This window comes from Micromonospora musae (assembly GCF_003626545.1).
Lineage (GTDB): Bacteria > Actinomycetota > Actinomycetes > Mycobacteriales > Micromonosporaceae > Micromonospora > Micromonospora musae.
This window is the reverse complement of the sequence record NZ_RAZS01000003.1, coordinates 1-55,067: the sequence shown is the minus strand read 5'-3', so window position 1 is coordinate 55,067 and position 55,067 is coordinate 1. Positions and strand designations below refer to the sequence as shown.

Sequence of the window (55,067 nt, the reverse complement as noted above, 5' to 3'; positions counted from 1 at the left end):
GACGCCGTTGTTGTGGTGCGACAACTTCTGGCGGGCTCGGACCTGCCCGCCGAGTGCGAATGGGCCGGATTCCAATGGGACGACGGCCGCGTCTGGTACCGAGTGACGATCGTCGCTTGGCCGCCCGGTGACCTGGTCAAGGTGGTGATCGGGTGCGCGCAGCAGCTCGCGACGTTCGCTGTTCCCAAGCGCCCAGCGCCAACGGTGAGCCGGTATCTGGATCTGAGCGAAGCCCAACGCTCACGAGGCTGGTCGGTGTACCCAGGCGATCCGAACCGAGACCGAGACGTGTGGATTCACCTCGCGCGAACGGTACGCCAAGTATGCGACGCGTTCGAGGTACGAGAGCTGCACCGCGAACACGACCGCACGTTCGGGCTGCTGGTGGTGCGACCGGTCCCGGCCTGACCATCAACCAGGCGGACAGGTGAGCTAGAGCCCTGGGGTAGGGCCTTCCCCACCGGCGACCTTCCCGCTCACCGGCTGCCATCCGAACAGACCGCTTCATAGGGTCGCAGGAAGTCGACGAACCGATTCCTGCCCGTTCTGGAGGTGGTCGTGAGTTTCTCCGTCGAAGACCCGCCCGTCTCGAGCCGCGCGCCGTCCGGAACGTTCCCCCGGATCGTCGACGTCGACGCGTTGCGCGCCGTGGCGCTGCTCCTCATCCTGGTCGTCAACATCAACTTCTTCGCCTCCGGCTACTCGTTCCACCTGGTTCCGGATCCCGCGCACGACTCCTGGGGTGACCAGACGGTCCGGTGGCTGGTCGAGCTGCTCTTCACGATGAAGGCGTACCTGCTCTTCTCCTTCCTGTTCGGCTACAGCTTCACGCTCCAGATCGATTCCGCCGCCCGGCGCGGCGTCGACCTCGTCCCACGGTTCCGGCGACGGCTGGCCGGGCTCTTCGTGCTCGGCGTCCTGCACGCGGTGCTGCTGTTCCAGGGCGACATCCTGACCACGTACGCCTTGCTCGGTCTGGTCCTGCTCGCCATGCGGAAGGTCCGCGTCGGGACCGCGCTGCGCGCCGCCGTGCTGCTGACCGCCGGGATCGGCTTCGTCCTCGCGCTCGCCGCCACGGCCGGGACTCAGCTGGTGACCGATCCGGCGGCGGCACTCGCGGCGGGGCAGCAGTCCACCGAGGCACTACAGGGCGGGCTCCGTTCGGTGATCACCGAGCACGTACGCCAACTGCCGGCGATGTTCGGCACGCTCCTCGTGCAGGGGCCGCTCGCCCTCTCGGCTTTCCTCTTCGGTTACGCGGCCGGGCGGTGCCGGCTACTCACCGATGTCGCCGGGAACCGGCAGCTCCTGCGCCGGGTGCAGCAGGTGGGCTATCCGGTCGGCCTGGCCGGTGCGGTGATCTTCGCGTCGGGCGGGGGCACCGCCAACCTGACCGGGCTGACGGTGGGCGTGCTCACCGCGCCGCTGCTCGCGGCCGCGTACGCCGCCACCCTGCTCCGGTTCTTCCAGACCGGCCGGGGCCGGCGGGTCGCCGCCGTGCTCGCGCCGGCCGGACGGATGTCCCTGTCGAACTACCTGGGTCAGTCGCTGCTCTGCGTGCTGGTCTTCACCGGCGTCGGGTCGGGCCTCGCCGGTGACGTCGCACCCCCGGTCGTCGTGCTCATCGCGGTCGCGATCTTCTGTGTGCAGCTCGCCGTCAGCGCGGCGTGGATGGCCCGGTTCCGGTACGGACCGTTGGAGTGGCTGTTGCGGGCCTGGACCGAGCAGCAGTGGCCACGGCTGCGCGCCGCGGACCCGGCATGACGTTGCCGGTGGGGCGGCTCGCCACGCCGTCCCACCGGACCCGGCATGACGTTGCCGGTGGGGCGGCTCACCACGCCCGTCCCGGTACCCGCGGCGCCCGGCATCCGCTGGCCTGCGACTCGAACGGGTCGCGGTAGAGGCCGTTCTGGGCACGACACGGGGACCTACCTGGTCTGAAGGCGTATCACTCGTCGCCGTCCGCTGTCGGTGTGTGATCGGGAGGTGTCGACCACGGTGGCGACGAGCTGGTCCGGATCCGGCGTGCCGCAGCGGGCGGCCGCGAACTCGGCTGCGGCGGCCAGCGGCGCCGTACGCAGGTTCCCGTCGGCGCGCAGCCAGCGAAGAGAGTCGGTCAGCCAGCCGGGTCGTTCACGGCCAGGCCGCGGACGAGGGCGCAGAACCGCTCGACGCGGGCGTCGGCACGCTCGTAGAAGGTGTCCTTGCTGACGTCGCTAATCGCTGTTCCTTGGTCGCGCTCTTCCCTGCGCGAGTCATGGTCGTGCCACCAACCTGGCAAACTTGGACTGTATAGTCCAGTAGGAAGTCTCCGACTCTGGGCAGACCGGCCACACACCATGCCAGCGGTGCGTTGCCATTGGCCTGCCCAGTCCAGTCAACAACGACGATAGAGTGAGTGTGATGTCGGAACGTACGGCTCTGATTACGGGCGGCACCAGCGGAATCGGGAAGGCGACCGCGCGGACTCTGCATGATCGCGGCTACCGCGTTGCCGTCACCGGACAACGTCAGGAGAGCGTGGCTCGCGCACGGCAAGAATTGCCCAACGATGTCCTGGTTTTGCAAGCTGACGTGCGGTCGCTATCGGATATCGATAAGGTCGTGTCCGAAGTCGGAGGACAGTTCGGAAGTCTGACCACGCTGTTCCTGAACGCCGGCGTCAACCGTCCGATGACGCTGGAGAATTGGGACGAATCGGGCTACGACGAGGTGTTCGCCGTCAACACGAAAGGGGTGTTCTTCACCCTGGTCAAAGCCTTGCCGCTGCTGTCCGACGGCGCTTCGGTCATTGTGACAGTGGGTATCGGAGCAACGCGCAGCCTCACCGGCAGCAGCGTCGCGGCCGGTTCACACGGCGCGATGTTGGCCATGATCCCGACACTTGCGCTCGAGCTCGCACCGCGCCGGATTCGTATCAACGCGGTCAGCCCCGGAATGACCGACACTCCGATGACGAGAGCCTCGATCCGGACGGCAACCGATGACGTCGCGGGGACGATGACGGCGATGGCCGAGCAAAATCCGTTCGGCCGCCTCGCAACGCCAGAAGACGTCGCGGGAACGGTCGCTTTTCTGGCTTCGGACGATGCCGTTTACCTAACCGGGCAGGAGATCGTCGTGTCCGGGGGTGCCGGGTTGGCCATCTGACCGAATTGGTCTAGCTCAGGTCGTGTTCGAATGATCACTGATGAGCTGTCCCGTCTGCGGCGGCCCCGGGCTCCCCGCTTTCCACGCCAGCCGCGGGGCGTCCTGCGTGACGGCCGCAGAGCGACAGCGGCAGAAGTCACTCTGGATAGGCCTGCCAGCATCGCCGCCGGTCGGTGCGTGCGGCGGCCGTCGGTGGCCAGGTGGATCTTCGTGCTCAGTCCGCCGCGCGAGCGGCCCAGCGCCTCGTCGGGCACACTACCGCCCGCCGACCGCGCGGGAGAGAATCACCAGGAACCACTGTCTCCCCGTGAAGGTCTGATGGCCACCACCCGCTCATCGGTCCCGTTCGTGCGTCCTGGCGTGCAGCACGATCTGCCCGCGCTGCACGACCTGGCCCGGCGCACCATCGACGCGTCCTACCGCCCGTTCCTGGGCGATGAGGCCGTGGACTGGTTCATCGGCTCGGGCGGCAGCGACCAGCACATCACCGACCACCTCGCCCACGGGCACGTGCGGGTCCTGCACGTCGGGGACGACGTGGCCGGCCTGACCATCCTGGACGGAGACCTACTGGACCTGATCATGGTCGACGTCTCCCGGCACGGGCAGGGCCTGGGCGGGGTGCTGCTGGCCGACGCCGAGGCTCAGCTGCACCAGGAGCACCCCGTGGCACGGCTGGAGTCCTTCGAGGGCAACACCGCAGCGCTGGGCTTCTACCTCGCCCACGGCTGGCAGGAGACCTCCCGCATCCCGGCCGCAGGCGGCATGCCCGCACGCATCACCCTGACCAAGTCCCGCCCCGCCTGACCACACGCCAATTCGCGCTGGGCTGGCCCGAACGGGCCAGCCCAACGACTTGCCGTGACCACCTATCGACGCAATTACTTATGCACGTGCGACTTCTACTCGTGGACCTGCAACGAACCGCCATCCAAGGGCTGGGGGTCGGCCCGGTCGAGGTCATAGTCCGTGCCGCGGCGGTTGTCGTACAGGATCGAGGTGCCCGGGTTGGGGCCGCTGGACAGCGGCCAGACCACCAGGCGCATCTTTGCCGGGTCGTCGTAGCCGTAGGCGACGAAGCCATAGCCGGCAGTCCCGTTGACGGTCGCTTCGCCCTTCACCGCGGCCTTCGCGTCAGGTGCGACCACGAGCCAATCCAGCTTGGTCGATTCGAGTGTGAAGGCACCCCCGTCGAGCGTGGCGCTCACCCGTCCCCCGCTGAGGGCCGGACCGGGCTCGCCCTGCTGGTACTGGGGATTCAGCTGCACCCGCATCCGCTCGGCAGCCGTCGGATTCGAGCTCAGCGCGCCCGCTGGCGAGGCGAAGTTGGCGCCGCTGGTGACGAATCCCCCCTGGGGGTTGTAGACGACCACCATGGTTTTGGCGGTGGCGCTGGCGCCATCGTCGTCGGTGACGGTTACCTCGATGGTGTACATGCCGGCATGCGGGAAGACGTGGGTCTGCTCGCAGGCGTGGCCTTGGGCGGTGAACTGGGAGGTGGTGGTGTCGTCCCAGAGGATCGCGCAGGTGTGTGTGTCGTTGGCTGCGTCGGTGAAGGTCGCCTTCAGCGACACGGGGTCGCCGACCTTGTAGACCTGCCAGTCCGGCGGGACCAGGCTCGTGATCCTCGGCGGTGCGTTCAAGACGGTCACCGTGGCGGTGTCGCTGACCGCCGCGTTGACGCCGTCCGAGGCGGTCAGCCGCAGCGTGAACACGCCGTCGTCGTCGCAGGTGAAGGTGGTACGTGCCGAGTGAACGTCGCCGAAGGCGCAGCTCGTTCCGGCGTCAACGCCGGATCCCGGCGTGTAGGACCAGGTCGCGTCGGGTGCGCCGCCGTCGTCACTGGCCAGGCCGTACAGGTTGATGGCGCTTCCCTCGTCCCCGGTCCGGTCCGGTCCCGCGTCCACCAGCGGCGCGTCGTCGACCGGCCCGGTGCCGCCGCCACCACCGCCACCGCCCGTGCCGTCGTTGATCTCGACCCAGAACTCGTCATAGTCGTAGAGGATCCGGTCGGAGACGACGTACACATTCAGGGAAGCTCCCGCCGACCTGTTCTGCGAGAGCGGCACCGCGCGGACGGAGAAATCCCAGTCGGGGCTAGCTGCGCCCTCTTCGGTGATGCGGAAGGGATATTCATCGCAGTCGTGCGTAGTTGTGTTGTACGGAGGCATGCCGGTCATGCCGTCATAGTTACCGGTTCGATTGCACGCACCTTTCCGCTCTTTTTCGTTTTCACTGTAGTTTACGCTTTCCGGGGCCACTCGGTGCAGACCGGGATCGCCAATGTCCCCGGTGAACTTTCCTGGGATCCTTTTCGGGAGGTACGTGATCGGCCAGGTGTTTTGCGGCTCGTTCTGTGCGGTCCTGATGTGTTCTGCCACCGCGCCGTGCTCCGCGCTGTTGATGCTGTACTGCAAGTGAGGAATTACCTCGGCGTTGATACAGGCCTTCGGGTACGTGGTTTCGCCAAATTTGAAGTATGTTGCGGAGTCGCACCGGATGGTCCGTTCGGGGGTCCGGGATCCGTCCGGGGGGAAGACGAATCCGCCACCGCTGCCCTGGTACGTCAGATACCAGTTGTGGAAGAGCACGTCGTCGGGACCGGTTGAGGCGGCCTCGTCTGAGGTGATGTCCCAGGACCACCAGGTGTCGTCGGTGTTCCACTGGGCCCAGGTCTTGTAGATCGGCTGACCGATTCGGGAGCAGCCGGTGTCCTGGCAGTCGGCGCCGATGGTGATGGCCATGGTGGGAGCGATCACACGGTCGATCTCGCGCACGTCGTAGTCGACCGATCCCGGTACGGCCTTGTAGTAAACGCGGACCGAGCGGTCATCTCGCCGGCCCGCCACGACGGCGGTGAACTCCATCGTGATCTCGCCGACCTTTACGCTGACGTTGAGGTTTTCGTCCCATTCATACAGCACGCTCCCGAGGCGGTACCGCTGGCACCACAGGTCGCGGTTCAGCGTCACGCCGTTCACGGAGTTCGAGTCTGGTCGGGCGAGGCATTCGCTCGCCTGCGGTTCCGGTGGTGCGGAGCTCAGATTCAGCGCTTGGCTGGCGCTGGCGGACATGTCCACCTGCTCGGCGTCCCAGGACGATCGTTGGTCAAGCTGGACCGCCTTCTTCTTGGCATTGAGCCGCGCCTCTTCGGGAGAAGGCGGCGCCTCCTTCGGCCGACCCTTCCGTCCGTTGAGCCACTTGAGGGCGCTGGGGTCACCCTTGATCCCCTCCTCGAGCAGGGCCCCGTTCGCCACCTTCCCCAAGGGCGGAACCACTCCGGCTGATGGACGTTCAGCGGCGTGGGCGGCCTGACCGCCCACGAGCGACATGGTGAGGGTGAGGGTGGTAGCTAGGACTGCGGCTGCTAGGCGCCGGCGCGGCGATGTGCCGCCGCCCCGTCCCCCGTGGTGTCTGACGAGCATCAACGCTCCTACTCTCGTGCGGTTCACTCGGCCGGAGGTAACAGGAGGACCCGACCGTCCACATGAGAGGCGCTGATCTCCCCGATCTTATTACCTTCGATGGGTAGGGATCCGCAGGAGCACCCAAAGGGACGACTCACCGATCGGACTTTCGACCGGATGCCAGTAGGCGCTTCGGACGAAGCGCGTTCCTGGACGAGATCATCACGGTCTAAAGGCAGCTTCCGTTCGGAAGGCGGCCAACTGTCCGCTGGGCGCCGGCGCCCCCTGGCACCGACTCCACATGACCGACCACGCACACGGTGCCGATCTGCGCCGCATACAACAGAGAGCCGACCGGAGCGGGATCACCTTCCCGGGCCAGTCGCGCGTCGATGGCCGATGCCCCAGTTCGCGTCAGCCAGAGCCGCGCCGCCTTGACGTCCTGTTCTGTAGGCGCATGCGACGGCGGCCGACGCGCGCACGTAGAGTCGTTGGACGAGGTGCACCACCCGGCATGAGAAGCCGCCGTATGTACCGACTTGGCTACGTCCTCGGCCCGCTGGCGTTCTTTGTCGGAGATGACGGCTCGACGGCTACTGTCTTGCACAAGGTCGGCACAGAACGAGCCGCGGTCCGCGTCCGCCCCAAATATCGGACACCCGATCTTGGTGGCCTGCTGAGCGTTCGGAGCTACCGCGGCGTCCCGGCGACTCCACCAGAGACCACCAGCGGCAGCGACCAGCGCCATCATGGCCACCGCGGATGTCAGAAGCGCCAGACGGCGACGCTTGACGACCTGCGGTTCATCCCGAGCCCGCGATGCGGGTAGATCAATGCCGTCATCCACGGTATGGATGGTAGGGCCGTACAGACGCCCGGCGGCCACTCCCATTAGATGACGACAGGCGGTCTGGTTCGGCGATCGGAAGGGTGAATATGGCGGGTACGGATCGTGCGACGGTCGCCGCGGCCGCGATAGGCCGCATTGACACGTGGCTTCAACAGCACGCGCCCCAGGCCCGCGCGGCTCTACGACCGCCGGCGTCCGAGGCAGACCTCGTGGCGGCGCAGGAGGCGGTCAGCCAGCCGCTGCCGCCGGACCTGCGGGCCTGGTGGTCGTACGCCGACGGGGCACATTCCGGCCTTCAGGCCGACGGCGGGTGGCTTATCCCGCCAGGCTTCGTGCCTTACTCGATCGCTGAAGCGCTGGAGAGTCGACGCTTGTGGATGGACGTCGCTCGGAAGGTCGCACCGCTCGACCAGTGGGACGACTTCGTGAATTCGGAGAACAATCGCCCAGCCGGAACGGTTTGCGAGACCTGGCTGCCTGCCTGGTTGCCCGTCGCCACCAACCACGGCGGCGGAAATCTTTTCGTGGACCTGCGCGGCGGCCCGAAGAACGGCTGCGTGATGGAGTTCTATCGGGACACTGGCGCGCTGGCCCAGCCACCATGGGCAGACGTGGCGGACATGCTTGACGACATTGCCGAGCGACTGGAGGAAGACGAGGCGGAAGTCGATGACTTAGGTCGGGTCGACTGGCCATGACGCCACCACCGCCGGGTGCCGCCCCGGCCGTACTCTGTCTGCGCGACGGCAATCCGAATCTCGGCGGACGCAGGTCGGGCAGGCGTGTCGGGTAGGACGCTGAACAGAGGCGGCGTGTACCAGGCCTTGCGACAGCAGGCTTGATCATCAGCCACTCCTTGTCGGTCGACTCGCCACGGCGTACCGCCGGCACGTCGTCAACGATCAACCACCACGAGCGCGGTAGGACACGGCCAGGCAGGTGCGGAGGTCGCCCGCACGGCCGCTCGTTAGCCGCCGGCGATTCACGACACCTGAACCTGTTGATCTACTCTCCGCGGTGTGGGGATTTCTGCCGATGGATATCGCTGGGAGGCCGCCTGCGGTGGGTGGATCCCACCCGGCGCGGTACCGCATGGCTACGAGGCGGATGGTGAGCCACTGTGGGTGTGCCGCGTCCGGATGCGCGACGGCGTGCACCCGGGCAAGGTCCGCCCGGGCTTCGGCGGGGCCCAAGCCACCTGGGGCGGTGCAACGGTCAGCGTCGACGAATACGAGGTGCTGATGGATCGGGGTGTCTGGGGCATCGCGTCCGGCGGCGCGGTGCCCGCGGACGCGCTGCCGGTGGGCCGGGAGGGCGACGGCGAACCGCTCTACGTCGCCCGCGCGGCGGTCGCCCCTGGCACACTGCACATCGGCAAGGTGCGGCCCGCCTTCGGCGCCGCCAACATCGGATACGGCAACCACGAGCACAAGATTCATTCGTACGAGGTGCTGCTACACCCCTCGTCGTCTCCCCCGTCTGAGACCCCGCAGCGCACCGGGATCCAGATGGAACCCACCTACGCCGACTTCGGCACCGAGCCGCCCCGCATCGGGAACGTCACGATCACGGGCCTCGACCGGTCCTCTGCCGCCGGCGACCACCTGGCCATCGGCGCCGGCGGGTCGGTCGAGCTGACGTTCGACGTGCCCGACCCGGCCGTCGTCCGTGAGGCCTGCGTCGCCCTCCGGGCGCTCGCGTCGATGCTCTCCCGGGCGCCCGGATACGCCCCGCTCACCGTTCGCCTCAACGGCAGACCGCTGGCCGACCGGCTGCGGATCCCGAACGGCGGAGGACTCCCGCAACGCCTGGCCTTCGCGGTCCCAGCCGAGGAGTTGGTGGCCGGCTGGAACACATTACGGATCGAAAGCGGCCACGACGCCCGGAGCATGTTGTGGTTGTACCGGGTGACGATCGACCCGATGCACGCACACGATCAGGCGGGGCTGGCGCTCGAACGGCAGGCGATCGCCGAACCGGTGCTGCGGTACGGAAGCGACGTCGGCGAGGTCGTCATCTTCATCGACCGCGGGGAGCAGGCCGTCCTCGACCAGGTGGCCTGGGCGGACGCATCGGGCGCCGAATATGCGATCACGTTCGAGAAGCAGCAGGCCGCGTTCTACGGCTGGACCCGGCAGCCGGGTGAGCAACCGAGGGAGTTCCGCGGCCGGCTGATCGAACGCGGCTCCTTCGCCAAGGAGGCTCGCCGCTTCTCGACCGAGGAGGGTTGGGGCGGCGGCTGGCACCGCTCCGGTGACCTGCTGTTCGCCGTGGGCAGGCCCGGCCGTCCGGTCACCAGGCTGACCTGGCGCGATGGCCGCGGCAACAACGGGACGATCGCCTTCGACGACGGCGGGTTCCTAGGGACCTACCAGCGGGTCGGCGAGGGCCCCATCGGCTACCGCGGCAGTCCGGCGTAGGGCTGATTGTTGGCTCGCGGGCCGGCTCGGCGGTGGCGGCCCATCTCAGCCAGCTTCCTCAGGACCTGACAGACCAGCGATCAACCACACCCATTGAGCCTGCTCTCGCTGGCGTTCGTCACGTGCCGAGTGGCGGGAGTGCTTCTTGTGCTTCCGCTACTCGGCGCAGCGGGCGGCAGCGGCATCGCCTCCGTGTTGGCCGAATTGGCCGCCCTGCCGCTGTCGTTCTGGGACTCACCTGGAACTGACGCCGACCGACTACCGAACCCGCGCTCGTTCCCATGATCGTCTTCGACGGCGCCGGCCCGTTGGAGCCCCGCTCACCGAAGAGACTCTGCGCGCGGTGGAAGCGCGGCTTGGGTCTTGCGCCCTCCGGCCGCCTTGGCGCGGTGCTGATACCTTCTCCCGCCGGCCGCCGATCGGCAGGAAATATTCGACCAAGCAAGGGTTGTCGGCGTCCCTTTATCGCCTTGCTGTTGGCATCGCGAGCACGGTCGCCATGATTCGGCAGAGAACGTTACGAGGGGACGGCAAGCGGCCCCCGTCGTTCGCATGCCCGAGCGGAGCCCGGCCCATCGACGCGCCCGCGCCGAGGCTGGCCACGGTTACCGCCAGGGCAGGCGGTGCCGGAGCAGGTCGATCTCGGCGGGGTTGGCAGCCAGCGGCAGGGCTCGTTCGTCGGCTTCCTGGGCCATCTCCGGCTGGTTGTCGGCGCGAAGGAGTTCGGCGCGGGTCGCGTGGTACAGGTGGTAGCCGTCCAGGGTGTCGGCGAGCTGTTCGAGTTCGGCCAGCGCCGCGCGTGGTCCGTCGGTGTAGCGCAGGGCGACGGCGCGGTGCAGGCGGGTGACCGGAGATGGCTGCAGGCGCAGGAGCATGGTGTAGAGCACGAGGATCTGCGGCCAGTCGGTGTCTTGCCAGCGCTTGGCCTCGGCGTGGCAGGCGACGATCCCGGCCTGAAGTTGGTAGGGGCCGGGGCGGCGGTGGGCGGCGGCGCGGGCGATGAGGTCGCCGGCGTTCGTGATGGCGGTGTGGTTCCAGAGGCTGCGGTCCTGGTCGGGCAGTTGGATGATGCGGCCGTCGGCGTCGAAACGGGCGGCGGTACGGGCCTGATGTAGTCGGATGAGCGCCAGCAGGCCCATGACCTCGGGCTCGGCGGGCATCAACCGGTGGAGCAGCGTGGCGAGGAACTCGGCGTCGTCAGCCAGGTTGCGGTCGTGGGAGACCTCGCCGGTGGTGGCCAGGTAGCCCTCGTTGAACAGCAGGTAGATAACCGCGAGGACCTCCGAGAGCCGGTTGGCGAGCTCGTCGGGGTCCGGGATCCGGTACGGGATGCCGGCTTCGCTGATCTTGCGTTTAGCGCGGGTGATCCGCTGCCCGATCGTGGTCTCGGGGAGGAGGAAGGCGCGGGCGATCTGCGCGGTGGTCAGTCCGCACACCGCGCGCAGGGTGAGGGCGATCTGGCCGGTGCGGGGCAGTGCGGGATGGCAGCAGGTGAAGATCAGCCGTAGCCGGTCGTCCGGCTCGGGCTGGGTGGGCCAGTGCAGCAGGGCGAGTTTGCTGCGGTATCGCGCCTGCCGCTTGAGGTGGTCCAGGCCCCGGCGGCGGGCGACGGTGAACAGCCACGCGTCGGGCCGTTCGGGAATGCCCTCGGCGGGCCAGTGGGTGAGCGCGGCCTCGACGGCGTCCTGGACCATGTCTTCGGCGGTGGCGAAGTCACCGGTGAGGCCCACGAGGGCGGCGGCGAGCCGGCCCGCGTGGTCACGTACCACCCGGGCCAGCTCGTCCTGCGGCCTCGCCGTCATGTGGCGGCGATCGGGCGGACTTCCACCAGCGGGCAGCCCGGCCACGACTTCGCCAGCCGCAAAGCAGCGTCGAGATTGTCCACGTCGATCTCGGCGAAGCCGCTAACGATCTCCTTGCCCTCCACGAACGGCCCATCAGTGATCACCGGTTCGCCACCGTCGAGCCTCAGTGTCGTCGCCGACTCCGGCGGCATGAGGTAGACGTGGCGGGTCACCTGATCGGCGTGCTCCGTGAACCACTGGCCCACGCGGCCGTAGGCGCGCTCACGTTCGGCGTCGTCCATGGCGGCCAGGTCAGCGGCGAACTGCTCGGTCTCGACGAACATCAGCACGTACTTCATCTGCGGGGTCCTTCCTCTCCTGCCGTCGGCTGTCCCTGTATCTGGTTCAACCGCCGGCCCATCTCCTCTGCGCTCACGTCCTCGACGTGTGAGGCGATGGTCCAGCCGTGTCCGAAGGGGTCGATGATGAACGCGTCGCGGTCACCGTAGAACTGGTCCTGTGCCGCCCGCTTCAGCCGCCCGCCGAACTCGACAGCACAGGCCACGGTGGCGTCAACGTCGTCGACGTAGATGAACTGAAACACCGGCGACCCGGCCAACCCATCGGCCGGCGGGGCGGTGGTGCCCGTGTGCGGTGAGGCGTCCTCGACGATCACCACCGAGTCGCCAATCTCGATCTCGGCGTGCGCGATCGTGCCGTCCGGACCGGGAAACCGCATCCGCTCGGTCGCGCTGAACACCTGGGTGTAGAAGTCGATGGCCTTCGCGGCCCCGTCCACCACCAGACACGGCGTGATCCGGCGATATGTGTCCGGAATCGGCCTGGTTGACTGCGTCATCGTCTGGTTCTCCTTCATCGGTCGAACCCCGACAGGGGGTGCGGTCAGGACACCAGCGCGTGAGGTGGTCACGCGCTCTCACTCTTCAGACGACTGGAGAACGGCTCGATCCGACACACAGGCCAGTTTTTTCTACGGTGATACGCCGCGGCCGTCGGCTCGCGCTCCCGCCGCCCGCAAGACGTGCCGGTGAGCATGTTGCCGGTGGCGGCGGTGATGACCGAGTCGAGCCGGTCCCAGGCGTGCGTGAGACCGATGATCCACTGGTCGACATGCTCGCGCTCCGCCGCGAACCGCTTGGGCAGAGTGGGAGTGGCGCGGCCGTTGGTGGCGCACGGCATGAGCTCGTAGTAGACCGTGTTCAACGACACGAGCACCGGCTCGCGCATGTCGCCAACCGCAGGATTCCCGGCCAAGAGGCTGGGCTGTGCGCTGCTGTGGGAGACATTCATCGTCACCCAATCCATACTGCGGCCGCTCAGGTCCGCTATGCGGGTGGCCGGCCGGTGCGTCGCACCCAGACCCTGGCCTGCCCACGAGCCGGAAGCTGGTAGCACGTCTTCCATGCCGACTACCTCGAACTGTGTGCCGGGCGCTTCTCCCCGTAGAGCAGCACGCTAGCGCTCGCGACCAGGAGCGACGCGGGCGCTCATCGTCCGCCCCGAGTTGACCAAGCCGAACATGGGATCGGTGAGGTGTGCCGTCCGCGCGCTCGGCTCAACTGCCTCGTCGCTCACCAGATCCTCGGGCGCCGACTGAGCCACCACTCAGCCGCAACCGGGCAATACATATGTCATTATGGTGCGAGTGGTCGCCGAGCCTCACCAGCCAGACAACGGTGAGTTCTCGGCGGGCGAGTTCAACTCGGCAGGAGCACAGCCATTGTGCTGCGGCAATGAAAATCGGAATAACCTTCGCACAGAGGGCATTCGCGTTCTGATCTACGGTATACGCTAAAGCCCATGCCCTGGCCGCCCCCGGCGTCCGGTAGCCGTTCCCTGCGCCAACCCGGAGTGGCAGCTGGTTCGCCACCCGCGTGCCGCTTTGGTGCTCGACGAGTCGGCCAGCACCCTGGACCCGCTGATGGAGCTCGCCGATGCGATATTCATCAGGCGCGAGGGGTGACACAGGATGGACCGCAACCAGCATGATCCTGGATGCACAGCAATCCGATGGCAGGATCGGGGGTCTCCAAGATGTTGCGCAGCCTATTGTCCCTCCACTTGCCCGTGGTCCTTGGCGGCGTTTCCTCGATTGCGGCTTGCTTTAGGCATTTCACCCGGAATTGACAGCCAGTACAACGGGATCAGCAAGGCGATCATCGTGACGCCCAGCTCGGGAAGGATGAAGCCGACCCCTGTCCCCAGAGCGGTCAGGAAAGGAGCGGGCAAGTAGCGCCTGGCGACAACGCTCGCCCCTTCTGGGGTGATGGTGTCACCGAGGAGCCGGTGGCCACGTCTGGCGTAGTGCCAAATAAGGTTGAAGAAGATGGCCCCCACCATGAAAGTTGCGCCGTAGAAGACGGTGGCGGCACGTTCTCCCTGCCCGCTGCTGAACGCTCGAGCGAGGGTCTCCGCAGTGAAGGGTACAAACGCGGCGGTCAGCAGCAGCAAAGTGTTCAACAGCAGTATTGTTCGGTCGATGGATCGGATATGGTCGAACATGAGGTGATGATTGACCCAGGTCTGGCCGATCAAGAGGAAGGTGATGGCGTAGGCGAGGTAGGACGGCCACAGCGTTAAAAGGTCCCTCCCCAGGTGTTCGGTCCCGGCCGGCAGGCGGATGTCCAGGACGAGGAGGGTGCTCGAGATGGCGAAGACCGCATCGCTGAACCCGGTAAGCCTCCTAGTGTCGCGATCCACGCCGAACGTCGGGTCGCCTTCGCCTCCCCGCGGCTTTTGAGCCCGGATCAACAAGCGGATCCAGCTCTCCATCAATAGCTCCTCTGATCGAGCCTTGATGGGCACTGAGGTATCGTGCCCGGGCGTCGGAGGTATGTCGGTACGGGCTTCCCACGCACCACACCTCTACGCCAACCGCTGTGAAACCATTCCCGACCAACCCGCCTGGAAGGCCTTCGCCGAAGCCCTCGTCATGGCCAGCGGCTACGATTGACCCACCAGGAAGACCCGCACTTCCTAGACCAACCGACAAGCATGTCCTGGGACGGAAACGTCAAGCATGTGGTGAGACTAGACACGTAGACCACGATCGTCTTAACCAGCCGACCCGGGGCGATGACCACGACCACGGCGCCTGGTGTTCGTCCAGCCAACAAATCGGGTTCGCAGAAGCCGCCCCGAGGCCCCGGATCCGCTGGCCAGGCACGTGAGCCAGCAGTCGCATAGTTCCGTTTCCGGGCTCAATTAATCCTTCTGGGCAACTACACACGCCGGTAGTGTGAGGCGCCCCGTTCAGCAGGGCTATAGGCTTGTTTAGGGACAATAGCCATTTAACCCTGAGGAAAGGGACAGATTCCCGCCCAGCAACTCACGGTCGGACAACCACCCAATCCGTCCGCCTCGCACCGCTGAGCATCAAGTGACGTCCCATCGCTTACCGGAAGGGCGCGGGCGACCATCCGGCGGGTGGCCGCGCGCGTCGCGGCATCCGACCGCCGCCTCGAAACACCCGACTCAGCCCGCGACTCCTCTGGGAGCTGATCGCAGCGGCCCGGTCGCCGGAGGCACCCCACAACCGCAACCCCGCGTGACGATCCCCTGGCGCGCGTGCGGCTCGACCAGCGTAGGCCCGGTCGTCCGGCGCGGTTTTGCCTGATTCGGGTGTCAGCCGTGGACGTCGCCCAGCATCCAGACCCTGCTGCACCATGCTCGTGTGCGCCATGAGGATTCGCGCGGCGGGCGAGCCTGCCGGACCGGTGCGCGGTCGCCGCGCGATCAGAGACCGCGGGGTAGATGAAGATGCGGATGCCGATGTCGGGCGTGCCGGACAGCAGCAATGAAGCCGATCGTACGTATGTGCGATTCACGTGTGGCACGGGAACTGGTTGGGCGCTGGTGGAACGGGGTGTGGGGGAGGCTGACCCGCCGTGATGTGTGGCTCGCCCGCGAGGTCCGATGGCACGTGATCGCCCGCGCGGGCGACTCGGAGACGGGCACAGTGCTCCGGTGGCAGTTCGACACGGAGGACGAGGCCCGGATGATGGTGCGGCGTCTCGTCCGGGCCGACGGCGGCCAGTGGCGAGAGCAGACCGGGACCGCGGCCACCCCGCCGCCAACGTGATGCTGGCCGGCTGCCGGAATGCCTGGTCCCGCACCGTGTTCGACGGAACGAAATCGCGGGACCTCTGACACCCACCGGGGTCTCAGCGCCGGGTCTCGGCGGCTGACCGGCCCACCGTCAGGTGTCGTAGAGCCCATCCCATGGCTCATGAAATCCCAGGCGATCTGGGTACAGCTCGACCCAGTCGACGTGGCTGCCGTCACCGGCCCGGTCGCCGGACTCATCGATCAAGCCGAAGGTGACGTCGTCCTGGTGAGTCTGGAACAGTTGAATCGCGATGTCGCCGTACGACATGCCGGACAGCCCCGCGAGCAGCCCGTCGAGCGCCTCATCCAGCGCGGCTCGATCCGCGACGCGCGTGATCGTTGAACGCCGGTACGCCCCATCGCGGTCAAAGAGGTGCACATATGCGTGGTGGTCCCACGCCGACGCGAGGAACAACCCGTCGTCGTAGTGACCGATCCTGTCCGTACGGTAGTCAGCCTCGTGCGCTATAGGAATCAGCCGAGGTACGGGCACCCGGTCAACGTAGCGTACGAGCGTCGCCAATTCCGCGGGTCGCGCCTGGAAACGATCGGGTCAACGGTCAACGGAAACCGCCCGTGTCGAGCATCAATTGGCGCAGGACAGGCCGGCTGCCGGATGTCGGACGACGCAGTGGCTCACCCACCCGCAAGTTGTGAAGCGGCTTTGGTTTCAGGTGAGTACGCCCGGCGGGCTTGGCGCCAGACGCTAGGGTGCTGCGTGCCCGTTATCGACCTGGACTTGCCCCCGCACCGCTCGTCGCCCGAACGGCGCTCTCGCGCTCGGCTCACCCTGATCCTTATGGCGTTGGGCCTTGGCTTTCTCACGGGCGAACCGGCGGGACCCCTGCACCTCGACTCGCGGACGGTCTGCGGTGTGCAGCCGGATGATGCGGCGGCTCCGACAGCCGGAAGGCAGAGTGCCGAGCTCGTCATCGACCCTAAGACCGGCCATATCGTCTCGGTCAGGTGCAGCAGTGCTCGCAGCCAGTAACGATCTGTCAAGCGCTGCGACCTACGACAAGCCTCAAAGCATCGCCGCCGTGAACCCCACACACCCTGGCCGCTGGTCTGCTCGGCTCTGCCCAGGGACTCACGGTGGGGATGGCCACCCGCGCGACCCCCGACTACCTCACCGTCCGGACGGGCTTCTCCTATCCCTGTCGTAGCTCCCCGCCCGGAGGGCAAACAGCTCTTGCAGTCCGCCAGTGTGGCCGGCCCGGCCGATGTCGGCCGAAGGTCGCGGGCAGGTCGGGCCGTCCTTGAGGGGTCCACCTGCGCGACGGCGAAGGCGGTTGCGTTGCTCAGTCTGGGAGAACCGGGACAAGACGCGGGTCTGTGCTCCCGTTCAGCCACTGGCGCAGGACCCCGTTGAACAGGCAGGCGTCTTCCACGTTCCAGATGTGATGCATTCCCGGCGCGAGCCGCAACTGTGCTTGCGGTGCGGCCTGGGCGATCTCCCGCAGGGAGTGGCGCACCGCTGCGGATTCCTTCTCACCGGCGATCGCGAGCAGCGGGCCGGAGTAGCGGCACAGGGTCGCGGGCACGCCGCCGGCGAACACCTCGGCGTTCATCGCGGACGCGGTCTCGCGGTGCACCGAGAGGCCATGCGCGACGTACAGGGCGCGTGAGTCCGCCGGAATCCCGAACGCTGCGGCTTGGGCGCGCCAGAACCACGGCGCCCGCCAGAACGCCAGTTGCAGCCGGCAGATCAGGCGCACTCCGGCGCCGACCGGCTGGAGCGGCGCTCCGGTGAGGAATGCCGAGTGCACCCGGTCAGGGTGCCGCGCCAACACGCGAAGCGCCATCACGGCGCCCAGGGAGAGCCCGACGAGATCGAAGGGACCGTCGACACCCTGGTCGGTTACTCGTGCGACGAGGTCGTCGGCCATCGCGTCCAGGCCCAGCCAGCCCTCGCCGACTCGGTTCCCGAAGCCCGGCAGGTCCGGCGTGAGCACCACCCGGTCGGTGAGCGCGGCCACTTGCGGCTGCCACATCCAGTTTGCGACGTTGCCTCCGTGCAGCATCACCAGCGGGCGTCCCACCGCACCCGTCTCGGGACGGTGCACCTCGGGGAAGGCACTCATGCGACCTCCTCCTCGACCGCGTCGAGCCAGGCGAGTTCGGTGCGTAGGTGCACGATGCCGTTGTCGAGCGTGGCAAGCCGCAGCCGCGCGCCGCGATCGGACGCCTCGGCCTCGGCTCGCATCCGCTCGAAGCGCGCCAGCTGCGCCTGCGTCGCGACGCGACGTTGCGCGAAGAGCGACCGGAGGCCGTCGTCGTCGAGGTCGGCGCCGAAGAACACCCGCGCGAGGAACGGGTCGCGTTCGACGTGGCGCTCCGGCGCGCTCGCGAGCCAGGCGGCGAGAGCCGCCCGTCCGGCGGCGGTGATGCGGTGCTCCTGACGGTCCGGCGCCCCTGATCCGGCCACCGTCTCGACCTCCGCGCACCCCTCGACGACGAGCTGGGCGAGGGTGCGGTAGATCTGGGCCTTGTCCGCCGCCCAGAAGTGCCCGACGGTCGAGTCGAAGTGCCGCTTCAGGTCATAGCCGGTCATGGGCGCGAGGGCGAGCAGCCCCAAGATGATGCGTGACAGAACCATCTAACTAGTAGACGAGTCACCTAGGAGATTTGTCAACTAGCGGCTTGGGTCCGACCTGCGTGATCTGGAGCCCCGACGCTCTGCGGCCAACGGTGCGTGATCCGATCCAACTGCGGCAAGTGGGTCTCGTCTCGCCAGTTCTCGGCGTGAGGTGATGTCGAGCTTGCGAAAGATCTTGCGCAGGTGATAGTCCACTGTGCTGGGGCTGATGAACAGCTGTGCCGCCACCTCGCGGTTGGACGCGCCATTCGATACCCGGCGCGCGATGTCGCGCTCCTGGCTGGTCAGGCAGCAGCTCTGGGCGAAGTGGTTGGTCGTGTCGTGGTGGGCCAGCCTGCTGCATAGCTCGCGGCGGGATGCGACGCCCAGCCGGTGGAACACTCCGCGTAGGTGATGTTTGACGGTATGGGCGCTGATGACCAGGTGCGTGGCGACCTCGACGTTGGTGGAGCCTGCCGCCACCAGAAGGGCGATCTGTTCCTGTCGTGGGGTCAGTACCGCACGGGGAAGGATTCGGGCAGGCTCGGCTGCGGCGCGGTGCATGGTGCTCCTCGGGCGAGGGTTCGGGGTCTCGACGACCATCCGATCGCGCCGCGGTGCACGACGAGTGCAGACCGAGTGCTCCCCTACCCGCTTACGACGCACCCCTCATCAGGCTCAGCCGGGCCCGGACGTACGCGACCATGGTCCGGTACGACTCGGCCGCCTCGATGCCGGAGAACTCGACGAGTTCGCGGAAGCCGTCGTCGGCGATCAGGTTCTCGAACTGCTGGCAGCCCCGTTCCGCGCGCACCTGGTCACCGAGATCGAATGCGGCCCGCGCGAGGATCGCCGCGACGGCGCACCGGGGGCCGTTCGACTCAGAGACGCCTTCCGTCAAGCCCCACTCCGACATCTCCACCGCTCGATCGAGCCGGCCGAGTTTCCAGGAGGACTCCGCGATGAGCTGCGCATAGTAGATCTTCAGGTGATCGAGGTGCTTCGCCACCGCGATGGCCAGCCCCTCGTCCGCAACCCGTGTGCCAGTCTCGAACCGGTCGGACCCCAGGAGCGCTCTCGTGAGTGTCAACAGCGAAACGGCGAGCAGTTCCTGGCGCCCCGTCTGCCGGGCGAGACTTACCGAGCGTTCGCCGTACGCGTTCGCGTCGTCGTGGTCGCCACGCGACAACGACAACACGGCGAGGTTTCGCAGGACCTCGGCTTGTCCGGCGAGTTCTCCGGCGCCTTCGAAGATGGACAAGGCTCGACGGAAATATTCGTCGGCCTGTGGCAGCGGGGCGAAGACCTCACCGACGGTGCGAAGGAGTTCGGCTTCCATCAGCGGCTCGCCGAGCACGCTGACCAGGTCGAGGATCGCGAGTACGGTGGGCGTCCGGCCCGCGGGTATGGAGTTGCTGCCTGGTGCTGAGGCGGCGAGGACCATGGCCGCCGCGTCGCGCCCCAGGCCATGTGCGAGGGCCAGATCGATCGTCGCCCACAGCGCGGCCCGTTCCCGCGCATACCAGCCGGCAGCCTGTGACACGCTGTCGAACGATTCAGGCGTCACGTCCGACGGTGGTTCGTCGACGGCGCCGGCTGGCTGTCGATGGTGCCTCGCGTAGGCGGCGCGGGCCGAGTGCAGGTAATGCATGACGAGACGCCGCTCATACTCCGGTCGTTCGTGATCCTCGTGGAGGAGCTCACCCGCGTAGGCCCGCAGCAGGTCGTGCAGCACGTAGCGCCCGGACTGGGACAGGTCGAGCAGGTTCGCGGTCACCAATTCCATGAGCTGTTCGCGCGCCTGTGCGCGACCCACTCCGGTGACGCTGGCCGCCGACTCCAGCGAGACCTCTGGGCCCGGATGGACGGCGAGGGCACGAAACACCTGCGCGGTTGCGGGATCGAGGGCCTGGTACGACCACGAGAACACCGACCGGACATCGTCGGACGAGTCCGCGCTGGACAACGCGTCGAGTCTGGCGGACGGCGCCGATACGTCGCTGACGACCGCGCTCAATGGCAGGGCCGGATTGAGGGCCACGCGGGCCGCGACGATCGCCAGTGCGAGCGGCAGCCCGGCGCAGAGCGCGATGACCTTGTCCAACGCGTCCGGGTTCGCGGTGGCGCGACGAACGCCGAGGCGGTTGATCAGTAGCTGTCGGGACTCGGCGCCGGTCAGCCGATTGACTTGCAGGTAACGTGCCCCCTCTCGGGTGACCAGGCTCGTCATCCGGTTACGGCTCGTCACGATGACCAGACAGCCGCGGGAGGCCGGCAGCAGTGGGCGGACCTGATCGGAGTCGCGCGCGTTGTCCAGGAGGATCAGGAGTCGACGACCGAAAAGGCGACTGCGGTAACGGGCCGCCTGCGCGTCGACGTTCTCCTGCGGGGACGAGACCGCCGGCTCGCCCAGGGACGCGAGCAACGTGGCGAGTGCCTCCTCCGATGACATGGCACGTCCGTCCGGATCCAGACCCCTGAGGTTCAGGAACAACTGGCCGTCGGGAAAGTCGCTGGCGATCTGGTGGGCCCAGTGCACGGCGAGGGCGGTCTTGCCGATGCCACCCATGCCGCCGAGCACGGTGATCACGATGGTCGTGTCGCTGAATGCGTCGGACAGTTGGTCGTCGAGCACGGCGGCCACGTCGTTTCGGCGGACGAAGCCCGCGACCTGCGGCGGCAGCTGTGCGGGCCGGGGAGCCTCCGGCGGGCGCAGTTCCTCCTGCAGGGTCCAGCCGCTGGCGAGTAGTTCCCGATACGCCTCCCGCAGTTCGGAGCCCGGGTCCACCCCCAGTTCCTCGGCGAGACGTTGACGGGTCTGCTCGAAGACCCGCACCCCTTCCGCCCGGTGACCGGTGGCGACGTACGCGCGCATGAGGGACGCCTGCAGCGCCTCGTCCAGCGGCGCCGCGGCGGCCACGCTCAGGAGTGGGGTCAACACGGTGTCGGCCATGCCGTGGGCGATCGCGGCTTCGCTGGCCGCGAGCGCCACCGAGACGCGCTCCCGTTCGATGGCGACGAACTCCGGCGAACTCAACGCGCTGGCCGGAAGGTCGGTGAACGCGGGGCTGCGGCCAAGCTCCAGAGCGGTCAGGTACTCCCGTACGCCGGCCAGGACGTCCCCGCCGGCGAGCGCCTCGCGGGCCCGCCGGACCAGCTCGCGATACATGGCCAGATCGGAGGCCTCGGTCGCGAGGGCCAGCCGGTAGCCCGTACCGGCCGGTAGGAGGTACCGACCGGTTTCACGGACGTCCAGATCCGGTTCGAAGATCCGCCGGATGTGCCCGACGTGCCGATGGATCTGGTTGGCGGCGCTGGCCGGCGGTTGTTCGTCCCAGAGGCTGTCGATGATGTTGTCGAGGCTGACCGCGTCACCCCCGGCGGCGAGGAGCTTGGCCAGGATGATCCGCTGGCGAACCGGGCCAAGATCGACATCCGAGCCGTCCCGCCGGCAGCCAAGACCGCCGAAGACCTTGAACTCGCAGCGGGACGGCGGCCCGTCCGGGAGTCTGCGGTCGGGCGTCGTCACGATTGACATCCTAGTGATCAAAGGGCAGCGGCTTCGCTATTCGGCCCAGCCTGCGGCTTGCGCCTGGTCCCCCACATCCCCCATCTCTCGTTGTCGTCGAGTCGGCCGACAAATACGGGGACTACGTGATTCGGGTGATTCGCGAAACGCGCGATATCCGTACCTTCGGCAGGGTTCCCAGCGCGGAACGCAAGCCCGAGGAGTGCGCATGCCCCATGTCACCGTTGGCTCAGAGGGAGCCAACCCGATCGAGATCTATTACGAGGATCACGGCACCGGTACGCCGGTGGTACTCAGTCACGGCTACCCGCTGAGCGGGCAGGCCTGGGAGAAGCAGGTCTCCGTACTGCTCGCAGCCGGTTACCGGGTCATCACCTATGACCGGCGGGGTTGGGGCAATTCCAGCCAGCCCGCCAGCGGATACGACTACGACACGTTCGCCGACGACGTGAACCTGCTGCTCACGAAACTGGACGTACGCGACGCCATCCTCGTGGGTCACTCGATGGGAACCGGCGACGTTGCCCGGTACCTGGGTCGCTATGGCACCGAGCGGGTCGCGAAGGCCGTACTGATGTCGCCGATCCCGCCGTTCCTCCTGTGCACGGACGACAACCCCGAAGGCGCACCGCAGGCGTTGTTCGATGGGTTCATCCACGCCGCGCGGGCGGACCGGGACGCGTGGCTCAAGCAGTTCCTGGAGAACTTCTACAACCTCGACGTCTACGGCGGCTCGCTGGTCAGCGACGAGGCGTTCCAGGCCAGCCTGAATGTGGCCGTGGCCGGTTCTCCCGTCGCCGCGGTGGCCTGTATCCCGACCTGGCTCACCGACTTCCGTGACGACCTGTCCAAGATTGACGTGCCGGTACTCGTGATCCAGGGCGACCAGGACCGAGTCCTACCCATCGGGGTGACCGGCCAGCGGGTGTCCGCCTTCACCGCGGATTCGCGGTTGCTCGTCATCGAGGGCGGGCCGCACGCCATCGCCTGGACCCACAGCGATCAGGTCAACGCCGCCCTGCTCGACTTTTTCCAGAAGTAGTGAAAGGAAACACCGTGAAATTGTCCTTGCGGCGACGCCTCATCTCCGTAGGCGTGGCCATCGGCGCCCTCACGCTGGTTGGTGCCGGTATCGGCACCGCGCAGGCCTCGACGAATTACGCCCAGCATTCGCGCCCCGCGTCGGTCAAACCGACTGTCGTGCTCGTGCACGGTGCCTGGGCGGACGGGTCGAGCTGGGACAAGGTGACGGCCAAGCTCCAGCACGACGGCTACCGGGTGGTCACCCCGCCGAACCTGCTGTCGGGCGTGGCGAACGACGCCGCGAATCTCCGCGCCTACCTGGACACCATCACCGGACCGATCGTCCTCGTCGGGCACTCGTACGGCGGCATGGTCATCACGAACGCCGCTCTGGGCGACAAGCAGGTCAAGGCCCTGGTGTACGTCGATGCGTACATCCCGGACCAGCACGACACCGTTTACGCGCTGACCTCGGCCGTGCCGGGCTCCGTCTTCGCGGCCGAAGCGTCCACCGTCTTCGACCAGGTCGCGATCCCCGGTGCCGACGAGGGAGTTGCCAACTTCTACGTGAAGCCGTCGATCTTCGGCAAGGCGTTCGCCGACAAGACCATCTCCGCCAAGGACGTGGCGGTGCTGGCCGCCCGGCAGCGTCCACTGGCGTCGAACGCCCTGTTCGAGGAGGCCGGCGAGCCGGCCTGGCGCACCATTCCCTCGTGGTCGGTGATCGGCAAGCAGGACGCCGTCATCCCCGCCGCGGAGCAGGTCGCCATGTCCAAGCGGGCCAAGGCACACACCATCGAGATCAACGCTCCCCACCTGTCCATGGTCACCGACGCGGGCGCGGTCACCAATCAGATCGAGGCGGCGGCCAAGGCCACCGACTGACACGACAACCGGCCGTGGCATCGCTCCGCGATGCCACGGCCGGCCTCATCGCAAGCCCCACTTCTCTTCGCGGAACAAGGACGCCCCAGATGAATGTCGAGAATCGGCTCGCCGAACTCGGACTGTCACTTCCGCCTGCAATGACACTGCCGGAAGGTGTCGAACTCCCCTTCCCGTGGGTGCGTGTCCACGGCGACCGCGCGTTCATCTCCGGGCACGGTCCGCTGGAAAGCGACGGCAGTCTGGCTCGGCCGCTGGGCCGGGTCGGCGCCGAGGTGACCGAGGAGCAAGCGTATGCGGCGGCGGCCAAGACAGCATTGGCGGTGGTGTCGTCGCTCAAGACAGCTTTGGGTGATCTCGAGCGGGTGGTGGCCTGGACACGAGTGTTCGGAATGGTAGCCACCGCGCCCGGTTTCAATCGGACGCCTGCGGTGATCAATGGATTCTCCGACGTCATTCTGCGTTTATGGGGCGAGGAAGCAGGTCGTCACGCACGCTCAGCAGTTGGCCTGGCAGCCTTGCCGTTCGACATCCCGGTGGAGGTCGAGGCGGAGGTCATCATCCGTCCTGGCAGCGCGACGGCTTGATCAGCCGCGAAGCACGGTCGGCGTACACCGGGGACGAAACGGGGGTGCGGCCACGCAGGAGCTGCATGGCCGCACCCGACGCCACAGTGAATGGCGTACCAACCCGGTGTCAGGCGGTCGCCCGCGCCGCTTCCAGGATGACCTCGGTGACCTCACCGGGATGCGAGATCAGGCCCAGGTGACCGGCGTCGATCCGGGTGATGTCGGCCCCCGCCCGTTTCATCATCTCCTCCTGGCTGGCCGGCGGGATGACCCGGTCCTCGGTGCCGATCACAGCCCAAGAGGGAATCGTCTTCCACGCCGGCTCCGTGGCCGGCTCCGCCAGGGCGTTCGTGGCAAGTGCGACCTGGGATACGGCGAGCACCTCCGCCTGCCGCCGCGGCAGACCGTTGGCGAAGCCGTTGATGAAGATCTTCGGCAGGACGTACGAGTCGACCGCGCCTTCTGGCGCGCCGGGGAACGGCACGAGCTTGAAAACGCTCGTGGGGTCGGTCAGGGCCGGCTCAAGCACCGAGCCGGAGCCGGCGGTGAGTTCTTCCAGGGTCTCCCCCTTGTCCGGGGCGAAGGCGTCGACGAACACGAGCGCCTTCACGTTGCGGTTGCCGGTCGCGGCGTCGCTTGCCACAAAACCGCCGTACGAGTGGGCCGCGAGCACGATGGGACCTTCGATGGTGGACAGAAAGTCCTCCAGGTAGCCGCTGTCGATCGACGGGCCCCGGTTGGGTTGCGGCGCAACCTGAACCTCGAAACCGCGTGCCTGGAGTCTGCGCACCTCCCCGCTCCAGCTCGAGCCGTCGGCCCAGGCGCCATGCACGAGAACGATGGTTGGCCTGGTGTCATGCTCCCGGTCGGGGGTTGGCTGCACACCGCCGTCCGCGTACACGCCTGGGGCAGCTGAGCCGAGCAACGTCACCAGCGTTGCGGTGGCGATCGCCGCGGCGATGGTCTTCGGCCGACGTAGCGAGATACCGAGCATGTCTCTCTCCCTCGTTGGTCAGTGGCTTCCGAACGCAGGCAGATGCGCATGGCTGCCAACGCGACCCAGCGAAGCCGCAACCGCTCGGAAGCACCGCCGAGCCGCGCATGGACCGATGGCGGCCGGGCTTCGGTGCCGCGATGACGTGCTTGATCGCCCGAACCTCACCGTACTGACGATCAGCGAAGATCTCCGACAGAAGGGGAAAATCTCTCAAGCTTCACTTTACTGGAGGACACACCACCAAATGGGCTCCCCCCAACCGATCGGTAGGCGCGACTTCGGTCCACGGCGAGAAGGCCACCGTGGGCAGCTCCATGATCACGAAGGCCGACCTACCCTTAGGGCTACGTCGCGGAGCGAGACATCGTCACCGCACTCGGCAACTGGTTCCTCAAGGCGTTCGCCCCGCATCGGCTCACCGATACGATCCGCCGACTCCACGCCGCCCAACCCGCTACCGACCCCAGCACCATCGCGCCGGAGATCGCCGTCAACAAGATCATTGCCGCGGGCGACGCCAAATCGTCCAGTGCCGCGCCCTCGCAGAAGCCGGGGACGACTCCGCCACCGTCCCGCCTGGCGGGTCGAGGTCAGCGCCCAACTCGCCACCGCCCTCGCCCGTGGCGACAAAGGCAGCACGAGAACCGGCTCCCCGTTGCCTTGCCGAGGATGACGCCTCGTCGGCTCCTTCGACGAGCAGCGGGATCCGGCCGAGCGCCCGCCTCCGACCCGACGTCCCACCCATCGGGCGAGTCCTCACCGTGGCCGGAGAGGCCCAACACTCCAAGGACGGGCCGGGAAGAGCCCCGGCGGACAGCAGGGCGACCCGCGTTGCGAGCTCAACAAGCCGCTCCCCAACGTGCGACAGCGCAGCGCCGTCGCGGACCAGTGCGGCATCGATGTTGACCTCACCCGATCGTTGACAATGACGGTGGCCCGCAGGTCGCCTCAATTGACCCGGATCGATTGATGAGGCTGGTCCTGCCGGCACTCGGTGGCCCGGTGCCTCGCGGCTGGCACCGCGCGGGCAAAAAACCCGAAAGACGCTGTTTGATTAGTGTTAGCGTAGTTCTGCTGCTACGGCTGGCTGGGAGGACGCGCCCCCGCCAAGGGCCAGCGGAAGCCAAAGAGCAACAGCGCATAAGACGGGGGTAATGCAATGGCCGCGCCCACCAGGCATGGGACCCACAGCCCACACCCGCACATTCACGGGCCGGACTGCGGGCATATGGCGGCCGAGCACGTCGGCCACGTCGATTTCCTGCACGACGGACACCGGCACTACGCCCATGACGGGCATTACGACGAGTGCGACCTCGACGGCCATGCTCGGTCGGAACGGCACGACCACGAACACGGTGAACACTGCGGGCACGTCAGCGTGCCGCACGACGACCATGTGGACTATTTGCACGACGGGCATGTGCACCACGTCCACGACGACCACTACGATGAGTGCCTCTCCGAAACGCATACCAAGGCGGAAGAGCACGACCACGTGCACGGAGGCGGCTGCGGCCACTCGCCGGTACTGCACGGCGATCATCTCGACTACGTGCACGACGGGCACCGACACGCCGCCCATGAAGGCCATTACGACGAGCACTGATAGGCCGCCGGTATTCCTCCATACGAGCCCAGCGGTGACGGGTGGGTCCCGGGGCAACGACATCGCGGCGGCGCTGACCCGGCGGCGGGATCCTCGGTGTCTGGTGGCCGATGTCAGCGCACCGATGACGAACGCGACGTCGGCCGCCGCGCCGGCTCCCGGCCGCACTGCCATCGAGAACGCCTTGAACCCGAAGTCCTCGACGTAGTCACCACGCTCACCGCCGTGGGAGTTGCCAACTGCGCCACATCCCGATGCGCGCCCCGGGCACGACTCGAACCTGCGACCCCCATCCGCGATCTGGTGCGCTATCGATTTGCGCTACGAGGGCGTGGTGTCGCGAAGGTCTCGATGTAGTCGAGAGCGGTTTCCAGGGCGTCCCTGAGCGGGGAGATGCCCCGGGCGACCTGTGCGAGGAGCATGCCGCCCTGGAACGCGGCGAGGAGCAGGCCCGCGAGCTTCTCGGCGTCGGCCTCGTTGCTCAGACGGCCCTGCCGCTGCAGGCGGAGGAGCGCGTCGCGGAAGATCTCTCGCCACTGGGCGAACGCAGCCGCAAGCTCATCGTGAACGTCGAGGTCGGTCTTGATGATCTCACTGGCGAGCGACCCGAGGCTGCAGCCTTCGTGGTAGGCGCGTTCATACCCGATATAGAACGCTGCCCACTTCCGAAACCCCTCGAGGCTCTCGAAGCCGTCGAACTGTTCGCCGCGATGGAGCCCGAGGACGCGTTCAGCCTGCCATTCGATCACCGCCAGGACGAGGCTCTCCTTGGTCGGGAAGTAGTGGTTGATCTGCGACCCGCTGACGCCGGCGGCGCGCCGGAGCTTGTCGTTGTTCGTGGCGTGGACGCCCTCGGCGTAGATGAGCGCGGCGGCGTGCTCCAGTATCCGGGCGCGCGTCGCCTGCCCCTTCGCGGTGAGCTGGCGAGGCTCTGGCGCCGCCGTCGTGGACTTCATGATTCACATCGTACCAAGAGTGGGCTTGACAGCCCAGTCTTGCGTGGTGTTGTATCTGCGAAGTGGGCCGCGCAGCCCAAAACCTGACCCAGGTCGGTTACCGACCATCACCCCCATGAACTGGAGTGGATCTCTCATGCCGCGCCTGAACGTTCTTCCTGCCGATGAGCCCTCCGCCGACGTGCGGAGCACGCTCGACCAGGTCGGCGCGCAGTTCGGCTTCGTACCGAACATGTTCACCATGCTCGCGTCGAACCCGACCGTCCTCGATCTCGTCATGACGGTGCAGGCGAAGGCGAGCAGGCTCCTGGACGCGCGGACGCGCCACACGATCGCGCTGGCCGTGTCCGAAGCCGACGGCTGCGACTACTGCCTGGCGCTGCACACGGCCGGGTCCCTGAAGGGTGGCATGTCCGCGGCGGACATCGAGCTGGCGCGGGCGGGAAGTTCGGTCGATCCGAAGCGGGCTGCGGTGGCTCGCTTCGCCCAGCAGGTGATCGAGACACGTGGACGGGTCAGTGATGCCGACCTCGCGGCCGTCCGGGGGGCCGGGTACACCGATCCGGAGATCTTGGCGATCGTCGCGCTGGTCGTCCGGGCGCTGCTGACCAACTACCTCAACAACGTCAACCTGACCGACGTCGACATCCCGGACGCCGACCTGGCATGAGCGCTCACCAAACTCGCGAGAACAGCGACCTGACCGGTCGAACCCTCGCCCTGATCAACCGCACCAGGAAGGAACGACATGTCCGGGTCTGAACTCTATGAGAAGTTCATGGCACTGCACACCCGAGAAGGTGGCCTCGTCATGCCGAACGCCTGGGATGGCGTCTCGGCATTGATCCTGGCGGATGCCGGCTTCGAGGCCATCGGCACGTCGTCGGCGGCCCTGGCGGCCGCGCTCGGCCGCATCGACGGACGCCACAGCATCACCCGCGACGAGCATCTCGACCACGCACGGCTGCTCGGCCGGCTCACGAGGCTGCCCGTCAACGGTGACTTCGAGGACGGCTACGGCGTCACCGCCGGGGAGGTCGCCGTGACTGTGGACAGTGCCGTCGCGCACGGGCTGGCCGGCATCGGGATCGAGGACACCACCGGGAATCCCGATGACCCGATCCGCGACTTCGACGACGCGGTAGGCCGGGTTCGCAGTGCGGTCGCCGCCGCGAAGCGACGCATCGTCGTCACCGCTCGCACCGACAACTTCATCCAGGGGCGACCTGACCTCGATGACACCATCCGACGACTGACGGCCTTCGCCGAGGTCGGCGCCGACGTGCTCTACGCGCCGTTCCCACCCGACCTCGAGTCCCTGGTCGCGATCGTCACCGCCGTCGCGCCGACACCCGTGAACGTTCTCATCTCACCGGCGGACCAAGTGCTGACCGTCTCCGAGTTGCAAAAGGCCGGGGTCAAGCGCATCAGCCTGGGCCCTGCGCTCTACACGCATGCGATGGGTGCGCTCCAACAGGCGGCGACGGCGCTCAAGGCCGGCGACATCGCCTCGGCCACGACAGGCATCAGCTTCGACCGGGTGGGCGAACTCCTCGCCCGCAAACCCTAGCCGTCTCCGGCTTCACCATCTAAAACGCCTCAATCCTCACGCACAGAAAGCACGATGACATGGATCTCGACAAGCTCATGAGCAAGCACCTCAGCCGGTATTTCGACGGCAGCAAGACGATCCCGGATGAGACTCTTCAGCAGCTGCTGAAGTTCCTGCGCTCGGCTCCCACGTCGACGAACATCCAGCCGAATCACTTCTACGTCGTGTCCACCCAGGAGGGCAAGGAGCGGCTGGCCGCGAACCTCGGCGAGCGGTTCCAGGACAACGCCGTGAAGATCCTCAACGCCTCGCACACCATCATCCTCACCACTCGGGCCGATATCCCCGAGCACCACCTCGAAGCGGTGTTCGCCAAGGAACGGGCCGACGGCCGGTTCGCGGACGAGGCCAAGCACGAGTTGTGGGAATTCATGACCCGCGACTTCTTGAACCTGCGCAAATATGGCTACAAGGACGAGTACCACTGGATGGAGAAGCAGACCTACATGGTGATGGGTCTGACGATGATGGCAGCCGCCGAGCTCGGCGTCGAGGCCATGCCGCTGGAAGGCTTCGACCCCGTCACCGTGGACAAGGCCTTCGACATCCGCGCGACCGGATACACCACCACCGTGCTGCTCGCGCTGGGCTACCCCGACGAGGCGAAGCAGTACAAGACTCCGGTGTCGCGGTTCGAGCCCGAGCGTCTGTTCACCTTCGCCTGAGCGGGCCTGGCCCAGGCGATCCGATCGCTAGAGGAGTCAATTAGCTATGGACGGACAGGAACTCCAGAAGGTCGCGAACGAGTACGCGACGAAGCTGCCGGACGTGACGTTCGAGCACCGGGACGGCCCGAACTGGGAGCTGTACAAGGTCGGCGGCAAGGTCTTCATGCTCATGACCGACATGCCGGGACAGCCCGTTGTGATCCTGAAGGCCGATCCGGACGAGGCCGTTGGGCTGCGCGAGCAGTACGCAGAGATCACGACCGGCTACCACATGGACAAGAAGCACTGGATCACGGCAGCAGGTGGGCCCAGCCTCGACGAGAACCTGGTGAAGGAACTCGTCACCGACTCCTACCGGCTCGTGGTCGACAAACTCCCGAAATCCAAGCGCCCCGTGGACCCGGAAACGAACCCGGCCGCCTGAGACCCGAAACACGCACGAACACAATCAACACAGAAGGACAAATCATGATCGGACTCGGTGTTCGAGCCGCCAACGGCGCTCTGGAGATCATCGACCTTCCGGACCCCCGTCAGCCTGACGCGGGCGAGCTCGTCCTGGAGGTGGTCGCGGCAGGGATCGGGCCGTGGGACGCCCTGCTTCACACGGGCGGGTCGGACGTCGGCCTCGTTCCGCCCGCAGCTCTGGGCGTCGAAGCCGTCGGCCGCGTCATCGCGACCGGCCCGAACGAGACCGAATTCCGCACGGGCGACCTCGTGCTGGTCCACGAGGCGCCCCTGCCAGGCGGCAGTGGCACCTGGGCAGAGCGCGTCCTGGTCCGTTCCGCGCACGTCGCACGACTGCCCGAGAACCTGGCTCCGGAGATTGCGGCGGCGCTCCCGGTCGCCGGGCTCACCGCCCAGCAGGCCCTCGACGAGCTCCACGTCGACGCCACCACCCGCCTGCTCGTCGTCGGAGCCTCCGGCCCCACCGCGTCACTGGCCGTGCAACTCGCCCACCTCCGGGGCGCCGAGGTCGTCGCCGGTGCCGGGCCGGCCCGCGCCGATCAGCTCCGCGCCCTCGGCGCCAGCGAGGTCATCGACACCCACGCTGACGGTTGGGCGCAGAAGAGCGATCGCCGATTCGACGCCGTCCTCATCGCCGCCACAGGCACCGCCGAGGACGCTATCGGACTGCTCGTCGACGGAGGCCGCCTCACCTCCATCACCTCGGACGCACCCGACCCGATTCGCGGAATCACCACCTCGAACCTCTACGTGCGGCCCGACGGACGTGCGCTCGGCGAACTCGCGGCACTCGCCGCCGCCGGCGAACTGAGACTTGACGTCCGAACGACACCAATCAAGGACGGCGCCGCGATCGCGGACCAGGTCGCGGGCGGCCGCTCTGGTGGGGTCAAGTACGTCCTCGAGTTCTGACGCCCGCGGTAGAAGGACGTTGCAGATCGTCCGAAACAACGATGTTCGTGCGCCATGTGGGGCCAACGCCTTCGTGACACAGCGCCCTTCTCCCTGCCCCTGACCATCGACGGCGACTGCATCACCGGGCTACACGTGCTGGCCGACCTGGAACGTCTCGACGGAATCATGCATGCAGTCCAGGTGCGGTCGCCCCTTCAGGGCCTCCACAAGATCAAGGTAACGATTTCTCGGTTTGGTCACGTGATGCCAGGAGTGGCAGAGGCTCGGCAGCGCCGAAAGGGTCTTGATCACGGCGACACGCCTGCGCAAGCTAACTCCCGCTGTCGCGCTCGATTTCGTCGTAATACCGCCGGTACAACCCTTTCGCCGGGTAGCTTCGGTGGGGACGAGCGGCGCCTGCAGCACGGATCACTGAACTGAGCCTGCACCGACCTCCACCAGCTGCGCGATCCCTCGCCCTGCCCGTGGACCGTTGGCGAGTCGCCGTGCTCGGCACCCGCGATCTGCGGCTGAGCACAACCGGCTCGGGTCCGTCGGCGAGCCCACCGGGATCGGGAGGCTGCGGGAATGACCAGAAAAGGCCCCCTGGCCCACAATTACCCTGCGGTGGCGACGATGGTCGTCGCCGCGCTGGTCCCGTACCTGGTGGTCTCCGTGGCACTTGACCCGCTCACGCCGGTCATCGCCCGGGATCTCGGCATGAGCACCGGGCAGACGAGTCTGGCGGTGGGCCTGGCCAACGCCGGCTACGCGCTGGGCACCGTACTGTCGGTGCAGCTCGCCCAGCATCTGCCCCAGCGCCGGATGATGCTCCTCTACACCACACTTCTCGTGATCGGCTCGGTGTTCGCGGCGGCGGCGACCGAACCGATCCTGTTCCTCGTCGGCCACGTACTCCAGGGCCTGTGCACCAGTCTCCTGTTGATCGCCGCCGTACCGCCGCTGATCACCGGGTTCCCACCGTCGAAGCTCACCCTGACCGCGGTGATCCTGAACCTGTCGATCTTCGGCGGGGTCGCATTGGGCCCACTGATCGCGGGCGTCCAGCTCGAGGCAGACAGCTGGCGGCCACTGTTCTGGGTGATCGCGGGAATCGCCGCCGTAGCGTTTCTGCTATCACTGCTGACCTATCAGCACGTGGGGCCGGCGGACCCCACGGCCACACGTTCCCCTGTCGCAGTCGCACTGGCCACCGCCGGATGTGTCGCCGCGTTCTACGGAGTTTCACGGTTCGAGCCCCAACGGGCTCTCGACGTCGGCGCGATCGCACCCCTGGCCACGGGCCTGGTGCTCATCGTCATCCTCCTGATCCAGCAGTACCATGCCAGGCGCCCACTACTGATCCTGCGCCCCCTCACGAGCACGCTGCCGGTGGTCGGGATCGTCGTAGCCATGTCCGCGGCCGCGACATCCGTGCCCGCCATCGCGTTGACCGGCGTTGTGCTCCGGGACCGGTACACACCCCTGGAACTAGGACTGCTCTACCTGCCCGAATTCGGCGGCGCGGTGATCGCGGCAATCGTGTTCGCGAAGCTGTTCACCACCCGGGCGCTACATTACTTCGCCCTGGCGGGGATGCTCTCCCTCATCTCGGGCATCGCACTCATCGCCACCAGCCTCCCACCCACCACCACCCAAACCCTGATCGCGACAGGATTGATCGGAGTCGGCGTCGGCGCCTCCGTCACCCCCGCACTGTTCATCGCCGGTTTCTCCCTGCGGAACAACGCACTCCAACGCGTCTTCGCGATCGTCGAGCTGCTACGTGCGGTAGCCGCATTCATGATCGCGCCGATCCTCCTCTACATCGCCGCGAGCGTCGGCGACAGCATCACGGACGGCGTCCGCCTATCCCTCTGGATCTGCCTCGGTCTCGCCTCCGCCGGAACACTGCTCGCGATCGCGCTCTACCCCCTCGGCGGCATACGCCCGCCGTCCCCATCGATGCAGACCTGGTTCGGTGGCGATACAGCGTGGAGATCGCCACCACTGCTCGCCGCCCTGCACCGCCGCTCCACCCGTTCATCCGACACCTGACGGGCCAGTCGCGTGCGGCGCCGATGACGCGGGCCCAGCCGGGCACGTCGACGTCGGCGGTGAGCGCGGCGGCGACCGCGTCGAGGTCGAGGGTCGAGGTGGTGCGGCGTGCCGGCGTCCGTCTTTGGTGGGGCCGTATGAGCGGCGCCTGGTGCTGGCTCATCCCTACGCGGGCATGCGGCGCCTCTTCCCTTGGGCGAGGGAGGCGGGTGGCTCGGTGGAGGGATTCGTTCGCATCGCCGTGCGGTGACGCTGGATCACGTCAGCCGACGGGATGGTCAGAAGGAGCGACATGTTCAGGTCTAGTTTGCGCGCGGTGGCGTTGGCGGCGGTTGCGGCCGTGGGGGTGGCGGCGTCGCCCTCTGTCGCGCAGGCCCAGCAGTCCAAGGCGATGAGCACCACGGCCGGCTGGTCGATCGTCACCGGGTTGGGGCATTTCGTATACGACGAGCCCGGCATGGTGGGACACCGGATCTGGTTCGGTGTCCAGGCGGTGGCGGCCGTCGACGGATCGGCGTACGGCCAGTTCCTGTACCGGCACGAACTGCCGGACGGCACGCCGGTCGGGCAGGGACGGGCCGACGTGACGTGTCTGAAGGTCACCGGGAACGTCGCGGTGTTCACCGCGATCGTCCCTGAGGGCCAAGGCAATGTGAAGAACCACGGCTACTACGTGAAGATCATCGACGGTGGAAGGGGGCCGGATCAGATCGTCGACGCGCAGACGCAGAACGGGACGGAGCGGCCACCCACCCACTGCATCGACCCGGAGACGGAGCTGCCTCCGGGAGTCCCTCAGCGGCCCCGGTATCCGGTCCTCATCGGCGGATACACCGTCCACAGCTGAGCAGAGCCGGGCGGGCGCCGACGTTCGCCACGCAGAGCGCCGGAACGGCCGTAACTATCGTGCGGCGCCGGTTCCGCTGCCCGCGCCCTTCCAGATCGGATGGCAGACCACTCCCCGTCTGCGTCTGTCGCACGGGGGTGAGCGGACCTGCGAGATTCGTGCGTGACGGCGTGATCCTCCGGCGAAGCACGTCGTCACGGCGACAGCACGTCGAACCGCCGACGCCGTAAGGAAATGCCACCCTGGCGGGTTCACCCGCCCACGACACGCACCCACCTGGGCCGGGGGCGACTTCAGTCGTCGCTCCCGGCACCGCGGTCGGGTGCGCTCATGTCTCCCGTCCCGGGCGTGCCGCCGGCGAGCCCGTAGCGCAGGAGCACGGTGCCCTTCGGACTGGCCAGCGGCGGTTCGAGGAGTGTGAGGTTCGTGGGCACTGCGCCGCCGTCGAACACCTGCTTCCCGACGCCGAGCACGATCGGGTGCACCCAGAGGTCGAGGCGGTCGAAGAGCTTCTCGCGCAGGAGGGCCTGCACGAGGTTCAGGCTCCCGACGACCTTGACGTGCTCGTGCCGGTCACGGAGCTCGCGCACCGCGGTCGGCAGATCCGGGCCGAGGTGAGTGGACCCGGCCCACGACAGGTCGGGTCTGCCGCGGGAGGCCACGTACTTCGGGACCCTGTTGAACAGGGTGGCGATGTCACTGTCGTCGCCGCCCTCCTGGTGTGGCCAGTAGGCGGCGAAGATGTCGTACGTGCGCCGGCCGAGCAGGAGGGCGTCAGTGCCCTCGTACGCGGCACCGATCTGCGCCCCGGTGACCTCGTCGAGCAGGGGCGCCTGCCAGCCGCCGAACGGAAACCCCACCGGATCCTCGTCGGGGCCGCCGGGCGCCTGCCCGACGAGGTCGAGGGTTGCGAACAGCTCGATGTGGATGAGGCCCATGCCTTACTCCCGGTGAGTTGGTTGTCTCGGTCGGAGAGTAGGTGGCTGGCGTCCTCCTGGCGCTCCTTAACGCTCGGTGGCGCGCTTCTATCTGTGCTGGCGTGTCCAGGCACTGGTCGCGGTCGACCTGGCCGTGTCCGAGTGCGATCGACGGGCACGGCCAGTAGGTGGCACAGACCGGGCAAGGCCCCAGGGCGAGAGGGTTCCCGCCGTGACCGCTCAGGCGGGGGCTAGCGGTCGGATCCGTCGTGATGGAATCCCCCGCCAGGATGCCGCGAGGGTGCCGAGCTGCGCCGGGTGGCGGATCACGTCGTAGTCACGGACCCACACCGTGTACCAGGGCTCCGCCGGTGCGGCCTGCCGCCGCAGCTGACCGTCGCTGACCGGGATCCCGGCCAGGGCCGGGTGCTCACTGGCGCGGTATCGGTCGCGCCGTCCGGCGAGCATGGCTCCTCCCCCACCAGCAACTGCGGCCCACCCGCGCGGCGGGCGCGGCGCGGCACGGTCGGCGGGTCGAACGGCTGCCGTCGGTCTGCGACAACTCGAACGTGTTCGCCAGCCGGAACCCGACGACCTGCACCGACGGACGCCCGTCGGGGTCACGCCGGACCATGCCCGGCCGCCTCCCACTGGCTGGCCTGCTCCTCGCTCGGCCGTCGCCGTACCGGAGCCCAGATCTTGAACGCGGTCTCCCCCGCCCGCACGAACCGCTGATGGGCCTTCCACCCGGTCGTCCCGTCCTTCCTGCCGAACGGCCGGAAGTAGCGGGGCTCGATCCCCCGCTCGGCGGCTTGGAGTACGGCCGTCGTTGACCGCCGGCGCCGTAGACCTCATCGCCGGTCACCTACTGAAAAGACCAGGCCAGGCCGCCCAGTGAAGTCCGAATAAAGTATCGAGGCCGCCGCGATCAGTCGGCCGATCGGCGTCGTGCCCGGGATGCGCGCAGATTGGCGATGTTGCCGCACGTGCGCACGTTGTGCCAGACCGCGCTGCTGTTGCGGGAGGCGTCGTAGAAGGCTGATCGGCAGCCCTGCTCCCGGCAGAGCTTGACGCGTTTCCAGGTGCTGTCGAGCTGGGCGATGAGGATCTCAGACCAGACCGCCGACACGAGCCAATCGGCGCCCGTGCCTCGGGGGATCATCATCACGCGCCCCTGAGCGTCGGAGCCCAACTGTGCATCCGCACGAGGAACCACGCTGTCGACCTGGAGCGGCCCGGACAGCCGCTGGTCAGGTGGAACATCCAGCATCGTGTGAAGCTCGTCGCGCAGTTCACGCAGTGATCGCAGGCCGGCTGGGGTCAGCGAGAGCGTCGGCGGCTGCAGCCCGTGGACCGCCGCCCATTGATCGGCAGCCGCCTGCGCCCACTGCTCGGCCGTCACCGGATCAGCCAGCAGATCGACACCGCCGCCGCCCGTGGCGTGGGTGTTGACCAGTTCCTGCACCAGGGCCAAGCCACCCGGCGCGGGCCGGGCTTCGAACCTCTCACTAGCAGTCCACGACATAGGCAAAGTCTACTTGACTTCCGTCGAGTCGACGAGGCATGCTGACAGAAGCAAAGAGCGGTTCACTTCAGTCGTCGATTGCGAGGAGTCAACTCATGACGACCATCAGCGGGGCGGTCGCCCTGGTCACCGGCGGCCAGCGAGGCCTGGGCCGGGAGATCACCCGGCAACTGCTCGAGGCGGGCGCCGCCAAGGTGTACGCCACCTCCCGCGCTTCCCGGCCGGCCGACGACGCGCGAATCGTGCCGCTTGCGTTTGAGCTGACCGATCCGCAGGGTGCCACCGCCCTCGCTCGGGAAGCAGCCGACGTCAGCATCGTGGTGAACAACGCCGGAATCATGACGTTCACGCCCCTACTCGCTGACGATCAGGCTGAGGTCGATCGGGTCTTCGACGCAGTGGCATTCGGGCCACTGCGGGTGGCCAAGGCGTTCGCGCCCGTACTCGCCGCCAACGGCGGCGGTGCGCTGGTCAACCTGCACTCAGTGACGGCCTGGATAGCGGGGTTCCCCGGCTCGGGCACGTACGGCGCGGCCAAGGCCGCCCTCATCTCAATGACCAACAACCTGCGCGCGGAACTCGCCGGCCAGGGCACCCAGGTCCTCGGCGCTCAATTCGGCTTGACCGACACCGACCTGGTACGCGATCTTCCCGGCCCCAAGAACGACCCCGCCATGGTGGCCGCCGAGATCATCACCGCGCTGGCAAAAGGGGAAACCGAGGTGCTGGCCGATGACAAGGCACACTACTTCAAGCCACTGCTGTCCGGCCCGGTCGAAGGACTCATCGTCAACCGCTGACTGGACGTTCGTTTCACCTCCGCGCCAGTAGTACTCCAACGTCACTCGGCCTGTCTGCGCTAGTAGTGGGATCGTCGGGCTCGGGCTTGGGATGTTCTTAGCCCGATTGACGAGTCCACAGTGCGTACTGGCGATAGCGATCAGTTTTGATGTTTAGCGTGGCGATGGTGTCGATCGCCATGTAGGTACCGGGCCGGGTGCGCGCAGCCACCGCCAACGCACCCGGTCCGGCCGGCACGGCGACCGCCTCGGCAAGCCAGTCCCGCAAGTGGGCGCCGCCCGTGCCGGCCGCCTGCACCGCGCGGATCGACAACGGCTCACCAAGGTCAGCCCACTGATCGAGAAACCCACCACAGGCCAACACGACCACGCGGGACGGGACCACCACCTACCCCAGGCGTGCGGTCATCGACACGGGACCACCGGTGCTGATCATCGCTGTAGATCAGCACACCCCGAGGTCCTCCGGGAACCTCCGCTCATCGCACGTCGCGACGTTTGCGCCGGGCGTTCACCTTCGTCGGTATCGGGCCGGCCCTGACCTTCGATCGCGCGCCATGAGCGACCTCGCGGAGACTGCCACGTGATGCAGTACGGGGCGAGGCCACCTTGCCGCTCGCCCCGGCTCAGGCCAACGGCGGGAAGAACTGCCGGAGTAGCCCCTCAAAAGGATCGGCTTGAGGTGCCGGACCGCGACGCGATGATGATTGGTCAATCTGCTGGTGCGTTCGGCGGGAACGTCGGCAGCCAGGGGCCAGACGTCGAGGAGGTTGCCGTTGGCCACGACGCGGAACTTCTCGTCGCCGACGCGGGCAAGTCGGAGATAGCCGGAGACGTTGCCGAAGGCGAGCAGGGGAAGCCGCGTCTGACCGACGGTCCAGGGCAGCACGATATGAGGACGCGTAGACATCTTCTCTCCAAGGATCTGACGGAAGGCATCGGAAAGGAGCCGACGGCGACGTCGGCGACCAATGCCCGGGGCAAGGTGTCAGGTCTAAGAAGCAGGCGGCGTCACGCGGAGTGAGGTCCTCTCGTGATTGCGTCGGAGAAGAAGATCTAGTCAGAAGGCTAGGACGGGACGGGCTGGCGAGGCCACCCATTTCGTCCTGGCGCCGAGCGCTCGGGGCGGAGCCGGCGAGCCGGGCGTCGCCCCCGGGCGCCTTTCCGCCGCCGCCGGGCCACCGTTGCCCGCAGGACTTGCTCCTCCCGCCGGGCATCGCCCTGCCCCTTCGGCGGCCTCGTCGAGGCGACGCCACCGAGGCAATCAGGACGTCGATCGTCCGCAACCGCCCCTACCATGGCCGGCATGGCTATCGCCCGCTTCCCCAGCATCGTCATCGACTGTCCCGACCCTGGAACGCTCGCCCGGTTCTACGGCGCCATGTTGGATTGGAAGGTCGACGTCTCCTCCGACTGGGCCGACGCCCGCGCGGACTACGGTCAGTGCATCTCGTTCCAGCAGGTGGATGGGTACACGCCACCGATCTGGCCGACCCAGGAACCACCCCAGCAGATGCACCTCGACGTGATCGTCGACGACCTCGATGCCGCCGAGGCGGCAGTGCTCGATCTCGGCGCAACCAAACACCCGCACCAACCCGGTACGACTTTCCGAGTCTTCCTCGACCCCGCAGGTCATCCCTTCTGCCTCTGCACGAGTTGATCAGGACGGGTGATCCTCAATCGCCGCGGCCGCGGGTGGCTGGGTGTGATGGTCGCTCTCAGCGGCGGCTCAGGAGATGCTCGTCCTCTTCTCGCCGTCGTCCTCGGGCCGGTCAATCATGTACGGATCAAGCACAATGATTGCCATGATGCGGGGGCATGGTCGCTCACTGTGGGTGGTGTCTGGTCCGGTCGTAGGGATGTCGTTGGGTGCCGTCGACTCGGTGGTGAACCATGTGCCGGTCTGGCTTGGCGAAGTCGGCACCGCGCGTGCCGATCGTGGGGGCTGGTCGCAGGTCGCGGAGTTCGCCAGCCTGGTTCTCGACGCTGGATGGGCGTGGGCCGCGACGGCTGTGCTGGTGGGCTGGCTGGTCAGCCGGCACACACACCCCGCTGCGGGGTTGCTGCGCGGCGCGGCAGCCGGAGGCCTGACGTTGGTGTTCGCCACCGCCATCTACTACGGCATGGACGTGCTCTTCGACGGCGGCACGTGGTGGGGCATGGCGACCCGGTACTGGTTACTCGCCAGCGTGGTGCTCGGCCCTGCGCTCGGGGTTGCCGGCGCGTTGATCCGGCGACCCGGTCCGGCCGGGACACTGGCCGCCCTACTGATGCCTGCTGGCGCCACACTGCAGATGGTGGTACTGCCTCCACCGTCGGACAGCCTGATGGCTCAGCCGGTGCGGCTGACCGTGTGGGTAGCGGCGGCAGCGGCCACTGTGCTGATCATCCGCGCGAAGGGACGTCGCGTGATCCTGGCGGCATCAGTCAGGCTGCGCTGAGGGGCGATTGGCCGGCCTTCGGCTGGGTCAGACCGGCTTGACCGCGAGCGTCGCAAAGTAGTGCGACATGTATTGAGCGGACGCGTTGGATTGGTGCGGTGCTTCTGCGAAGCCGGTGAGGACGAACCCCGCGGCGAGTTGCCCGCCGATCTGCGCGGTGAGGGTGTGACTGTATTCAAGAGGGGCATCCGCGCCGAACTTCGTGGCGCGTTCCTCGGCGGAGTACTGCGTGACGTCGCTGTAGGGCAGCTTGTGCACGACGACCAGCTCGCCGCGCTCGTCGAGCGCCTCGTGGTCGAAGAGGTACACATCGGGGTTGAGGAAGCCCGCGAGCAGAGTTCCGCCCGGCCGCAGGACGCGGAAGCACTCACGCCACACCGGTGCCAAGTTTGGTACGAACAGGTTCGAGACCGGGTGGAGTACGACGTCGAATGTTGCGTCGCCGAAGGCGCTGAGGTCGCGCATGTCGCCGAGGACGGTGCGCAGCTCGAGTCCGTCGCGTGCCGCCACCAGTTGGTCCTGGCCGAGCTGGCGGGGCGAGTTGTCGAACACGGTGACCCGCGCCCCTGCGGCAGCGAGGATCGGACCTTGCTGGCCACCGCCGGAGGCCAGGCACAACACGTCCTTGCCGGTCAGGTCCGCCGGCAGCCAGGAGCGGTCGACTGGCTCACGCCCGATGAGAACAACGGACCAGTCGCCCATGCGGGCGCGTTCGACAGTCTCAGCGCTCACCGGCCTCGACCACTCGTTGCCCTCATGGACATACTTGTCCCAGGCTGCCCGATTATGAGCAACGGGGTCGACAACATCGTCCTGCATGTTCAACTCCCTGCACAGCCAAGCGGACAGCAACGGTTCTGACGGGTCGGCGCCGCTGCGGTAGCCAACACCAATCAGGGTGCGGGCTCAACAAAGTTAGCGGGCGTCGAGGTGTCCACGGGCTCGCCGAATGGCCGTGCAGCGAGTGCGTAAGCGCTGGTTGACGGGGCTGCGGAAGCCGCAGGTGTCGCAGGCGATGATCTTGACGACTCGATTGGTGACTTCGGTGCCGAGGTCGGTGATGCCGCTGTGCAGGAACGCGGGGGTTTCCGGCCACCACGTCTCGACGGTCGTGGCCAGGCGCTGCATGCACCCCTTCGGGCGGTCAGTCCAGACAGCGGACTCGGACCGCGACGTGCATCGGCTGGGCGCCACCAGTGTCCCAATCGATGACCGTCAACTCGGCGCGGTGATGGTCCATGGAAACCGGGTCGTCACTCTTCCCGGCCAGACAGGTCGGATACGTGCCATCCGAGCGAAACGTCCCCGCGACGTCCTGCCAGTTGTCGGTGAGCACCGAGTAGATCATGTCCCCCTCGTTGGGCTTGCGGACGACGCCATCCGTCTCGAACGCGATCAGTCGGGTCTCCGCGTTCGACCACGTGACAGTCCCCGTCAACACCACCGCGGTCGCCGAATGCCGCTCACGCGACAAGCCGATCCGATAACCGCCGAGCCCCGCGATGACTGCGACGATGACTGCGAGCGCCACCGACACCCGTAGACGGCGAATCCTGGCTACAGCCGCACGACGTTCTTCCCCCATGATCGGCACGACAGCAGGGTATGGCAGCGAGGCACGCTCTGCTCCATCGCCCAACGAGCCCAGCCGAGGCGCACACCACTGCCGTGATTCGCCTGGACGGCGATCACATCCGCTCCTCGACAGTTCAGGAGGCCCGCGCGACGCAGGAACCGGCCATCGAGCGTGATAGCCCGGTTGGACGGCACGCACGATCGGCGGCAGATCCGGACGCTGGGGTGCGGGGCTTACGAGCTGAGGTGGTGCTCGGCCTTCGGAGCTGGGGCTAACCGCCCGGGCAGCGGGTATCGCCGCCGCTGTGCTCCTGACATCTCGTCGGCGGCGGAGAGGGAGGCGGGGGCGGGGCGAGCTCTCGGTACGCGCCGGCGGCGACCGGAACGGCGACTACGCCGAGACCGAACGCAATCACCAGGTAGACAGCGGCGGTCCGGCGCAGAAGCCCGCCGCGGGCCACGACGGCGATCACCACCGGGCCGGCCACCACCTCCGCGACCAAGAGCAGCAGGGCTACGTTCGCCTTACGCGATAGTGCGTCGGCACCACCACCCTGGTTACTGTGCTGGTCCGCCCAGCCCTCGAGGCCGATGCCGAACACCCACCCGAGCAGCACCAGCCCGCCGATGAGCCACGCCACCGTCAGCAGCGCGACCACGGCCGGCGCCCACGGCGCCGCAGATCGACGATCCACGCCCGCACGCTATCCACGACAGACAAGCGAGACGAAGGCGGCAACCGGTCGACGGCTACTTGTTTCATTGACCTGCGACCGTGGCCCGGCCAGGCTTCGGTCGAGGTGGCGGCGCCTCGATGCGGGCCGGCAAGCACTCCTCGCTCTCGCTCATCTGCGTAACGGCGACACCTACACCCGCCTGGCTGCCGGGTTCGAGGTCGGCTTGGCCACTGCCTGGCGGTACGTGCAGGAGGTGATCGCCCTGCTCGCGACAGCCGCTGATGACCTGGCCACGGCAATGAAGAAGATCCGTATGCTGGCATACGCGATCCTGGACGGCACGCTCATCCCGATCGATCGGATCGCCGACCAGAAGCCCTACTGCTCCGGCAAGCACAAGCGCCACCGCGTGAACGTGCAGGTCATCGCTGACGCGGTGGGTCGGCTCGTCTGGGCCTCCCCAGCACTGCCCGGCTCCGTCCATGACCTGACCGCGGCCCGCACTCACGGCATCATCGATGCCTTGACCAGCGCCGACGTGATGCACTGCTGCCCACGCCGAGCCACCACGATCGTGCAGGCCATCCTCTTCCTGCACCACGTCGAAGCCAACCGCTACTCGAGGTGAAGTGGCGGAACGTTGAAGGCGGCGCGCAGACCCTGGACCTCCTTACTTCCTTAGCGCCGCCCACCGAACTGCCAGTTGTGCACCTCGATGTCGGCGTACCGGTCCGAAGTCAGGATGGCGCGAGCCGTGTCCGGATCCGGCACCTGGACCAGCATCGCGGTACCCAGCCAGGCAGCGCCGTCGTCTGACAGCAGCGGCCCGTAGGCGATCAGCTGATCCGAGCCGGGCGGCACGGCCAGATCGGCGGCCTGCCCCGCGCCGAGGGCCAGCACCAGGTAACGGTTACCGCCGGTCGGGCCGCCGGGAAAGTCCCACATGCTGCGTCCCAACGTGTTGCGCCATCGCCGAAGCAGCACGTCGCGATACACGCCGGCCTGGTAGTTGGGCTCGTCGAAGGCGAACGCTCGGGCGGCGGCGGAGCTGGGCAGGTCGACGATGTGCAGGCTGCCCGTGGGCGTCTCGCCGTCGTCGGCGAGGGCCGGCCCGCGGGCGATCATCTCCGTAGCGTACCGGTCCATGTAGGACCAGTGTTCTTCTATCAACTCGTCGCGCAGGGTGACAGAGTCGGGCCGATCACGGTGGAAGCACAGAAACTCCATGCCCCACAGTCTCGACCCATAGCCAACACCAACCGGACGAGGGCACCACCTGGTCACAACACCGGCCGGGATCATCAAATCCCTCGCAGGTTGGAAAAGGCTCACTGATGATCGGGGCTGACGGCAAGACACCGTGCAAGTGAGAGCATCTCAACGATCTGCCGCACCAACGCTTCACGGAACCCTGTGCCGAGTCCGACAGTTCGCCGCCTTCCTCAGCCCGTAGGTGCTGGTTAGGGTCCCGTTCACGTTTCATCGAAATGATCAACGAGTCCGCAGTCGGCCCGCAGAGCAGAGGACTCCACCCCTATGCCAGAGCAGGACCAGAGCCCATCCCGATTCACCCGCCGACGGATCCTCGGGACCGGGGCCGCAGCCGCCCTCGGTGCCGCGTCGCTGGCGCTGCCGCCGAACGTCCAGAAGGCGCTTGCCACGCCGCCGAAGACCTCCGGTCGTCTCAGCGACATCAAGCACGTCGTGATGTTGATGCAGGAGAACCGCAGCTTCGACCACTACTTCGGCACGATGTCGGGCGTCTGCGGCTTCGACGACCCGAACGCGCTGATCCTGGGGAACGGCCGTTCCGTTTTCCACCAGCCCTGGGATGGTCACCCGGACGGTTACGTGCTGCCGTTCCACCTTGACACCAAGAAGCTCGCCGGCCACGCGCTGCCCTCCACCGACCACGGCTGGCAGGGCCAGCACGAGGCGTGGAACGGCGGCAAGATGGACAACTGGATCCCGGCGCATATTCCGCACGACGGCGAGAACGCTCCGTTCACCATGGGCTACCTGACCCGTGAGGACATCCCGTTCCACTACGCACTGGCCGAGTCCTTCACCATCCTGGACCACTACCACTGTTCGGTGATTGGCCCGACCGGCCCGAACCGGCACATGTGGATGTCGGGCACGATCGATGTCGACGGTCTGGCAGGCGGCCCCTCACTGACCACCAGTGGTCCGGCCAACCAGTTCTCCTGGAAGACCTACCCGAAGCGACTCAGCGAAGCCGGCGTGAGCTGGAAGGTCTACCGCCAGCCCGGCGGCCTCACCGGATCGTCCGCGATCAGCAAGTTCACCGACTTCGCCCAGGCCCAGCCCGGCGACGGCTTCTACGAGAACGGCGTGGCGACCCAGCCCCTGGGGCAGTTCGAGTACGACTGCCTGAACGACTCGCTGCCGACGGTCAGCTGGATCCTGCCGCCGTCCGGCTACGACGAGCACCCCTCCACCCCGGGCTCAGCCGCGGCCGGTGCGCAGTTCATCGCGGGCAAGATCGACGCCATCGCGTCGAACCCCGAGGTATGGGCCAAGACCGTCTTCATCCTGTCCTACGACGAGAACGACGGCCTCTTCGACCACGTCGTTCCGCCGACCCCGCCGGCCGGCACCCCGGACGAGTTCGTCTTCAAGACCTCCACCGTCGGTGAGCAGGGCCGGGGATGGCCCAACGGCCTCGGTTTCCGCGTGCCGTGCATCATCGTGTCGCCGTGGACCGCGGGCGGTTACGTCTGCTCCGAGGTCTCCGACCACACCTCGCAGTTGCAGTTCCTGGAGCACATCACCGGGGTTAAGGAGACCAACATCAGCGCATGGCGCCGGGAGACCTGTGGTGACCTGACCGCGGCGTTCCGGTTCAACAAAAAGCGCGCCGAGGCCCCGACGATGCCGGACACCGTGGGCGACTACAACTTCACCCAGTACGCGATCAAGAACCTGCCGATGCCGGAAGGGCCGCCGGCGAAGCAGCAGATGCCCAGGCAGGAGAAGGGCCACCGGCCGCACGTCGGCTGACACCTACCGAGGCTCGTCAAGGGCCCGGCCGGGAAGCACTTCCCGGCCGGGCCTTTACCCTCCACGCGGGCACCCGGTACACCAAATCATCCAGACGACCTCGACTTGCCCGGCGCTACCTTCGCGGCGGGAGTGCCGATCGTTGGATGAGCGGATGCCTGGTCCAACCGGAGGGTGCTGACGGGCGTCTCGTCCAATGCGCGTCCAGTTCAGGCGCAAGTGCCGTTGTAGAGAAACGACGAATTCTCCCTCCGGACCCCGCCGGTGTCGTGCGGATGGCCCTCGACCAGGCCGCCGCCGGCCTGCGCGATTAGCTCGATGGCTCCGCGCAGGGCGATCGCCGCCAAGCGGGCCCAGCACCGCCTGGGTTGAGCTCATCCGAGCGCAGCAAGGCACCGCGTCGGACACATCGGGCGAGCGGCGGTGCCGTCGTGGATGCCACGTATCTTCTACGGCTGTGGAGTTGGCGCTGGTGGTGTTGCCCAACGGGCGTGACATCGCACTGACCGAGGTGCATCTGACATCGACGTACGGTGGGCTGCTCGAGGGCTACCCGATGCGGCGACTGAACGACATGATCATGGGCGGGTTGGCGCAGCGAGCGGCGCGTGTCCTGCCCGGTGCACCCGTCCACGTCGTCGACCCTCCACGGACCCGGGAGTCGGACCTGAATGTTGGTTCGCTTCCGTTCGGGCCGGTTGAGTCGCTTCCCGCAGTGATCGTGATGGGGCGGTTCTCGTCGGGGCCCGTCGATGACGGCAAGGATCCCGTACTCCACCGCTCCCGGCTGGTGATCGTGTGGTTGCAGGACCATGTCGCACTGCCGTCCCCCGAAGGAGCGCCGGCTGGCCTCACCGTTGTCGATTGGGAGCGGTGGGCGGAGGACTTCGAGATCTGAAGCCGCCCTGACATCGATCGCCGAGATGGGTGATTCGACGTCGGCGCGCCCACTTCGCGGCAGACCAGGGCGACGGTTCAGCTGGCGATTCGCCCGATCCGCCCCGTACGGCGCGCGAACGGTGCCACGATGCCGACAGGGGCGTGCCCGCGGTGGCCGCCCCAATCGAGAGGGGTCGACGTGAGCACCGTCCCGCCGGGCACGCCCTGCCGGGCCGCCCTGGCCATCCGGGATCTCGCCGACGCGGGCTGCCCGGAGCCGTTCGGCTGGAACCGGGCGGATCACGCCGGAGCAGAGGAAGCGAAGCCGAAGCCATGACGGATATTCCACCGGGGGCCCCCGCCTGGGTCGACCTGGTCACCACCGACCTTGACGGCGCGACGCGCTTCTACGCGCCCCTGTTCGGCTGGGCCGTCGCCGAGGCGGACCCGCAGGCCGGGGCTGACGGTCACCTCGTCTTCCACCAGCAGGGCAAACCGGTGGCCGGTGCCGGGCTGCGGGCCGACCCGCAACAACCGCCTGCCTGGCTGCCCTACCTGGCGACCGATGACGTCGAGGGGGTCTGTCGGCGGGTGACCGCCGCCGGCGGCTTCATCTTGACCGAGCCCGTCGACGTCCCCGGCTCCCGGCGGACGGCGCTGTTCGCCGACCCGGCCGGCGCGTCGTTCGGGGTGTGGCAATCCCTCGGTATGCCGGGGGCCGAGGTGTTCGACGTGCCCGGCTCGCTGACCTGGCCTGAGCTGACCACGCGGGAGTGGGACGGGGCGAAGGAGTTCTACGGGTCGGTGTTCGGGTGGACGGCGGACGACCAACCGATGGGACCGATCACCTACACGACATGGCAGTTGGACGGCCGTCCGGTCGCCGGGATGATGCCGATGTTCGGCGAGGATTGGGGTGATCTTCCGTCGCACTGGATGGTCTACTTCGCGGTCACCGACACCGACAGGGTCGTCGCCGAGGCGATTCGGATGGGCGCGACGGTCGCCGTCCAGCCGACGGACCTGACGCGGGGACGGTTCGCGGTGCTCACCGATCCGCAGGGGGCGTTCTTCTCGGTCCTGGGGACCACCCCGCCCTGACCGTACGCGGCGCCGGCCGTACCGGCATCACCAGCGGCCCGTGGGCGCCGTCGTCACCGGCACGATGGCCCGGCGGGGGCCATGTGCTGAGCATGATGCACCGCTGAGCTCAGTTCACGGGTGGCGCCCAGGTCGGGCGTCTGATCAGGCAGAACGGGTGGCCTGCCGGGTCGGCGTACACGTGATCGCCGGGCAGCCGCGGCGCGCCGAGCGCGAGCGCTGCCTCGCCCGCCGCGGCCTGGTCGTCGACCATCACGTCGAGGTGCATCTGCTGTGGCACTGCCGGGTCCGGCCAGGTCGACGGTGTCAGGTCGTCCGCGCGCTGAAACGCCAGCCCGGATGCCGTCGTGCTGGCTGACACGACGACGAAGTCCGCGTCCACGTAGGTGATCGGGTCGCCGAGGATCGCGCTCCAGAACCGCGCCTCGGCCATCGGGTCCGGGCAGTCGATGATCAGGTGGTGGAGCCGACCGAACGGCAATGCGAACACCTTCTTCATGGCGAGGTCCCGGCAACTGTGGCTCAGGACGTGATCCGGCGGCTGGGATTCAGAGCCACCGCTGTGCCGCCTCCACGCTGTCGCCGCCGGTGGTGTTGAACGCGATGGCGGCCTGGGGTGCATGGCGGCGGATCAGGTTCACGACCTGTTCGAAGAGCGGAAGCAGTTGCTCGGTCTTGCGGATTCCGCCGCCGACGACCACGACATCCCACGGCTGCATGGTCAACGAGGCGACGAGCGTGGACTCGGCCGATTCGCCGAACACGATCAGCGTCATGGCCGCGTCGATGCCGTGCTCACCGAACCGGGTCAGCTCCGCATCGAGGCCGGCACGGAGTGCGTCTGCGTCGACGCCAGGTATCGCGTGGGGGTCGTAACCAACAACAAGTGCGGAAGGCATGCGGTCAACCTACCCAGCCTGCCCGAAGACGATCCGCAGCACGGCCCCGACTAGGGCGTCAGCATGACCCTGCCGAAGACGTCGCCGGCGTCCATCTTCCGGTGCGCCACCACGGCGTGCGTCAGCGGCAGCACCTCGTGCACCACGGTCTGGAGTTCGCCGCGAGCTGCGGCGGCGAACTGCTCGATCCGCACCGCGTGTCGGGCGGGCTGGGTGACCGTCGCGGCGCTGAAGGTGGCGAAGGACATCGACTTCTGGAAGGCGGCCATCAACCGCGTGCCGAAGTCCGCCGGTGGCTGGCCCCCGACCGCGCCGACGACCACGAGCCGGCCGTTGGGGTTGAGCCTGTCGAAGAACGTGGGCATGCTTTGACCCGCCACGACGTCGATGATCACGTCGTAGCCCGCGGGATCGTCCGGTCCTCCTGCGCCGGAGCGGTCCAGCACGTGGGTCGCGCCGAGGTCGCGTAGCCGACGGCCACGTTCCGGCGAGGATGTGGTGACGGCCACGGCACCGGCAGCACCGCGTGCCGCGAGTTGGACCGTCATGATCCCGATGCTGCCGGCCGCGCCACGCACGAGCACGGCCTCTCCTGGGGAGAAGTGGGCTTGGACGAGACCGAAGTGGGCCACGACCCCGGCGCTGCCGAGCGTCACGGCGTCGACGGCGGCAAGACCCGCCGGGAGGGGTACGACCTCCCCGATCGGCGCGATCGCCTGCTCGGCGTAGCCGCCGGCGCCGGTGAACGCCCACACCCGCTGCCCGAGCCAGCTGGGGTCGACGCCGTCGCCCACCGCGGTCACCGTTCCGGAGACCTCCCCGCCGGGGATATGCCCCTGCCGGTAGCCGTAGGCGGCGAGGGCGCCGCTTCGAATCATGACGTCGACGCCCGCGACTCCGATCGCCTCGACGGCGATCAGCACCTGGCCGGAGGCGGGTGCCGGGCTGGGGATGTCGATGACGGCGAGCCCTTCGGGGGGTCCGAACTCCTTGATCGTGACTGCCTTCATGGTTGTTCCTCTTCGTGAGCTTTATCTAGGGCCGCCGGAGGGCGACGCCTGCGTGCGCCGGAACGTTAACGGACGCCGGCGTCCGTTTAGCTATAGTGAGACGGTGGCCGACGAATTGCCTCACAAGCTGCGCTCAGACGCCCTGGACAACCGCGAGCGGATCCTCGAAGCGGCCCGGGCGGTATTCGCCGCCGAAGGCATGGACGTGCCGATGCGCGAGATCGCCCGACGCGCCGGCGTCGGCCCCGCCACCCTCTACCGCCGCTTCCCCACCAAGCAGGCGCTGGCCGCCGAGGCCTTCACCGAGCAGATGCAGGCCTGCCGCACCATCGCCGAGGAGGAACTCGCCGACCCGGACCCGTGGCACGGCTTCTGCCGCGTAATCGAGCGGCTCTTCGAGCTACAGGCACGAAACCGTGGCGTCACCACGGCGTTCACCTCGGCCTTCCCTCACGCCATCGACCTCACCGCGGAACGCGAACGCACGCTCCGCTCGCTCGCCGAGCTCACACGCCGCGCCAAGGAGACCGGCCAGTTGCGGTCCGACTTCGTCCTGGACGATCTCATCCTCGTGTTCATGGCGAACAACGGCCTGCACGCCACATCGACAAGCACCCGGGTTGCCGCCTCCCGCCGCTTCGCGGCGCTCGCAATCCGGGCGTTTCGCTCTTGAGTGGCACTCACCGCGAAGCTCGTAGTCCGGCCGGTTCCGCCCAAGCCCACGAAAGGGTCCGTGGGCCGGCTGTCCCCGACACGGGTTCCCGATCAGGTCTGCCAGTTCGTTCCCCCCGTCGTCTCCGACCACGGCAAGAGGACCGCGGCAAACCCGGACGCTGGGGTGCGGGGCTTACGAGCTGAGGTGGTGCTCGGCCTTCGGAGCTGGGGCTAACCGCCCGGGCAGCGGGTATCGCCGCCGCTGTGCTCCTGACATCTCGTCGGCGGCGGAGAGGGAGGCGGGGACGGGGCGAGCTCTCGGTACGCGCCAGCGGCGACCGGAACGGCGACTACGCCGAGACCGAACGCAATCACCAGGTAGACAGCGGCGGTCCGGCGCAGAAGCCCGCCGCGCGCCACGACGGCGATCACCACCGGGCCGGCCACCACCTCCGCGACCAAGAGCAACAGGGCTACGTTCGCCTTACGCGATAGTGCGTCGGCACCACCACCCTGGTTACTGTGCTGGTCCGCCCAGCCCTCGAGGCCGATGCCGAACACCCACCCGAGCAGCACCAGCCCGCCGATGAGCCACGCCACCGTCAGCAGCGCGACCACGGCCGGCGCCCACGGCGCCGCAGATCGACGATCCACGCCCGCACGCTATCCACGACAGACAAGCGAGACGAAGGCGGCAACCGGTCGACGGCAGGTCCATACGCCCACTCGGGGACGGCGAGGCGTCCCACCGGCGCGGTCACCCCGCATCGGCAGTCTCCCCCGCCGTGTCAGGGCTGGATCTGATCCTCGATGGGGCCGCCGGAGACGCCGAGATATGGCGGCTCGCCCGACTTGGGCACGACGACCGGGCCGTTACCGACGAGAGACGCCAGAAGCTCCATGTCCTGCAAGAACCGACGCGTGTTGCAACCGAAAACCCAAGCGGTCGGGGAACTCCCGACAAGAGCAAATGACGACATCGCTGCCGCACCGCGGACGCACCAGCCGATCCAGCAGATCCTGGGCCGCCTCGTAGGCATCCTGCATCAGGGTCCCTTGAAATGGCCACGGCCGACTCATGCGCATACTCCCTGCGTGCCGTCTCCGCTGATCCGGGTGTCGCCGCATTTGATCATCGCACCCTGCGCCGGCATCGAGGCATCCGCGCATCGGCAGTTCAGGATGCCCGCTTGACGCAGGAACCAACCACCGAGCGTGATAGCCCGGTTGGACGGCACGCACGATCGGCGGCAGATCCGGATATTCGCGCTCGGTTGCCGCGGCCGGGCCATCCTGTTGGCCGCCGGGCCGGATCCCTGATGCTGTCTGGATGCTCGCCAGATCGTTATGCCGGTTCGACGGGCAGCCAGAGTTCACAGGTCGCGGTGCTGAAGTCGTCCGTAGCCTCAAGCACTGCGACGATCTCCGGACCTGGCCGCAAACGCCACGGGTTGAACGGAAACCACGCGGCTGCGGCCGTGGCCCAGGCATTCTGCAGAGTCTGCGGATGCGGCCCCGTGGTCCGGATGACCACCCATCTGCCGGCCGGCACTTCGATGATGTCGAGGCCGCCGCAGACCGGCGTACCCGGGGACACGGCGACCCCGTGAAGGTAGGTCAGCTCGCTGCCCTCGGCGTAGTCGGGGTCAAGGTCGTCGCTGACCGCGAGCAGGCCGGTCGGCTCAGTGTTGCCGAGAGCCTTCAAGCGCAGGTGCTCCTCCATCGGCAGTGTGGTGATGTGCCGCTGAATGTGCGGGTTGATGCCTCGACGGACCAGCCGGACACGGGCCGCGTGCCCCACGAGCCGGATCTCGGGATGGTCGACGATGCGGGTGTCCACGTGTTCGCTCCCTTCGACGGTCAGACGGAGTGCCGAGATCATCAAGCCTCCGTCCGATGTCAACCTTGGTCGCAGCGCGCCGGTGGGCACGCGACAAAAGCGGCGCGGAAAATGTCGGGTGATCGAGACCGGTGCCGCCGCACGATGGGGGCATGGATGACACGACCTTGGTAGCCCGCTTTCTTCGCGACGGCTTCGTGAAGCTGGAGGGCGCCGTCGCGCCGCGCGTGGCAGCGGACTGCGCGCGGCTGCTGTGGCGGGAGACGGGCTGCGACCCGGACGATCCAACGACGTGGACGCAGCCCGTGCACTGGGTGCCCGGCATGGCGCAGGGGCCGTTCGCCGCCGCTCCCAACTCCCCGTTCCTCCATCACGCGTACGACCTGCTCGTCGGCGCGGGACGCTGGGAGCCGCGCTACTCGCTGGGCACGTTCCCGCTGCGCTTCCCGCACGAAGAGGAGCCGGACGACGCGGGCTGGCACATCGAGGGCAGCTATCTGCCGGAGGGCGAGAGCTGGTACTTCACCAATGTGCGCTCCCGGGGCCGGGCACTGCTGATGCTGTTCCTGTTCAGTGAGGTCGGTGAGAAGGACGCCCCGACCCGGATCCGGGTCGGTTCACACCTCGACGTGCCGAAGGTGCTGGAGAAGTACGGGGAGGACGGAGCGAGCGGACTGGCCCTTGCGCCCGACCTGGTGGCGGCGTCCGAGCACCGGCCCCTCGCCCTCGCCACCGGATCTCCGGGCGACGTCTTCCTTTGCCACCCATTCCTGGTGCACGCGGCGCAACCGCACCACGGAGCGCTGCCTCGCTTCATGGCCCAACCGCCGCTGATGCCAGCCGCACCATACGAACTGGAGCGGGCCGACGGCGCATACTCACCCGTAGAGATCGCGATCCGTCGGGGTCTCGGACAGGACGCCCTCGGTCCGGACGGGGATGGCACCGACCGCGGCCGGGGCGACTTGCTCCGTCGTTCCTGAGCGCCTAGCTAGCCGAAGGTCATGTCGGAAACCTCGGGGAGTCAGGGTGAGGTCCAAGGCGCGGCGCCGGTGAGGTTGCCGTCGCCAGTGGGATGCCGGAAAAGGGCGTGCGTGGCGGATCCCGGCCGGCACCCAGCACAGCGCCCCGAGACCGGTGAAGTGTGGCAGGCAGGGCATGGGCGGGCTACGTGCGACGGAGGCGGGGTTGGCAGTGGTTCTGCGAGTGAGTGGCCGCAATGCGCGGTTCCAGCAATGGAAAGCTCTCCTCGGCAACCGGACCAAGCGGCAGCAACGCGGCGAGTTCCTCGTGCAGGGCGTGCGCCCGATCACCATGGCCGTTGAACACGGCTGGCAAATCCGGGAGCTGCTCTACGACACCAGCGCTCAGCTGTCCGGCTGGGCACGCGAGGCCCTGGACACAGTCCGGGCCGAGAAGTTCGCCGTCTCGCATGAACTGATGCACGAACTGGGAGGTAAGGCAGACACGGTCCCAGAGCTGCTGGCCGTGGTCGCGCTGCCTGAGGACAACCTGCGCCGTATCCCGGTCGGTCCGACCATGCTCACCGTCGTGTTCGATCGGCCCACCAGCCCCGGCAATATCGGGACCCTCGTTCGGTCGGCGGACGCCTTCGGTGCCAGCGGCGTCATCGTCACCGGCCACGCCGCCGACGTATACGACCCGAAGGCGGTCCGGGCGAGCACCGGCTCGCTGTTCGCCTTGCCCGTGGTCCGGGTGCCCTCCCACCAGGCCGTTCTATCCTGGGTCGCCGACGTCCGCGCCGACGGCATTGGCATCGGCATCGTGGGAACCGATGAGCGCGGCATCCTGGACGCCGCCGAGTACGACTTCAAACAACCCAACCTAACGTTGATCGGCAACGAGACCACCGGCCTCAGCTCCGGCTGGCGCGAGGCATGCGACCAGCTCGTCCGGATCCCCATGTTCGGGTCCGCCAGCTCCCTGAACGCGGCGACCGCCGCGACTGTCGTGCTGTACGAATCGGCACGCCAGCGGGCCGCCGCCGCCCGGCGGTAGCGCACTGATCACAGGCGGCCGCTCGGCGGCTATCCGCCACCATCGCGCTACCTGACCCGCGGCACCCGTCTGCGGACAGGCGCCGCAGCCGGACACCACACGGGCGCGCGCGGACGTCGTCCTCGCCGTGATCGTGCCGGGCGGATCCGGCGACCACCCGAATGCCGGTCATCGCGCCGTACGCGGAGATCGCCGATAGCAGCCGCTCCGCCAGGACCTCCGGCCGCATCGCAACGACTCCCAACCGACTCCAAGGCATGAAACGCTGCGGACTGCGGACGGCACTCGGCCAGCGCGGATCTCGGCATGTCCGGACACTCCGAGGGCTGCTGGGTGGTCACGCTCCACAGCGCGCGGATCGCGGCAGATGAGTGCGCGGCCAGGTACTACTGCATGTGCGCCGTGACCCTCTGGGTGTCGCCCGTGGCCCGAGGCGGCTGCGATCTGGAGCGCCGGTCTGACGCTCCCTCATCGGCTCTTGAGGGGTGGGGCTGGGTTGATAGGGTCAGCGGCTGTGGGCAGCGCTGATGACCTCCAACTCGCGTTCGACACCGCGGACCTGGCGGCGGAGCTCGCGCTCGCTCAGTTTGAATCTGGCGTTTCGGCAACGCTGAAGGCCGACGGCACACCGGTCACCGAAGCCGATCGGGCAGTCGAGCGCTTGCTGCGGGAGACGTTGTCGGAGGCACGCCCCGAAGATGCGTTCCTCGGTGAGGAACTTGGTCAGCTCGGTGAGTCCGATCGGGTCTGGATCCTCGACCCGATCGATGGCACCGGGTTCTTCAGTCGGGGTGATCCGAACTGGCGAATCCACATTGCTCTGGAGATTCGAGGGATCACGCAGGTCGCACTCGTCACCTCTCCTGCGCTGCGGCGCTGTTGGTGGGCGACCCGAGGTGGCGGTGCCTTCGAGTCATCCTGGCCGCGCGAGGAGAGCAAGACGCGCCGCCTCAAGGTCAGTTCGACGTCAACGCTCGCTGACGCCGTGCTCGATGCTCTGGACGACGAGTCCAGAGATCGTCTCCCACCGAGCGCGGCTCGCGCAACGGCGAGCCCCCTACCGCTGATCGAGCTCGTTCGTGGTGAGATCGATGCCTTCTTGGCCGAGCGTTACCACAAGTGGGATCACGCGCCGTGGGTTCTCCTAGGTCCTGTCCTGCCGATCATGGAAGCCAGATGATGGCGGCGATGAGGACGAGGCTGGCTCGGTAGAGGGATGCGCGTTTGGCGTAGCGGGTGGCCAGGTCCCGCCACTGTTTGAGCCGGTTGAA

Annotated in this window: 57 protein-coding genes and 5 pseudogenes (1 of these 62 running past the window's edge); 31 read left to right on the top strand and 31 right to left on the bottom strand. The window is 67.7% G+C overall.

From position 1 onward, the window contains the following. The 3 genes from D7147_RS08450 to D7147_RS08440 all read left to right on the top strand — a co-directional run. A protein-coding gene (locus tag D7147_RS08450; protein WP_120675463.1) for a hypothetical protein crosses the window boundary here: on the top strand, window positions 1–408 show its 3' portion. It extends 36 nt beyond the left edge of the window; 408 of the gene's 444 nt are visible here — the last part of the coding sequence; its start codon lies beyond the left edge, outside the window; the stop codon is at window positions 406–408. Between the two features lie 150 nt (window positions 409–558). Then, window positions 559–1,764: a DUF418 domain-containing protein gene (locus tag D7147_RS08445; protein ID WP_120676670.1), complete on the top strand. Its 1,206-nt coding sequence runs from the start codon at window positions 559–561 to the stop codon at window positions 1,762–1,764. A 639-nt stretch (window positions 1,765–2,403) separates the two neighbouring features. Continuing rightward, window positions 2,404–3,150, top strand: coding sequence for an SDR family oxidoreductase (locus D7147_RS08440; protein ID WP_120676668.1), 747 nt, complete (start codon window positions 2,404–2,406; stop codon window positions 3,148–3,150). Between the two features lie 185 nt (window positions 3,151–3,335). Here D7147_RS08440 and D7147_RS33655 read toward each other — a convergent pair. Next, window positions 3,336–3,425: pseudogene (locus D7147_RS33655) on the bottom strand (IS5/IS1182 family transposase); the annotation flags it as partial. A gap of 85 nt (window positions 3,426–3,510) precedes the next feature. Between D7147_RS33655 and D7147_RS08430 the strand changes: the two are divergent. Further along, on the top strand, window positions 3,511–3,957 hold the full coding sequence (locus D7147_RS08430; protein ID WP_158609314.1) for a GNAT family N-acetyltransferase: 447 nt from the start codon (window positions 3,511–3,513) through the stop codon (window positions 3,955–3,957). A 95-nt stretch (window positions 3,958–4,052) separates the two neighbouring features. Here D7147_RS08430 and D7147_RS08425 read toward each other — a convergent pair whose 3' ends face one another. Next, entirely contained in the window at window positions 4,053–6,473 is a 2,421-nt protein-coding gene (locus D7147_RS08425; RefSeq protein ID WP_158609313.1) for a PKD domain-containing protein, read from the bottom strand. Window positions 6,474–7,493: 1,020 nt separating this feature from the next. Between D7147_RS08425 and D7147_RS08420 the strand changes: the two genes are divergently transcribed. Together D7147_RS08420 and D7147_RS08415 are read left to right on the top strand one after the other, a co-directional pair. Beyond that, window positions 7,494–8,105: an SMI1/KNR4 family protein gene (locus D7147_RS08420; RefSeq protein WP_120675455.1), complete on the top strand. Its 612-nt coding sequence runs from the start codon at window positions 7,494–7,496 to the stop codon at window positions 8,103–8,105. A 321-nt stretch (window positions 8,106–8,426) separates the two neighbouring features. After that, the gene (locus D7147_RS08415) at window positions 8,427–9,827 is read left to right on the top strand and encodes a DM9 repeat-containing protein (RefSeq protein ID WP_120675453.1); all 1,401 of its coding nucleotides are present in this window, start codon (window positions 8,427–8,429) and stop codon (window positions 9,825–9,827) included. Window positions 9,828–10,432: 605 nt separating this feature from the next. Here D7147_RS08415 and D7147_RS08410 read toward each other — a convergent pair. From D7147_RS08410 to D7147_RS08390, 5 genes are all read right to left on the bottom strand, one after another. Further along, window positions 10,433–11,629, bottom strand: coding sequence for an RNA polymerase sigma factor (locus D7147_RS08410; protein WP_120675451.1), 1,197 nt, complete (start codon window positions 11,627–11,629; stop codon window positions 10,433–10,435). Further along, window positions 11,626–11,970: a YciI family protein gene (locus D7147_RS08405; RefSeq protein WP_120675449.1), complete on the bottom strand. Its 345-nt coding sequence runs from the start codon at window positions 11,968–11,970 to the stop codon at window positions 11,626–11,628. Before D7147_RS08405 ends, D7147_RS08410 begins: the two co-directional genes overlap by 4 nt. Further along, a complete protein-coding gene (locus tag D7147_RS08400) occupies window positions 11,967–12,488 on the bottom strand; it encodes a VOC family protein (protein WP_199734127.1) in 522 nt (173 codons plus the stop codon). Before D7147_RS08400 ends, D7147_RS08405 begins: the two co-directional genes overlap by 4 nt. 50 nt (window positions 12,489–12,538) lie before the next feature. After that, complete coding sequence (locus D7147_RS08395) at window positions 12,539–13,036, bottom strand: hypothetical protein (RefSeq protein WP_120675447.1); 498 nt, start codon at window positions 13,034–13,036, stop codon at window positions 12,539–12,541. Between the two features lie 642 nt (window positions 13,037–13,678). Further along, window positions 13,679–14,404, bottom strand: a complete 726-nt coding sequence (locus D7147_RS08390) for a TMEM175 family protein (RefSeq protein WP_199716615.1) — start codon at window positions 14,402–14,404, stop codon at window positions 13,679–13,681. Window positions 14,405–15,461: 1,057 nt separating this feature from the next. Here D7147_RS08390 and D7147_RS08385 point away from each other — a divergent pair. Continuing rightward, on the top strand, window positions 15,462–15,713 hold the full coding sequence (locus D7147_RS08385; RefSeq protein ID WP_199716616.1) for a hypothetical protein: 252 nt from the start codon (window positions 15,462–15,464) through the stop codon (window positions 15,711–15,713). Between the two features lie 117 nt (window positions 15,714–15,830). On the opposite strand, the gene D7147_RS08380 is transcribed toward D7147_RS08385, so the two are convergent. The 5 genes from D7147_RS08380 to D7147_RS08360 form a co-directional block, all read right to left on the bottom strand. Then, entirely contained in the window at window positions 15,831–16,232 is a 402-nt protein-coding gene (locus D7147_RS08380) for a hypothetical protein (RefSeq protein WP_120675445.1), read from the bottom strand. Between the two features lie 808 nt (window positions 16,233–17,040). Further along, the gene (locus D7147_RS08375; protein WP_120675443.1) at window positions 17,041–17,823 is read right to left on the bottom strand and encodes an alpha/beta fold hydrolase; all 783 of its coding nucleotides are present in this window, start codon (window positions 17,821–17,823) and stop codon (window positions 17,041–17,043) included. Continuing rightward, on the bottom strand, window positions 17,820–18,338 hold the full coding sequence (locus D7147_RS08370) for a PadR family transcriptional regulator (protein WP_120675441.1): 519 nt from the start codon (window positions 18,336–18,338) through the stop codon (window positions 17,820–17,822). Before D7147_RS08370 ends, D7147_RS08375 begins: the two co-directional genes overlap by 4 nt. 36 nt (window positions 18,339–18,374) lie before the next feature. Next, a complete protein-coding gene (locus D7147_RS08365; protein WP_233563028.1) occupies window positions 18,375–18,881 on the bottom strand; it encodes a response regulator transcription factor in 507 nt (168 codons plus the stop codon). 91 nt (window positions 18,882–18,972) lie between these two features. After that, window positions 18,973–21,846 carry an AfsR/SARP family transcriptional regulator gene (locus D7147_RS08360; protein WP_158609310.1) on the bottom strand — a complete coding sequence of 958 codons (2,874 nt, stop codon included), beginning with the start codon at window positions 21,844–21,846 and terminating at the stop codon, window positions 18,973–18,975. Window positions 21,847–22,054: 208 nt separating this feature from the next. Here D7147_RS08360 and D7147_RS08355 point away from each other — a divergent pair, with 208 nt between their 5' ends. The 3 genes from D7147_RS08355 (at window position 22,055) to D7147_RS08345 (ending at window position 24,341) form a co-directional block, all read left to right on the top strand. Beyond that, window positions 22,055–22,888: an alpha/beta fold hydrolase gene (locus tag D7147_RS08355; protein ID WP_120675437.1), complete on the top strand. Its 834-nt coding sequence runs from the start codon at window positions 22,055–22,057 to the stop codon at window positions 22,886–22,888. Window positions 22,889–22,902: 14 nt separating this feature from the next. Then, on the top strand, window positions 22,903–23,754 hold the full coding sequence (locus D7147_RS08350) for an alpha/beta fold hydrolase (RefSeq protein ID WP_158609309.1): 852 nt from the start codon (window positions 22,903–22,905) through the stop codon (window positions 23,752–23,754). Between the two features lie 89 nt (window positions 23,755–23,843). After that, a complete protein-coding gene (locus D7147_RS08345; RefSeq protein WP_120675433.1) occupies window positions 23,844–24,341 on the top strand; it encodes a RidA family protein in 498 nt (165 codons plus the stop codon). Window positions 24,342–24,450: 109 nt separating this feature from the next. Here D7147_RS08345 and D7147_RS08340 read toward each other — a convergent pair whose 3' ends face one another. Continuing rightward, entirely contained in the window at window positions 24,451–25,317 is an 867-nt protein-coding gene (locus D7147_RS08340) for an alpha/beta fold hydrolase (RefSeq protein ID WP_199716617.1), read from the bottom strand. 838 nt (window positions 25,318–26,155) lie between these two features. Beyond that, window positions 26,156–26,351, bottom strand: a pseudogene (locus D7147_RS33650) (GTP-binding protein); the annotation flags it as partial. Between the two features lie 128 nt (window positions 26,352–26,479). Between D7147_RS33650 and D7147_RS08335 the strand changes: the two are divergent. Further along, window positions 26,480–26,929: a hypothetical protein gene (locus D7147_RS08335; RefSeq protein ID WP_120675431.1), complete on the top strand. Its 450-nt coding sequence runs from the start codon at window positions 26,480–26,482 to the stop codon at window positions 26,927–26,929. A 308-nt stretch (window positions 26,930–27,237) separates the two neighbouring features. Here the strand turns inward: D7147_RS08335 and D7147_RS08325 are convergent, their stop codons facing one another. After that, complete coding sequence (locus D7147_RS08325) at window positions 27,238–27,885, bottom strand: TetR/AcrR family transcriptional regulator (protein ID WP_120675429.1); 648 nt, start codon at window positions 27,883–27,885, stop codon at window positions 27,238–27,240. 46 nt (window positions 27,886–27,931) lie between these two features. Between D7147_RS08325 and D7147_RS08320 the strand changes: the two genes are divergently transcribed. From D7147_RS08320 to D7147_RS08285, 7 genes are all read left to right on the top strand, one after another. After that, on the top strand, window positions 27,932–28,555 hold the full coding sequence (locus D7147_RS08320) for a carboxymuconolactone decarboxylase family protein (RefSeq protein WP_199734126.1): 624 nt from the start codon (window positions 27,932–27,934) through the stop codon (window positions 28,553–28,555). A 108-nt stretch (window positions 28,556–28,663) separates the two neighbouring features. Beyond that, a complete protein-coding gene (locus D7147_RS08315) occupies window positions 28,664–29,455 on the top strand; it encodes an isocitrate lyase/PEP mutase family protein (RefSeq protein ID WP_233563027.1) in 792 nt (263 codons plus the stop codon). A 59-nt stretch (window positions 29,456–29,514) separates the two neighbouring features. After that, a complete protein-coding gene (locus D7147_RS08310; RefSeq protein ID WP_120675423.1) occupies window positions 29,515–30,162 on the top strand; it encodes a nitroreductase family protein in 648 nt (215 codons plus the stop codon). Between the two features lie 46 nt (window positions 30,163–30,208). Beyond that, entirely contained in the window at window positions 30,209–30,589 is a 381-nt protein-coding gene (locus D7147_RS08305) for an MmcQ/YjbR family DNA-binding protein (protein WP_120675421.1), read from the top strand. A gap of 44 nt (window positions 30,590–30,633) precedes the next feature. Then, window positions 30,634–31,545, top strand: a complete 912-nt coding sequence (locus D7147_RS08300) for an alcohol dehydrogenase catalytic domain-containing protein (protein WP_120675419.1) — start codon at window positions 30,634–30,636, stop codon at window positions 31,543–31,545. A 618-nt stretch (window positions 31,546–32,163) separates the two neighbouring features. Further along, window positions 32,164–33,585 carry an MFS transporter gene (locus D7147_RS08295; RefSeq protein ID WP_233563088.1) on the top strand — a complete coding sequence of 474 codons (1,422 nt, stop codon included), beginning with the start codon at window positions 32,164–32,166 and terminating at the stop codon, window positions 33,583–33,585. A 292-nt stretch (window positions 33,586–33,877) separates the two neighbouring features. Further along, a complete protein-coding gene (locus tag D7147_RS08285) occupies window positions 33,878–34,432 on the top strand; it encodes a hypothetical protein (protein WP_147437370.1) in 555 nt (184 codons plus the stop codon). A gap of 293 nt (window positions 34,433–34,725) precedes the next feature. On the opposite strand, the gene D7147_RS08280 is transcribed toward D7147_RS08285, so the two are convergent. The 3 genes from D7147_RS08280 to D7147_RS08270 form a co-directional block, all read right to left on the bottom strand. Then, window positions 34,726–35,370 (bottom strand): dihydrofolate reductase family protein, encoded by a 645-nt coding sequence (locus tag D7147_RS08280; protein ID WP_120675411.1) that lies wholly within the window; start codon window positions 35,368–35,370, stop codon window positions 34,726–34,728. 219 nt (window positions 35,371–35,589) lie between these two features. Next, a complete protein-coding gene (locus D7147_RS08275; RefSeq protein WP_120675409.1) occupies window positions 35,590–35,817 on the bottom strand; it encodes a hypothetical protein in 228 nt (75 codons plus the stop codon). A 460-nt stretch (window positions 35,818–36,277) separates the two neighbouring features. Further along, complete coding sequence (locus D7147_RS08270) at window positions 36,278–36,814, bottom strand: CGNR zinc finger domain-containing protein (protein ID WP_233563026.1); 537 nt, start codon at window positions 36,812–36,814, stop codon at window positions 36,278–36,280. A 155-nt stretch (window positions 36,815–36,969) separates the two neighbouring features. Between D7147_RS08270 and D7147_RS08265 the strand changes: the two genes are divergently transcribed. Further along, the gene (locus D7147_RS08265; RefSeq protein WP_120675405.1) at window positions 36,970–37,674 is read left to right on the top strand and encodes an SDR family oxidoreductase; all 705 of its coding nucleotides are present in this window, start codon (window positions 36,970–36,972) and stop codon (window positions 37,672–37,674) included. Between the two features lie 97 nt (window positions 37,675–37,771). On the opposite strand, the gene D7147_RS08260 is transcribed toward D7147_RS08265, so the two are convergent. Continuing rightward, the gene (locus tag D7147_RS08260; protein ID WP_147437369.1) at window positions 37,772–38,044 is read right to left on the bottom strand and encodes a hypothetical protein; all 273 of its coding nucleotides are present in this window, start codon (window positions 38,042–38,044) and stop codon (window positions 37,772–37,774) included. A 312-nt stretch (window positions 38,045–38,356) separates the two neighbouring features. Here D7147_RS08260 and D7147_RS08255 point away from each other — a divergent pair, with 312 nt between their 5' ends. The 3 genes from D7147_RS08255 (at window position 38,357) to D7147_RS08245 (ending at window position 40,118) form a co-directional block, all read left to right on the top strand. After that, window positions 38,357–38,698: a hypothetical protein gene (locus D7147_RS08255; RefSeq protein ID WP_120675401.1), complete on the top strand. Its 342-nt coding sequence runs from the start codon at window positions 38,357–38,359 to the stop codon at window positions 38,696–38,698. A 282-nt stretch (window positions 38,699–38,980) separates the two neighbouring features. Continuing rightward, a complete protein-coding gene (locus D7147_RS08250; RefSeq protein ID WP_120676656.1) occupies window positions 38,981–39,337 on the top strand; it encodes a VOC family protein in 357 nt (118 codons plus the stop codon). A gap of 136 nt (window positions 39,338–39,473) precedes the next feature. Beyond that, complete coding sequence (locus D7147_RS08245) at window positions 39,474–40,118, top strand: DUF6518 family protein (RefSeq protein ID WP_147437368.1); 645 nt, start codon at window positions 39,474–39,476, stop codon at window positions 40,116–40,118. A gap of 27 nt (window positions 40,119–40,145) precedes the next feature. Here D7147_RS08245 and D7147_RS08240 read toward each other — a convergent pair whose 3' ends face one another. The 4 genes and pseudogenes from D7147_RS08240 to D7147_RS08225 form a co-directional block, all read right to left on the bottom strand. After that, window positions 40,146–40,937: a class I SAM-dependent methyltransferase gene (locus tag D7147_RS08240; RefSeq protein ID WP_120676648.1), complete on the bottom strand. Its 792-nt coding sequence runs from the start codon at window positions 40,935–40,937 to the stop codon at window positions 40,146–40,148. Window positions 40,938–41,033: 96 nt separating this feature from the next. After that, window positions 41,034–41,267: pseudogene (locus D7147_RS08235) on the bottom strand (ISL3 family transposase); the annotation flags it as partial. Further along, a complete protein-coding gene (locus tag D7147_RS08230; protein WP_120676646.1) occupies window positions 41,263–41,703 on the bottom strand; it encodes a hypothetical protein in 441 nt (146 codons plus the stop codon). The pseudogene D7147_RS08235 and the gene D7147_RS08230, both read right to left, overlap by 5 nt. A 262-nt stretch (window positions 41,704–41,965) precedes the next feature. After that, window positions 41,966–42,388: a DUF6234 family protein gene (locus D7147_RS08225; RefSeq protein ID WP_120675395.1), complete on the bottom strand. Its 423-nt coding sequence runs from the start codon at window positions 42,386–42,388 to the stop codon at window positions 41,966–41,968. Between the two features lie 97 nt (window positions 42,389–42,485). Between D7147_RS08225 and D7147_RS08220 the strand changes: the two are divergent. Beyond that, window positions 42,486–42,998, top strand: a pseudogene (locus tag D7147_RS08220) (transposase family protein); the annotation flags it as partial. Between the two features lie 50 nt (window positions 42,999–43,048). Here the strand turns inward: D7147_RS08220 and D7147_RS08215 are convergent. Beyond that, the gene (locus D7147_RS08215; RefSeq protein WP_120675391.1) at window positions 43,049–43,597 is read right to left on the bottom strand and encodes a YciI family protein; all 549 of its coding nucleotides are present in this window, start codon (window positions 43,595–43,597) and stop codon (window positions 43,049–43,051) included. A 309-nt stretch (window positions 43,598–43,906) separates the two neighbouring features. Here D7147_RS08215 and D7147_RS08210 point away from each other — a divergent pair, with 309 nt between their 5' ends. From D7147_RS08210 to D7147_RS08200, 4 genes are all read left to right on the top strand, one after another. Next, a complete protein-coding gene (locus D7147_RS08210) occupies window positions 43,907–45,394 on the top strand; it encodes an alkaline phosphatase family protein (RefSeq protein WP_120675389.1) in 1,488 nt (495 codons plus the stop codon). Between the two features lie 457 nt (window positions 45,395–45,851). Next, window positions 45,852–46,292 (top strand): hypothetical protein, encoded by a 441-nt coding sequence (locus tag D7147_RS08205; protein ID WP_120675387.1) that lies wholly within the window; start codon window positions 45,852–45,854, stop codon window positions 46,290–46,292. A gap of 180 nt (window positions 46,293–46,472) precedes the next feature. Next, window positions 46,473–46,610: a hypothetical protein gene (locus D7147_RS32390; protein ID WP_158609308.1), complete on the top strand. Its 138-nt coding sequence runs from the start codon at window positions 46,473–46,475 to the stop codon at window positions 46,608–46,610. Then, the gene (locus tag D7147_RS08200; RefSeq protein WP_120675385.1) at window positions 46,607–47,374 is read left to right on the top strand and encodes a VOC family protein; all 768 of its coding nucleotides are present in this window, start codon (window positions 46,607–46,609) and stop codon (window positions 47,372–47,374) included. The genes D7147_RS32390 and D7147_RS08200 overlap by 4 nt, the downstream gene beginning before the upstream one ends. Window positions 47,375–47,483: 109 nt before the next feature. On the opposite strand, the gene D7147_RS08195 is transcribed toward D7147_RS08200, so the two are convergent. Genes D7147_RS08195 through D7147_RS08185 form a run of 3 tightly spaced genes read right to left on the bottom strand, consistent with a single transcriptional unit; the run spans window position 47,484 to window position 49,283 of the window. Then, window positions 47,484–47,873, bottom strand: a complete 390-nt coding sequence (locus D7147_RS08195) for a VOC family protein (protein ID WP_199734125.1) — start codon at window positions 47,871–47,873, stop codon at window positions 47,484–47,486. A gap of 49 nt (window positions 47,874–47,922) precedes the next feature. Continuing rightward, on the bottom strand, window positions 47,923–48,273 hold the full coding sequence (locus D7147_RS08190) for a hypothetical protein (RefSeq protein ID WP_120675383.1): 351 nt from the start codon (window positions 48,271–48,273) through the stop codon (window positions 47,923–47,925). 50 nt (window positions 48,274–48,323) lie between these two features. Continuing rightward, window positions 48,324–49,283, bottom strand: a complete 960-nt coding sequence (locus tag D7147_RS08185; RefSeq protein WP_120675381.1) for a zinc-binding dehydrogenase — start codon at window positions 49,281–49,283, stop codon at window positions 48,324–48,326. 103 nt (window positions 49,284–49,386) lie between these two features. On the opposite strand from D7147_RS08185, the gene D7147_RS08180 reads away from it, so the two are divergent. Further along, window positions 49,387–49,956 carry a TetR/AcrR family transcriptional regulator gene (locus D7147_RS08180; RefSeq protein ID WP_233563025.1) on the top strand — a complete coding sequence of 190 codons (570 nt, stop codon included), beginning with the start codon at window positions 49,387–49,389 and terminating at the stop codon, window positions 49,954–49,956. 212 nt (window positions 49,957–50,168) lie between these two features. On the opposite strand, the gene D7147_RS08175 is transcribed toward D7147_RS08180, so the two are convergent. From D7147_RS08175 to D7147_RS08165, 3 genes are all read right to left on the bottom strand, one after another. Next, window positions 50,169–50,591 (bottom strand): DUF6234 family protein, encoded by a 423-nt coding sequence (locus D7147_RS08175; protein WP_120675379.1) that lies wholly within the window; start codon window positions 50,589–50,591, stop codon window positions 50,169–50,171. Between the two features lie 134 nt (window positions 50,592–50,725). Beyond that, window positions 50,726–50,917: a YrhB domain-containing protein gene (locus D7147_RS33355; protein WP_267900756.1), complete on the bottom strand. Its 192-nt coding sequence runs from the start codon at window positions 50,915–50,917 to the stop codon at window positions 50,726–50,728. A 365-nt stretch (window positions 50,918–51,282) separates the two neighbouring features. Further along, on the bottom strand, window positions 51,283–51,819 hold the full coding sequence (locus D7147_RS08165; protein WP_120675375.1) for a GyrI-like domain-containing protein: 537 nt from the start codon (window positions 51,817–51,819) through the stop codon (window positions 51,283–51,285). Between the two features lie 110 nt (window positions 51,820–51,929). On the opposite strand from D7147_RS08165, the gene D7147_RS08160 reads away from it, so the two are divergent. The 3 genes from D7147_RS08160 (at window position 51,930) to D7147_RS08150 (ending at window position 54,976) form a co-directional block, all read left to right on the top strand. Beyond that, on the top strand, window positions 51,930–52,760 hold the full coding sequence (locus D7147_RS08160) for a phytanoyl-CoA dioxygenase family protein (RefSeq protein ID WP_120675373.1): 831 nt from the start codon (window positions 51,930–51,932) through the stop codon (window positions 52,758–52,760). A 205-nt stretch (window positions 52,761–52,965) separates the two neighbouring features. Further along, window positions 52,966–53,796: a TrmH family RNA methyltransferase gene (locus D7147_RS08155; RefSeq protein ID WP_120676636.1), complete on the top strand. Its 831-nt coding sequence runs from the start codon at window positions 52,966–52,968 to the stop codon at window positions 53,794–53,796. 514 nt (window positions 53,797–54,310) lie between these two features. After that, the gene (locus D7147_RS08150) at window positions 54,311–54,976 is read left to right on the top strand and encodes an inositol monophosphatase family protein (protein WP_158609306.1); all 666 of its coding nucleotides are present in this window, start codon (window positions 54,311–54,313) and stop codon (window positions 54,974–54,976) included. Here D7147_RS08150 and D7147_RS32620 read toward each other — a convergent pair. After that, window positions 54,960–55,067: pseudogene (locus D7147_RS32620) on the bottom strand (IS5/IS1182 family transposase); the annotation flags it as partial. The gene D7147_RS08150 and the pseudogene D7147_RS32620 overlap by 17 nt on opposite strands.

What these genes read in the sequence shown, in the direction of transcription:
- D7147_RS08355 (WP_120675437.1), top strand. Translation starts at nt 22,055, where the DNA reads ATGCCCCATGTCACCGTTGGCTCAGAGGGAGCCAACCCGATCGAGATC.
- D7147_RS08215 (WP_120675391.1), bottom strand. Translation starts at nt 43,597, where the DNA reads ATGGAGTTTCTGTGCTTCCACCGTGATCGGCCCGACTCTGTCACCCTG.
- D7147_RS08165 (WP_120675375.1), bottom strand. Translation starts at nt 51,819, where the DNA reads ATGATCTCGGCACTCCGTCTGACCGTCGAAGGGAGCGAACACGTGGAC.
- D7147_RS08340 (WP_199716617.1), bottom strand. Translation starts at nt 25,317, where the DNA reads ATGCTCGGTATCTCGCTACGTCGGCCGAAGACCATCGCCGCGGCGATC.
- D7147_RS08345 (WP_120675433.1), top strand. Translation starts at nt 23,844, where the DNA reads ATGAATGTCGAGAATCGGCTCGCCGAACTCGGACTGTCACTTCCGCCT.
- D7147_RS08250 (WP_120676656.1), top strand. Translation starts at nt 38,981, where the DNA reads ATGGCTATCGCCCGCTTCCCCAGCATCGTCATCGACTGTCCCGACCCT.
- D7147_RS08245 (WP_147437368.1), top strand. Translation starts at nt 39,474, where the DNA reads ATGATTGCCATGATGCGGGGGCATGGTCGCTCACTGTGGGTGGTGTCT.
- D7147_RS08185 (WP_120675381.1), bottom strand. Translation starts at nt 49,283, where the DNA reads ATGAAGGCAGTCACGATCAAGGAGTTCGGACCCCCCGAAGGGCTCGCC.
- D7147_RS08285 (WP_147437370.1), top strand. Translation starts at nt 33,878, where the DNA reads ATGTTCAGGTCTAGTTTGCGCGCGGTGGCGTTGGCGGCGGTTGCGGCC.
- D7147_RS08265 (WP_120675405.1), top strand. Translation starts at nt 36,970, where the DNA reads ATGACGACCATCAGCGGGGCGGTCGCCCTGGTCACCGGCGGCCAGCGA.
- D7147_RS08390 (WP_199716615.1), bottom strand. Translation starts at nt 14,404, where the DNA reads ATGGAGAGCTGGATCCGCTTGTTGATCCGGGCTCAAAAGCCGCGGGGA.
- D7147_RS08300 (WP_120675419.1), top strand. Translation starts at nt 30,634, where the DNA reads ATGATCGGACTCGGTGTTCGAGCCGCCAACGGCGCTCTGGAGATCATC.
- D7147_RS08370 (WP_120675441.1), bottom strand. Translation starts at nt 18,338, where the DNA reads ATGGTTCTGTCACGCATCATCTTGGGGCTGCTCGCCCTCGCGCCCATG.
- D7147_RS08195 (WP_199734125.1), bottom strand. Translation starts at nt 47,873, where the DNA reads ATGAAGAAGGTGTTCGCATTGCCGTTCGGTCGGCTCCACCACCTGATC.
- D7147_RS08315 (WP_233563027.1), top strand. Translation starts at nt 28,664, where the DNA reads ATGGCACTGCACACCCGAGAAGGTGGCCTCGTCATGCCGAACGCCTGG.
- D7147_RS08410 (WP_120675451.1), bottom strand. Translation starts at nt 11,629, where the DNA reads ATGACGGCGAGGCCGCAGGACGAGCTGGCCCGGGTGGTACGTGACCAC.
- D7147_RS08440 (WP_120676668.1), top strand. Translation starts at nt 2,404, where the DNA reads ATGTCGGAACGTACGGCTCTGATTACGGGCGGCACCAGCGGAATCGGG.
- D7147_RS08335 (WP_120675431.1), top strand. Translation starts at nt 26,480, where the DNA reads ATGGCCGCGCCCACCAGGCATGGGACCCACAGCCCACACCCGCACATT.
- D7147_RS08160 (WP_120675373.1), top strand. Translation starts at nt 51,930, where the DNA reads ATGGATGACACGACCTTGGTAGCCCGCTTTCTTCGCGACGGCTTCGTG.
- D7147_RS08210 (WP_120675389.1), top strand. Translation starts at nt 43,907, where the DNA reads ATGCCAGAGCAGGACCAGAGCCCATCCCGATTCACCCGCCGACGGATC.
- D7147_RS08365 (WP_233563028.1), bottom strand. Translation starts at nt 18,881, where the DNA reads ATGCACCGCGCCGCAGCCGAGCCTGCCCGAATCCTTCCCCGTGCGGTA.
- D7147_RS08405 (WP_120675449.1), bottom strand. Translation starts at nt 11,970, where the DNA reads ATGAAGTACGTGCTGATGTTCGTCGAGACCGAGCAGTTCGCCGCTGAC.
- D7147_RS08400 (WP_199734127.1), bottom strand. Translation starts at nt 12,488, where the DNA reads ATGAAGGAGAACCAGACGATGACGCAGTCAACCAGGCCGATTCCGGAC.
- D7147_RS08230 (WP_120676646.1), bottom strand. Translation starts at nt 41,703, where the DNA reads ATGGGGGAAGAACGTCGTGCGGCTGTAGCCAGGATTCGCCGTCTACGG.
- D7147_RS08420 (WP_120675455.1), top strand. Translation starts at nt 7,494, where the DNA reads ATGGCGGGTACGGATCGTGCGACGGTCGCCGCGGCCGCGATAGGCCGC.
- D7147_RS08280 (WP_120675411.1), bottom strand. Translation starts at nt 35,370, where the DNA reads ATGGGCCTCATCCACATCGAGCTGTTCGCAACCCTCGACCTCGTCGGG.
- D7147_RS08240 (WP_120676648.1), bottom strand. Translation starts at nt 40,937, where the DNA reads ATGCAGGACGATGTTGTCGACCCCGTTGCTCATAATCGGGCAGCCTGG.
- D7147_RS33355 (WP_267900756.1), bottom strand. Translation starts at nt 50,917, where the DNA reads ATGTCGTCATTTGCTCTTGTCGGGAGTTCCCCGACCGCTTGGGTTTTC.
- D7147_RS08190 (WP_120675383.1), bottom strand. Translation starts at nt 48,273, where the DNA reads ATGCCTTCCGCACTTGTTGTTGGTTACGACCCCCACGCGATACCTGGC.
- D7147_RS08310 (WP_120675423.1), top strand. Translation starts at nt 29,515, where the DNA reads ATGGATCTCGACAAGCTCATGAGCAAGCACCTCAGCCGGTATTTCGAC.
- D7147_RS08325 (WP_120675429.1), bottom strand. Translation starts at nt 27,885, where the DNA reads ATGAAGTCCACGACGGCGGCGCCAGAGCCTCGCCAGCTCACCGCGAAG.
- D7147_RS08305 (WP_120675421.1), top strand. Translation starts at nt 30,209, where the DNA reads ATGGACGGACAGGAACTCCAGAAGGTCGCGAACGAGTACGCGACGAAG.
- D7147_RS08275 (WP_120675409.1), bottom strand. Translation starts at nt 35,817, where the DNA reads ATGCTCGCCGGACGGCGCGACCGATACCGCGCCAGTGAGCACCCGGCC.
- D7147_RS08295 (WP_233563088.1), top strand. Translation starts at nt 32,164, where the DNA reads ATGGTCGTCGCCGCGCTGGTCCCGTACCTGGTGGTCTCCGTGGCACTT.
- D7147_RS08395 (WP_120675447.1), bottom strand. Translation starts at nt 13,036, where the DNA reads ATGGAAGACGTGCTACCAGCTTCCGGCTCGTGGGCAGGCCAGGGTCTG.
- D7147_RS08200 (WP_120675385.1), top strand. Translation starts at nt 46,607, where the DNA reads ATGACGGATATTCCACCGGGGGCCCCCGCCTGGGTCGACCTGGTCACC.
- D7147_RS08375 (WP_120675443.1), bottom strand. Translation starts at nt 17,823, where the DNA reads ATGAGTGCCTTCCCCGAGGTGCACCGTCCCGAGACGGGTGCGGTGGGA.